General features: G+C 56.1%; 55 protein-coding genes and 1 riboswitch (2 of these 56 cut by a window edge). Of the genes, 26 read left to right on the top strand and 29 right to left on the bottom strand.

Annotation, left to right across the window (positions count from 1 at the left end):
- The 4 genes from dps to glnQ form a co-directional block, all read left to right on the top strand.
- Positions 1-429, top strand: partial view of a DNA starvation/stationary phase protection protein Dps gene (gene dps / locus HOY33_RS05285; RefSeq protein ID WP_172289165.1) — the 3' portion only. 75 nt of this gene lie to the left of the window's left edge; only the last 429 of its 504 coding nucleotides appear in the window; the start codon falls outside the window, past its left edge; its stop codon occupies positions 427-429.
- 377 nt (positions 430-806) lie between these two features.
- On the top strand, positions 807-1,550 hold the full coding sequence (glnH, locus tag HOY33_RS05280; protein WP_172289164.1) for a glutamine ABC transporter substrate-binding protein GlnH: 744 nt from the start codon (positions 807-809) through the stop codon (positions 1,548-1,550).
- Positions 1,551-1,576: 26 nt separating this feature from the next.
- Complete coding sequence (gene glnP / locus HOY33_RS05275; RefSeq protein ID WP_172289163.1) at positions 1,577-2,236, top strand: glutamine ABC transporter permease GlnP; 660 nt, start codon at positions 1,577-1,579, stop codon at positions 2,234-2,236.
- The gene (glnQ, locus tag HOY33_RS05270) at positions 2,233-2,955 is read left to right on the top strand and encodes a glutamine ABC transporter ATP-binding protein GlnQ (RefSeq protein WP_172289162.1); all 723 of its coding nucleotides are present in this window, start codon (positions 2,233-2,235) and stop codon (positions 2,953-2,955) included. Before glnP ends, glnQ begins: the two co-directional genes overlap by 4 nt.
- 230 nt (positions 2,956-3,185) lie before the next feature.
- Here the strand turns inward: glnQ and HOY33_RS05265 are convergent, their stop codons facing one another.
- From HOY33_RS05265 to dinG, 3 genes are all read right to left on the bottom strand, one after another.
- Positions 3,186-5,045, bottom strand: a complete 1,860-nt coding sequence (locus tag HOY33_RS05265) for a M3 family metallopeptidase (protein WP_172289161.1) — start codon at positions 5,043-5,045, stop codon at positions 3,186-3,188.
- Positions 5,046-5,062: 17 nt separating this feature from the next.
- Positions 5,063-6,031 (bottom strand): DNA-binding protein YbiB, encoded by a 969-nt coding sequence (gene ybiB, locus HOY33_RS05260; RefSeq protein WP_172289160.1) that lies wholly within the window; start codon positions 6,029-6,031, stop codon positions 5,063-5,065.
- 166 nt (positions 6,032-6,197) lie between these two features.
- The gene (gene dinG, locus HOY33_RS05255) at positions 6,198-8,306 is read right to left on the bottom strand and encodes an ATP-dependent DNA helicase DinG (protein WP_172289159.1); all 2,109 of its coding nucleotides are present in this window, start codon (positions 8,304-8,306) and stop codon (positions 6,198-6,200) included.
- 184 nt (positions 8,307-8,490) lie between these two features.
- On the opposite strand from dinG, the gene HOY33_RS05250 reads away from it, so the two are divergent.
- The 3 genes from HOY33_RS05250 to HOY33_RS20605 are packed head-to-tail and all read left to right on the top strand — an operon-like array spanning position 8,491 to position 10,178.
- On the top strand, positions 8,491-9,345 hold the full coding sequence (locus tag HOY33_RS05250; protein WP_172289158.1) for an AraC family transcriptional regulator: 855 nt from the start codon (positions 8,491-8,493) through the stop codon (positions 9,343-9,345).
- Positions 9,346-9,397: 52 nt separating this feature from the next.
- A complete protein-coding gene (locus HOY33_RS05245) occupies positions 9,398-10,030 on the top strand; it encodes a LysE family translocator (protein WP_172289157.1) in 633 nt (210 codons plus the stop codon).
- 40 nt (positions 10,031-10,070) lie between these two features.
- A complete protein-coding gene (locus tag HOY33_RS20605; protein WP_233356299.1) occupies positions 10,071-10,178 on the top strand; it encodes a hypothetical protein in 108 nt (35 codons plus the stop codon).
- Between the two features lie 19 nt (positions 10,179-10,197).
- Here the strand turns inward: HOY33_RS20605 and idi are convergent, their stop codons facing one another.
- From idi to HOY33_RS05230, 3 genes are all read right to left on the bottom strand, one after another.
- A complete protein-coding gene (gene idi, locus HOY33_RS05240; RefSeq protein WP_172289156.1) occupies positions 10,198-10,740 on the bottom strand; it encodes an isopentenyl-diphosphate Delta-isomerase in 543 nt (180 codons plus the stop codon).
- Between the two features lie 75 nt (positions 10,741-10,815).
- Positions 10,816-13,122, bottom strand: a complete 2,307-nt coding sequence (gene bglX, locus HOY33_RS05235) for a beta-glucosidase BglX (protein WP_172289155.1) — start codon at positions 13,120-13,122, stop codon at positions 10,816-10,818.
- A gap of 380 nt (positions 13,123-13,502) precedes the next feature.
- Positions 13,503-14,843 (bottom strand): aspartate aminotransferase family protein, encoded by a 1,341-nt coding sequence (locus tag HOY33_RS05230; protein WP_172289154.1) that lies wholly within the window; start codon positions 14,841-14,843, stop codon positions 13,503-13,505.
- A 418-nt stretch (positions 14,844-15,261) separates the two neighbouring features.
- Here HOY33_RS05230 and HOY33_RS05225 point away from each other — a divergent pair, with 418 nt between their 5' ends.
- The 5 genes from HOY33_RS05225 to HOY33_RS05205 all read left to right on the top strand — a co-directional run bounded on the left by HOY33_RS05225 (position 15,262) and on the right by HOY33_RS05205 (position 20,674).
- A complete protein-coding gene (locus tag HOY33_RS05225) occupies positions 15,262-16,278 on the top strand; it encodes an ABC transporter substrate-binding protein (RefSeq protein WP_172289153.1) in 1,017 nt (338 codons plus the stop codon).
- Between the two features lie 112 nt (positions 16,279-16,390).
- Complete coding sequence (locus HOY33_RS05220) at positions 16,391-17,401, top strand: ABC transporter ATP-binding protein (protein ID WP_172289152.1); 1,011 nt, start codon at positions 16,391-16,393, stop codon at positions 17,399-17,401.
- A complete protein-coding gene (locus HOY33_RS05215) occupies positions 17,398-19,044 on the top strand; it encodes an ABC transporter permease subunit (RefSeq protein ID WP_172289151.1) in 1,647 nt (548 codons plus the stop codon). The genes HOY33_RS05220 and HOY33_RS05215 overlap by 4 nt, the downstream gene beginning before the upstream one ends.
- A 37-nt stretch (positions 19,045-19,081) precedes the next feature.
- A complete protein-coding gene (locus HOY33_RS05210) occupies positions 19,082-19,852 on the top strand; it encodes a DeoR/GlpR family DNA-binding transcription regulator (protein ID WP_172289150.1) in 771 nt (256 codons plus the stop codon).
- A 135-nt stretch (positions 19,853-19,987) separates the two neighbouring features.
- The gene (locus HOY33_RS05205; protein ID WP_172289149.1) at positions 19,988-20,674 is read left to right on the top strand and encodes a glutathione S-transferase family protein; all 687 of its coding nucleotides are present in this window, start codon (positions 19,988-19,990) and stop codon (positions 20,672-20,674) included.
- Between the two features lie 346 nt (positions 20,675-21,020).
- Here the strand turns inward: HOY33_RS05205 and pbpG are convergent, their stop codons facing one another.
- The 15 genes from pbpG to HOY33_RS05130 all read right to left on the bottom strand — a co-directional run bounded on the left by pbpG (position 21,021) and on the right by HOY33_RS05130 (position 36,550).
- Entirely contained in the window at positions 21,021-21,965 is a 945-nt protein-coding gene (pbpG, locus tag HOY33_RS05200; RefSeq protein WP_172289148.1) for a D-alanyl-D-alanine endopeptidase, read from the bottom strand.
- A gap of 137 nt (positions 21,966-22,102) precedes the next feature.
- Positions 22,103-22,612, bottom strand: coding sequence for a DUF6622 family protein (locus HOY33_RS05195; protein WP_172289147.1), 510 nt, complete (start codon positions 22,610-22,612; stop codon positions 22,103-22,105).
- Positions 22,613-22,754: 142 nt separating this feature from the next.
- Positions 22,755-23,093: an FMN-binding protein gene (locus HOY33_RS05190; RefSeq protein ID WP_172289146.1), complete on the bottom strand. Its 339-nt coding sequence runs from the start codon at positions 23,091-23,093 to the stop codon at positions 22,755-22,757.
- A gap of 134 nt (positions 23,094-23,227) precedes the next feature.
- On the bottom strand, positions 23,228-24,637 hold the full coding sequence (locus HOY33_RS05185) for a flavocytochrome c (RefSeq protein ID WP_172289145.1): 1,410 nt from the start codon (positions 24,635-24,637) through the stop codon (positions 23,228-23,230).
- Positions 24,638-25,033: 396 nt separating this feature from the next.
- A complete protein-coding gene (cyaB, locus tag HOY33_RS05180) occupies positions 25,034-25,573 on the bottom strand; it encodes a class IV adenylate cyclase (protein WP_172289144.1) in 540 nt (179 codons plus the stop codon).
- A 326-nt stretch (positions 25,574-25,899) separates the two neighbouring features.
- A complete protein-coding gene (locus tag HOY33_RS05175; protein WP_253906933.1) occupies positions 25,900-26,451 on the bottom strand; it encodes a hypothetical protein in 552 nt (183 codons plus the stop codon).
- Between the two features lie 31 nt (positions 26,452-26,482).
- Positions 26,483-27,415: a tRNA dihydrouridine(16) synthase DusC gene (dusC, locus tag HOY33_RS05170; protein WP_172289143.1), complete on the bottom strand. Its 933-nt coding sequence runs from the start codon at positions 27,413-27,415 to the stop codon at positions 26,483-26,485.
- A gap of 177 nt (positions 27,416-27,592) precedes the next feature.
- A complete protein-coding gene (locus HOY33_RS05165; RefSeq protein ID WP_172289142.1) occupies positions 27,593-27,928 on the bottom strand; it encodes a YegP family protein in 336 nt (111 codons plus the stop codon).
- Positions 27,929-28,211: 283 nt separating this feature from the next.
- Positions 28,212-29,579, bottom strand: a complete 1,368-nt coding sequence (gene rhlE, locus HOY33_RS05160) for an ATP-dependent RNA helicase RhlE (protein ID WP_172289141.1) — start codon at positions 29,577-29,579, stop codon at positions 28,212-28,214.
- Between the two features lie 219 nt (positions 29,580-29,798).
- Complete coding sequence (locus tag HOY33_RS05155; protein WP_172289140.1) at positions 29,799-30,629, bottom strand: IucA/IucC family C-terminal-domain containing protein; 831 nt, start codon at positions 30,627-30,629, stop codon at positions 29,799-29,801.
- Positions 30,622-31,458 carry an ABC transporter ATP-binding protein gene (locus HOY33_RS05150; protein WP_172289139.1) on the bottom strand — a complete coding sequence of 279 codons (837 nt, stop codon included), beginning with the start codon at positions 31,456-31,458 and terminating at the stop codon, positions 30,622-30,624. The genes HOY33_RS05155 and HOY33_RS05150 overlap by 8 nt, the downstream gene beginning before the upstream one ends.
- A gap of 12 nt (positions 31,459-31,470) precedes the next feature.
- Entirely contained in the window at positions 31,471-32,502 is a 1,032-nt protein-coding gene (locus HOY33_RS05145) for an iron chelate uptake ABC transporter family permease subunit (RefSeq protein WP_172289138.1), read from the bottom strand.
- Entirely contained in the window at positions 32,495-33,484 is a 990-nt protein-coding gene (locus HOY33_RS05140; RefSeq protein ID WP_172289137.1) for an iron ABC transporter permease, read from the bottom strand. Before HOY33_RS05140 ends, HOY33_RS05145 begins: the two co-directional genes overlap by 8 nt.
- Entirely contained in the window at positions 33,481-34,455 is a 975-nt protein-coding gene (locus HOY33_RS05135) for an ABC transporter substrate-binding protein (RefSeq protein WP_253906932.1), read from the bottom strand. Before HOY33_RS05135 ends, HOY33_RS05140 begins: the two co-directional genes overlap by 4 nt.
- Positions 34,445-36,550, bottom strand: coding sequence for a TonB-dependent receptor (locus tag HOY33_RS05130; protein WP_172289136.1), 2,106 nt, complete (start codon positions 36,548-36,550; stop codon positions 34,445-34,447). Before HOY33_RS05130 ends, HOY33_RS05135 begins: the two co-directional genes overlap by 11 nt.
- Before the next feature lie 431 nt (positions 36,551-36,981).
- Between HOY33_RS05130 and cecR the strand changes: the two genes are divergently transcribed.
- The 5 genes from cecR to HOY33_RS05105 are packed head-to-tail and all read left to right on the top strand — an operon-like array spanning position 36,982 to position 42,689.
- Positions 36,982-37,680: a transcriptional regulator CecR gene (cecR, locus tag HOY33_RS05125; RefSeq protein WP_172289135.1), complete on the top strand. Its 699-nt coding sequence runs from the start codon at positions 36,982-36,984 to the stop codon at positions 37,678-37,680.
- A gap of 6 nt (positions 37,681-37,686) precedes the next feature.
- Positions 37,687-38,700 (top strand): secretion protein HlyD, encoded by a 1,014-nt coding sequence (hlyD, locus tag HOY33_RS05120; RefSeq protein ID WP_172289134.1) that lies wholly within the window; start codon positions 37,687-37,689, stop codon positions 38,698-38,700.
- Positions 38,693-40,435 carry an ATP-binding cassette domain-containing protein gene (locus HOY33_RS05115; RefSeq protein WP_172289133.1) on the top strand — a complete coding sequence of 581 codons (1,743 nt, stop codon included), beginning with the start codon at positions 38,693-38,695 and terminating at the stop codon, positions 40,433-40,435. The genes hlyD and HOY33_RS05115 overlap by 8 nt, the downstream gene beginning before the upstream one ends.
- Positions 40,428-41,573 carry an ABC transporter permease gene (locus tag HOY33_RS05110; protein ID WP_172289132.1) on the top strand — a complete coding sequence of 382 codons (1,146 nt, stop codon included), beginning with the start codon at positions 40,428-40,430 and terminating at the stop codon, positions 41,571-41,573. The genes HOY33_RS05115 and HOY33_RS05110 overlap by 8 nt, the downstream gene beginning before the upstream one ends.
- A 9-nt stretch (positions 41,574-41,582) precedes the next feature.
- Positions 41,583-42,689 carry an ABC transporter permease gene (locus HOY33_RS05105; RefSeq protein WP_172289131.1) on the top strand — a complete coding sequence of 369 codons (1,107 nt, stop codon included), beginning with the start codon at positions 41,583-41,585 and terminating at the stop codon, positions 42,687-42,689.
- Positions 42,690-42,756: 67 nt separating this feature from the next.
- On the opposite strand, the gene HOY33_RS05100 is transcribed toward HOY33_RS05105, so the two are convergent.
- The 6 genes from HOY33_RS05100 to moaA form a co-directional block, all read right to left on the bottom strand.
- Positions 42,757-43,467 carry a Bax inhibitor-1/YccA family protein gene (locus HOY33_RS05100; protein WP_172289130.1) on the bottom strand — a complete coding sequence of 237 codons (711 nt, stop codon included), beginning with the start codon at positions 43,465-43,467 and terminating at the stop codon, positions 42,757-42,759.
- Positions 43,468-43,573: 106 nt separating this feature from the next.
- Positions 43,574-44,026, bottom strand: coding sequence for a molybdopterin synthase catalytic subunit MoaE (gene moaE / locus HOY33_RS05095; protein ID WP_172289129.1), 453 nt, complete (start codon positions 44,024-44,026; stop codon positions 43,574-43,576).
- 2 nt (positions 44,027-44,028) lie between these two features.
- Complete coding sequence (gene moaD, locus HOY33_RS05090) at positions 44,029-44,274, bottom strand: molybdopterin synthase sulfur carrier subunit (protein ID WP_172289128.1); 246 nt, start codon at positions 44,272-44,274, stop codon at positions 44,029-44,031.
- The gene (moaC, locus tag HOY33_RS05085) at positions 44,271-44,753 is read right to left on the bottom strand and encodes a cyclic pyranopterin monophosphate synthase MoaC (RefSeq protein ID WP_172289127.1); all 483 of its coding nucleotides are present in this window, start codon (positions 44,751-44,753) and stop codon (positions 44,271-44,273) included. Before moaC ends, moaD begins: the two co-directional genes overlap by 4 nt.
- Before the next feature lie 8 nt (positions 44,754-44,761).
- Positions 44,762-45,274 carry a molybdenum cofactor biosynthesis protein B gene (gene moaB / locus HOY33_RS05080; protein ID WP_172289126.1) on the bottom strand — a complete coding sequence of 171 codons (513 nt, stop codon included), beginning with the start codon at positions 45,272-45,274 and terminating at the stop codon, positions 44,762-44,764.
- A 37-nt stretch (positions 45,275-45,311) separates the two neighbouring features.
- On the bottom strand, positions 45,312-46,301 hold the full coding sequence (gene moaA / locus HOY33_RS05075) for a GTP 3',8-cyclase MoaA (protein WP_172289125.1): 990 nt from the start codon (positions 46,299-46,301) through the stop codon (positions 45,312-45,314).
- Positions 46,289-46,437, bottom strand: a riboswitch (molybdenum cofactor riboswitch). It overlaps the preceding gene by 13 nt.
- Positions 46,438-46,739: 302 nt before the next feature.
- On the opposite strand from moaA, the gene yvcK reads away from it, so the two are divergent.
- From yvcK to HOY33_RS05030, 9 genes are all read left to right on the top strand, one after another.
- Positions 46,740-47,672, top strand: coding sequence for a uridine diphosphate-N-acetylglucosamine-binding protein YvcK (yvcK, locus tag HOY33_RS05070; protein WP_172289124.1), 933 nt, complete (start codon positions 46,740-46,742; stop codon positions 47,670-47,672).
- Positions 47,673-48,001: 329 nt separating this feature from the next.
- Positions 48,002-48,721: a GntR family transcriptional regulator gene (locus HOY33_RS05065; protein ID WP_172289123.1), complete on the top strand. Its 720-nt coding sequence runs from the start codon at positions 48,002-48,004 to the stop codon at positions 48,719-48,721.
- Positions 48,718-49,497 (top strand): ABC transporter ATP-binding protein, encoded by a 780-nt coding sequence (locus HOY33_RS05060; protein ID WP_172289122.1) that lies wholly within the window; start codon positions 48,718-48,720, stop codon positions 49,495-49,497. The genes HOY33_RS05065 and HOY33_RS05060 overlap by 4 nt, the downstream gene beginning before the upstream one ends.
- Position 49,498: 1 nt before the next feature.
- A complete protein-coding gene (locus HOY33_RS05055; RefSeq protein WP_172289121.1) occupies positions 49,499-50,272 on the top strand; it encodes an ABC transporter permease in 774 nt (257 codons plus the stop codon).
- A 4-nt stretch (positions 50,273-50,276) separates the two neighbouring features.
- Entirely contained in the window at positions 50,277-51,269 is a 993-nt protein-coding gene (locus tag HOY33_RS05050; RefSeq protein ID WP_172289120.1) for an ABC transporter substrate-binding protein, read from the top strand.
- A 23-nt stretch (positions 51,270-51,292) separates the two neighbouring features.
- On the top strand, positions 51,293-52,309 hold the full coding sequence (locus HOY33_RS05045; protein ID WP_330527407.1) for a zinc-binding dehydrogenase: 1,017 nt from the start codon (positions 51,293-51,295) through the stop codon (positions 52,307-52,309).
- Positions 52,310-52,346: 37 nt separating this feature from the next.
- Positions 52,347-52,763 (top strand): PaaI family thioesterase, encoded by a 417-nt coding sequence (locus tag HOY33_RS05040; RefSeq protein WP_172289119.1) that lies wholly within the window; start codon positions 52,347-52,349, stop codon positions 52,761-52,763.
- Between the two features lie 10 nt (positions 52,764-52,773).
- Positions 52,774-53,562, top strand: a complete 789-nt coding sequence (locus tag HOY33_RS05035; protein ID WP_172289118.1) for a VOC family protein — start codon at positions 52,774-52,776, stop codon at positions 53,560-53,562.
- Positions 53,559-55,103 carry a class I adenylate-forming enzyme family protein gene (locus tag HOY33_RS05030; protein ID WP_172289117.1) on the top strand — a complete coding sequence of 515 codons (1,545 nt, stop codon included), beginning with the start codon at positions 53,559-53,561 and terminating at the stop codon, positions 55,101-55,103. The genes HOY33_RS05035 and HOY33_RS05030 overlap by 4 nt, the downstream gene beginning before the upstream one ends.
- 42 nt (positions 55,104-55,145) lie before the next feature.
- On the opposite strand, the gene HOY33_RS05025 is transcribed toward HOY33_RS05030, so the two are convergent.
- Positions 55,146-55,586 (bottom strand): glyoxalase, encoded by a 441-nt coding sequence (locus HOY33_RS05025; RefSeq protein WP_172289454.1) that lies wholly within the window; start codon positions 55,584-55,586, stop codon positions 55,146-55,148.
- Positions 55,587-55,620: 34 nt separating this feature from the next.
- Positions 55,621-57,193 carry the 3' portion of an excinuclease ABC subunit UvrB gene (uvrB, locus tag HOY33_RS05020; protein ID WP_172289116.1) on the bottom strand. 437 nt of this gene lie beyond the right edge of the window, so the window shows 1,573 of its 2,010 coding nt (coding positions 438-2,010); the start codon falls outside the window, past its right edge — the gene reads right to left on this strand; the stop codon is at positions 55,621-55,623.

The raw sequence follows: 57,193 nt of genomic DNA, 5'->3' as shown, positions 1-57,193 counted from the left end.
AAGACCTCTACTATCAAGCTGTTAAGTCAACTGGTAGTGGACCTGATCGATCTGTCCCTGATCACTAAGCAGGCGCACTGGAATATGCGCGGCGCTAATTTTATTGCCGTTCATGAAATGCTGGATGGCTTCCGCGCCGCCGTTACCGATCATCAGGACACTCTGGCAGAACGTGTCGTTCAGTTAGGCGGCGTGGCGTTGGGTACGGTTCAGATCGTTAACGAAAAAACCGCGCTGAAAAGCTACCCTACCAATATTCACAACGTACAAGACCACCTTAAAGCGCTGGCGGAACGTTACGCCGTTGTCGCTAACGAGATGCGTAAAGGCATCAGCCAGACTGAAGATGAAGATACCGCCGATATCCTGACCGCTGCATCGCGTGATTTGGATAAATTCCTGTGGTTCATCGAATCCAATATTGAGTAATGACTCTCAGGGCCGCAATCGCGGCCCTTTTTACGTCCTGTGCCCCTGCTCGCCGTTCACGCTATCGCCGCAACGCGCCCGAACCTGTTATTTTGTCACTATCAGTGCTCAAAAAATTAGCGTTTGTCCGCAATAATTCAGCATAACGCCAATCAACAGTTGTTTCCCCCGCACAAATTAGTTAATCATAGCTACGCCTTGATTAATGGCATGGAAGATTAACCATACTGTCAGCACGGCAATGAAATAAAAACAACAGGTTAAGTAAGATACCTGATAGCTAACCTAATGTTTTAACAGGTTTTTACTTTCGTACTATGCTTAATCGTACCTGTAAAGCAAAGGCTTCTCACAACTGGTACAATAGGAAGGATTTAATGAAATCACTACTTAAAGCCTCTTTGGCCGCACTGACGTTGGCCATGAGCATTTCCAGCTACGCCGCCGAAAAAGAGCTCATTGTCGCGACCGACACCGCCTTCGTCCCTTTTGAATTCAAACAAGGTGACAAATACGTCGGTTTTGATATCGATCTTTGGGATGCTATCGCTAAACAACTCAATCTGACCTATACCCTGAAACCAATGGATTTCGGCGGAATTATCCCCGCGCTGCAAACCCGCAATGTGGATCTGGCCTTAGCCGGCATCACCATTACTGAAGAGCGCAAAAAAGCCATCGATTTCTCAGACGGTTACTACAACAGCGGTCTGCTGGTTATGGTGAAAGCCGACAACAATACGATCAACAGCGAACAGGATCTGGCTGGGAAAGTGGTGGCAGTGAAAAGCGGCACCGGCTCCGTTGATTACGCCAAAGCGAATATCAAGACCAAAGATCTGCGTCAGTTCCCGAACATAGACAACGCCTATATGGAACTGGGCACCAATCGTGCCGACGCCGTGCTGCACGATACGCCGAACATTCTTTACTTCATCAAAACCGCCGGCAACGGTCAGTTCAAAGCGGTTGGCGATTCCATCAAGGCACAGCAGTACGGTATCGCTTTTCCGAAAGGCAGCGATCTGCGTGAAAAAGTTAACGGCGCGCTGAAAACTCTGCACGAAAACGGCACTTATGCTGAGATCTACAAGAAATGGTTTGGCGTAGAACCTAAGTAATTGCCGATTTAATCTGGAGATATTCCATGCAGTTTGACTGGAGCGCCATTTGGCCTTCTCTGCCCCTTTTGTTGGAAGGGGCAAAAATGACGTTGCTGATCTCGGTTCTGGGTCTGCTTGGCGGCCTGGTTATCGGTGTGATCGCGGGCTTTTCCCGCGCTTACGGCGGTTGGTTTTCCAGCCGCATCGCACTGGTATTTATTGAAATCATCCGCGGTACGCCGATTGTTGTACAGGTGATGTTCATTTACTTCGCCCTGCCGATGATTTTCACTTCGGTGCGCATTGATCCGTTTGCCGCCGCAGTTGTAACGATAATGATCAACTCGGGCGCTTATATCGCGGAAATCACCCGCGGTTCCGTGCTGTCGATTCATAATGGCTTCCGGGAGGCCGGGCTGGCGCTGGGATTATCCCGGCGCGCAACGCTGCGTCATGTTATCGCGCCGCTTGCGCTGCGCCGTATGCTGCCGCCGCTGGGCAATCAGTGGATTATCAGCATCAAAGACACGTCGTTGTTTATTGTCATCGGTGTTGCGGAACTGACGCGTTCAGGTCAGGAAATCATAGCCGGTAATTTCCGTGCGCTGGAAATCTGGAGTGCGGTAGCCGTGATTTATCTGTTCATCACGCTGGTACTCAGCTTCATCCTGCGTCGTCTGGAAAGAAGACTTAAGATTATATGATTGAATTTAAAAACGTTTCCAAACACTTTGGTCAGACGAAAGTTTTACATGACATCGATCTGAAAATCAATCAGGGCGAAGTTGTGGTGATTATCGGCCCTTCCGGCTCCGGTAAATCCACGCTGCTGCGCTGCATCAACAAGCTGGAGGAAATTACCAGCGGCGAACTGATTGTCGATGGCCTGAAGGTGAACGATCCGCGTGTTGATGAACGCCTGATCCGTCAGGAAGCGGGCATGGTGTTTCAGCAGTTTTATCTGTTTCCCCACCTGACGGCGCTGGAAAACGTGGCGTTCGGCCCAATCCGGGTGCGCGGCGCCAACAAGGCGGAAGCCGAGAAACTGGCCAAAGAGCTGCTGGGTAAGGTCGGGTTGTCCGAACGGGCGCATCATTACCCTTCCGAACTTTCCGGCGGTCAACAACAGCGGGTCGCGATTGCGCGGGCATTAGCGGTCAAGCCTAAACTGATGCTGTTTGATGAACCCACTTCGGCGCTGGATCCCGAGTTGCGTCATGAAGTGTTGACCGTAATGAAAGATTTGGCGGAAGAAGGGATGACCATGGTCATCGTTACCCACGAGGTCGGTTTTGCCCATAAAGTGGCTTCACGTCTGATCTTTATCGATAAAGGCCGCATTGCTGAAGATGGCAATCCGGAAACGCTGATCACCAATCCACCAAGCGATCGCTTACGTGAATTCCTGCAACACGTCTCCTGAGTGATCATCTGAAAGGAGGCGAATGCCTCCTTTGAGTTTGCTGACAAAGTCCGGTGAGCGGTGATAATGGATGGATCGTAAAGACGCTGCAAGTACGTCCCTGTATGCTCGAACCGCGCCATCCCTGGCGCGGACGCTTTACTCTTCCATTCCATTATCACCGTTCGATAAAGGGTGATAGGTTTGTCAACGGTCTGAAAGGAGGCGAATGCCTCCTTTTCAATATGGCTTTACCGTGGGTATTCTCGCTCAATAAACGTCGCAAAATCCTGACACATCACATCATCGCCTTTTTCATTATCCGCCAGCACGCGATTTCCATCGACAATCCGTATCCGCGCGTCTAAATCGAAATCCGCCGCAGGCTGAGAGCGTAATGTTGCTTCAGAGATGGTTGATTCCGCCTGTTGCCAGGCTTCATCGACCGTGAGGTTACAGGCGCGCGCCAGATAAGCTGGATTGAACCCCTCTCCCGTCAAACTTCTCAACGTATCATCATGGCTGACGCTGTTGCCCGGCCGCCAGTAATGTTGCGCCAGATCGGGGCCTATCGCCGGATTGTCCGTCAGATAACCGTCACGTTGCAGGAAGTAATGCCGCGTTTGCTCCACCGCCATCAACGCCAGCAGATATCCCTGATAAGAACAGGCCGACTCCATGGACAGCAGGTGGGGGATCGCCAGCGTCGGACGCGGGCTTCCGCTGATGCCCAGAATACGCTGTTCAATCTCTCGCGCCAGCCGGGTCATAGCCTCAGGCGTGCGCTGCTCGTCAGACCAGGAATAGAGCTCCCACTCAAAGTAAGGCACCAGCAGAATATGACGTTCATTAAACGCCCGCATCGGCTGTCGGGTACTGATGTCCGCCCGGATCAGTTCATCCGGGATGGGCGCACCCTGCGCATTTTTCGCATAGCGTTTCAGCCAGTCGGCATCATGCAACAAGCTGTCGCAGAACATCGATTGGGTTTCCGCATAGGCCATGGATGTTGGCGGAAACTCCTGTGAAAAACAGGGGGCGTTCTGACGGATGTTGGAAAAATGCGCCGCATGTCCGCCCTCATGAAACAAGGTATTGATGCCGCTGGCGCCGCTGCCGACCTGATCCGGTTTCGCCAGGCTGGTGAAATTAATTCGCGCCGGGATCCATTCGCCCTGCTGAACAAAAGGCGGCACCGGGCCATGCATAAAGCCATTCTCGTACTTGCCCTTACGCACCAGTAGATCGAGCTGCATTTCCGCGCCGTTAAAGCCAATATGCAAGCGCTTAAAACTGTTGATCCAACGCGCCAGCGAAGCGGCGAACGGGAAATAAGGATCAAGCTGACGGGTCACGTCACCGGTGCTGGCGTAACGTATATTCCACGGTTGCAATGCCGTCTCCCCTTTTTCGGCGGCCAGACTCCTCAGGCTGCGGGCGTTCGCCTCGCGGGTTTGCGCTTCAAAAGGATCGAGAATGGCGAATAGCTGTTCCGGGGTCATGCGCTCGGTTTTATTCACCTTATAATCAAAATAGTTGCGGTAGCCCATCTGGCGGGCAAAACGGTTACGCAGGCCGATCAGTTCAGGAAAACCGTTGTGCAGCAGCCATTGCTCCAGATCGCGCAGCGCCTGTTGCGAACTCTGCCGATAGGCTTCCGTGTCATTGGTTGCCTGATTGGTCAGCAGCTCGCCCAATGACGCCGCTACCCGCTCGCCTTTGGCGTCCACATGCGTCATTTCATAGGCTTTACGCTTTGCATACAGCGTACTTTCCGCCGCGATGATTTCATCCATCAGCGCCTGCGCTTTCGGATCTTCAATCACATTGCAGTCGAAAAACCGATACCACCCCTGCAAACCATGCAGCAAGGCCTGCTGGTCGTCATTTACCGGGCTATTCTCCAACGCCGCAATATGCCGCCGCAATTCACCCAGTCGCTGCGGCTGGGAAATAAAACGTTTATAAGCACTTTCCGCGGCGGAAAACCGGGCGGACACATCCTCGCTTCCGGTTGCCATATAAAGCTGCCAGAACAGATCTTCTTTGGTTTGGTGAACGGCAAGATAGTCACGGTTCAACGCATTAAAATAATCTACAGCCTGTTGCATGATAGTCTTTCCCTCTGTTAACCCAGCCGTTTTCTAATGGCGGCAACCGCCTGTTCCATCGTCGGCGCGGCGCCGGTCGCCACCAGACAACAGGCCAGTTGCAGACGAATCGCCTGCGGCGGCGCGATCTCCCCCGCCAGACATTGCGCCGTCCAGCGCGCCGTGGTTGCCGCATCTTTGGCGATCGGCAAACCGTCAGGGGCGACCACAATATCCTGACGCAGTTGCAGCACCTGCGTTTTCTGCTGGTGAATCAAGTGAATTTCCGGACAACGCTGAGGGCTGGCATACGCTTCGCCTTCCGTGCCGTGCATCAGCAGCGCCCGCCCGTCAATGTCTTTGAAAAACGTCCCGACGCGGGATACATACTCTGGGTGAGAGACGCAGGCAAGCCTCAATGCCGCTTGCTCGGCAAAAGGCGTGGCGACTTTGGCCAGCGTATGGCTGCTGTTGCGCACCCCCATCCGCCAGCGTAGCTGCAACTGTTGATCAATGGCGGGACAGAGTACCGAAACAGGAATAAAAACCGGCTGCCCCTCATCGAGCTGCCGTTGCGCCTGTTCGGCGCTTTCGACCGCCGATATCCCAAGATTGCGCAATATCTCGGCGCTGGTGACGCGGGTGGGATCTTCACTCACGCCGTGGATCACCACCGGAAACCCCAGCTTTGCCAGCAGAAGCGCCAGCAGCGGCGTCAGGTTGGCCTGTTTTCTTGCGCCGTTGTAACTGGGGATCACCACCGGCATCGGGCGCTGCGCCGGTGGTTGCAAATGCAGAACCTGTTCATTCATCGCCTGATAAAAACCGCGCATTTCCGCATCCGACTCCCCCTTAATACGAAAGGCAATCAGCAATCCGCCCAACTCAAGCGCCGGAACATCGCCATTCAGCATCCGACGATACAACTCGTAGGCTGTCGTTTCATCCAAATCACGGGCATGATTTTTACCGCGACCGACCTCTTTAATGACTTTGGTGTAATCCATGCTGGCCCTCGTTAACCGTGATACAGCCGTTTATCTTGTCATACGCAGGCATGTTGCCGCCCGCGCCTTGAAATATATTGAATAGCGTTGTTAGCTTCTGTGCGAAAATAGCATGTTTTCCCGGCTATGGAATAACCTAACCCGTGTGATATCCCCGCGGCGATAGCTAACCGTCCGGCGGCATATCCCGTTGTTCAATCGGGAAAACGGGCAAAGCGGCAAGCAACTGGGCGCCATAGCCTTTGGTCAGCAGACGTCGGTCGTAAATGATAATTTCACCGAAGCATTCATGGCTGCGAATCAAACGCCCAACCTGTTGAATAAGACTGAATGAGGCGCTGGGTAAACTCTGCACCACAAAAGGATGACGCTTCAGGCTTTTCAACCACTCGCCTTCGGTGAGGATCACCGGACTGTCAATCGGCGGGAAAGCGATCTTGTGAATATGCACTTGAGACAGCAAGTTCCCTTTCAAATCAAGTCCTTCCGAAAAGGATTGCAATCCAATCAAGACGCTGGTTTGCCCTTGCTCTACCCGTTGGCGATGTAACTCCACCAGACGATAGCGGGGCTTATCCCCCTGAACCAGCAGCATCAGCCGCAGATCGGCGACCTGCGTCAGAAACAGCTGCATGGCGCGTTGGCTGGCAAACAGCATTAACATCCCGCGATGTTTATCTTTTTTCAGCTCAGCCCGGAAAAACCGAGCCATTTCGGCAATATGCTGCGGCTCATTTTGCATCAGCGGCTCATAGCGCATGTTGGGGATGACCAGACGCCCCTGTTCGCGGTGATTAAACGGTGAATCCAGCGCTAAAAAGCTGTCGCCGACCTTCTCATTCAGACCGGACAACTCCTGCAAACGCGAAAAACTGTTCAACGACCGCAGCGTCGCCGACGTCACGACCACATGCGGCACATTGTTCCATAATAACTTTTCCAACTGATCGGATACGCGAATGCCCGCACAGTGCAGGAACAGATGCGACTGCCCTTCCCGAACCTCGCGGGTGAGCCATTTGGATACCGGCGCATTGGAAGACTTCTCCATCGCCGCCAGCCGCCACAGTTTGCTCAACGCCTCCAGATAGCCAAGCAGACGGCTCATTTTCAGCAATGCCTGATGTAAACGCACCACGTCGTGTTTACCGGTTTTCTCGCTGAGATCGTTGAGCATAAATTCCATTAGCGCGCGCAGACCATCGGTCAGCTTAAATAACCGGATACAGCTTTCGCGCATTTCGTCGGGCATTTTCCCCATCGTGAAACGGTATTCGGTTTCACCGCCCTCTGCCGGTAAAAATAATCCGCACATTTGCGAAAACGACTGCGCCAGTTCGCGCAGTTCCTCGCAATGGCTGGTCAGCCTTTCACTGTGCGCCAGCCGCGGCGGCGATTTCGGCGCGAACTGCGCCATGCACAATCCGATCTGCTGCACCACCAGTTCAAGTTGCAGGGCGATATAAGCCGGTGTGACATCGCCGGACGTTTCCAGCGTATCGCGGGCGACATCCGGAATGTGGTGCCCTTCGTCCAACACCAGCAATAGGTTTTTGGGATTCGGCAACACCGACTCGCTTTCCATCGCGGCCATGACCAACGCGTGATTAGTCACCACCACATCGGCACTTTCAATCTCCCGACGGGCGACAAAGAACGGGCATTCACGGAAATAATGACAATTATGGCCGAGGCAATTGGCTTTGTCGGTGCTGAGCTTTCGCCACAGGCTGTCATCAATGGATTCCTGATAGTGATCGCGCAGCCCATCCCAGGCATAACTTTGCAGCGCCTTTTGGATACGGGAACATTTTCCCTGCTCTTCCCGGTTGGAAGGCGCCAGTTCATCCCCTAAAAATAGGGTAAGATCGCCCTGAGCATCCACATCCGTTGCCAGCATCGCCAGATTACGCGGGCAAATATAACGCCCACGGCCAAATGCGGCGGTGAATTTGAGTTCGGGGATAAACTTCTGCAACAGCGGTAAATCTTTGCTGAAAATCTGATCCTGCAAGGCCACATTCGCGGTGCTGACGACCAGCGTTTTTTCTTCCGCACGCCCAACCGCAATGCCGGGGATCAGATAAGAAAGCGTTTTGCCCACGCCGGTAGGCGCTTCGATAGCCAAATGGCGCGGATAATCGCCCGCCAGCGTTTTTGCCACTTCGGCAATCATCTGTCGTTGAGGTATGCGGGAAATAAAATCCGGAATTTGCTGTTGCAGGGCCTTATACCATTGGCCTATCTGCTGTTTTATTGCGGGGGACAGCGCCATGCCTTCTCTATTTTCAGTCAATCTGACGGATATTGTCCCACAGACCGGCAATAACGTCAGCCGATATCAGCGCACATTCCCTACTCGACAAAATCCAGACCGCCGGTTAGGGTAATCATCTGTTTGGCCGCTGACGATCGTTTAGGGCCGCCGATACACCCGCAACCTGCGAAATGAAGGGCATATGTCATCCGTTCATACGGTCAAACAATCCTACTGGTTTTCTCCGCAGCTTCCCCATGTTGAGAGCCGCTCTACCTGGCACAGCGCTCAGCGCTATAAAACGCATAGCCATGCGCAATTATCCATCGGCGCTATCGAGCAAGGCGCCACGACCTGCCATTACCGTGGGGAAAAACATCGGTTACAGACAGGCGATCTGATTTTCATCGATCCGCAGCAGCCCCACAGCTGTAACCCCTTTCCCGGACAGACACGTAGCTATCATATGCTGTATTTGGATACCGGCTGGTGTTTGGAAAAACTCGCTGAGCTGTATGGCTATCCCGTTGCCTCGCTGCACTGCCGTTGTGTCACGCTGCACAATCCGGCCCTGTTTGCCGATTACCGGCATCTGATTAGCCAGTTGCAGCAAGGAGAGATCGCCGCCGCCCGGCGAACGCTGAACGAACTGATAACGCCGATACTCCTGCAATACTGCGCTCCGGTTCAGCAAGTCGAACGGCCGGCTGCGTCTTCGGATCCGGCCCAATTAACGACGCATCATGTCCGCCAACGTTTGCTTACTCATTTGCAGGAAGCGCCGTCGCTGGAAACCCTGGCTAAGGAGTTAAATCTGCGGCGGGAAACCATCGTGCGGCATTTTCGTCACCATACCGGCATTACCCCTATGGCGTATCTCAATAATGCACGGGTGGAATACGCCAAAACCTTACTAAAAAAAGGCGTGCCGCTGGCCGATGCGGGCTATCAAAGCGGTTTTTGCGATCAGAGCCACTTCCATAAAATCTTCGTGCAATACACGGCGGCGACGCCCGGACAATATCGGCAGGCTCGATCAATATTTGACAATAAATAGCGATATCAGATGGCTAGACTGACCTCGATTATTCTTCGAGGTCATCGGCATTATGCTCATCAGTACACTCTTTCCCGATAATTTCCCTGCGCTGGCATTGGCTCACTTTGTCGCCTTACTGAGTCCCGGGCCGGATTTTTTCTTACTCACCGCGCATGCGATTCGCTACCGTTTACGGGGCAGCGCCGGAATTTGCCTGGGTATCGCCCTGGGAAACGGTATTTATATTTTTCTGGCGATAATAGGTTGGGCGGGCATCCAGCATTCGCCGCGGCTCTTTATAGTTATTGAACTAAGCGGCGCCTGTTACCTGTTGTGGATTGGCTATCAACTGCTGAAAAGTCACGCGTCGCACTCGCTAACGCCGTTACGGCAGACCGCAGGCTGCCCCGGTTTTCTCCGGCAAATCCTCCTGGGATTGGGTTCCGCCTTACTGAATCCCAAGAACATACTGTTTTACATTAGCCTGATGACCGGCATTCTCGGTCAGCATGTCACGCCAATTCAGCAAATCGTCAGCGGTGTCTGGATGTTTTCTATCGTGCTGGTCTGGGATTTGCTGATTGCCATGCTGATCACACTGCCGCGAATACAGCGGCGGCTTCAGCGCTACCTGAACCCGATCGGACGCGCCGCCGGCGTCATTTTAATATTCTTTGGTTTAATACTCCTGTTTCACCGCTGAAGACTTTATAATCCGGGGCAATGAATAAAAGGATAACCTGATGAATGTAGTCAAAGTAGGTCTTATCGGGCTGTTTGCCCTGTGCGCCATCGGCGGGATCGGCGGCGTGATGCTGGTCGGTTACATCATTATCGTGCACGGCGGTTAATCTCCCGCCGTCGGGCCGGTTATCCCTCATGCCGCGCGGCATAAAATTGCGCCCAGTAAGCCGGAATACGGGAGAATGTCAGTCTAAACCAGGAGGTAAACGCTTCCGGCGACGTCGCCATACGCTGTGCGATCTGTTCCAGCGACTGGTACTGATACCCTGCCGCCTCGTCCGGATTAATCTGCGGAACATCATCGGTTATGCCGAAATAGACGTGCCCCAACTCATGCTCAATAAGGCCATTATGCAACGGCAGCCGATAGGTCAGAGTAAACATGGGCGTAAGCGAACAGCGTAACCCCATTTCCTGATACAGCCGGCGGTGTGCGGCCTGGAGCGTATCCTCGCCGGGTGCCGGATGGCTGCAACAGGTATTGCTCCAAAGCCCTCCGCTGTGATACTTCGCCTCGGCGCGCTGCTGCAACAATAGCTGCTGCTGTGAATTGAAGATATAAACGGTGATTGCCCGATGTAATTCGCCTTTTTCATGCGCTTTCTGTTTTTCCATAACGCCAGTCGGCCTGTCGTTTTGATCAACCAGAATGACTTCCGTCAACGGCATACGTCCTCCTCTGAGATTACCCTAAGCGGCGACAAACCTGCCGCCGACAGCGCATCGGCGGCAGTACGCTACGCGTTATAGCATAATGAAACTCTGATTTTTAACACGCTGTGAATCCAGCCCGATAAATACCTCATATTTACCCGGCTCAACCACCTGCTGCATACGGGCATTGTAGAATTTCAGCGCGTCCTGATCGATAAGGAAACTGACGGTGCGTGATTCTCCCGGTTGCAGCATCAGTTTTTGGAAACCACGCAACTCTTTCACCGGACGGCTGACAGAGGCCACCACGTCATGCAAATACATCTGCACCACGGTTTCGCCGGCCCGTGCGCCGGTGTTTTTGACCGTTACGCTGGCCGTCACCGTTCCGTTGCGCGGCATCGTCCGGCTGGATAAGCGGACGTCCGATACGCTGAAGGTGGTATAGCTCAGGCCGTAGCCAAACGGATAGAGCGGGCCATTGGCTTCGTCATAATAATGCGAGGTGTATTTGCCCGGATTTTCCGGCGTGTATGGCCGGCCGGACGGCAGATGGTTGTAATAGATCGGGATTTGGCCGACCGATCGCGGAAAGGACATCGGCAACTTGCCGGACGGGTTATAGTCGCCGAACAGAACGTCGGCGATGGCATTGCCCCCTTCCGTTCCGCTGAACCAGGTTTCCAGCAGCGCGTCCGCCTGTTGATCCTCACGCACCAACGCCAGCGGACGGCCATTCATCAGCACCAGAACCAGCGGTTTACCCGTGGCTTTCAGCGCCGTAATCAGGTCTCGTTGGCTTTGCGGCAAATCGATATTGGAACGGCTTGAGGCCTCATGCGCCATACCGGCCGCTTCACCCACCACGGCCACCACCACATCAGCCTGCTTCGCCGCCCGCACCGCTTCGTCAATCATCGCCTGCGGCGAACGTTTATCGATCTGAACCGCCTCTTCATACAGATTCAGGAAATCAATAATCCCCTGATGATTGCTGATATTGGCGCCTTTGGCATACAGAATGGCGGCGTTGTCGCCCACCGCATTCTTGATGCCCTGATAAACCGTAATCGTCTGTTTTGTCACTCCGGCCGCAGACCAGCTTCCCATGGTATCGCGTTTGCTGTCGGCCAGCGGCCCGACGACGGCAATCGTCCCCTGTTTTTTCAGCGGCAACGTTTGCAACCGATTTTTCAGCAACACCAGGCTTTTACGCGCCACTTCACGCGCTTCTATACGATGCAAACGGCTTTCCGCATTGGTATCCGCCGGATCGGAGCCCGCCGGCCCCAAATGACGGTAGGGATCCTGAAACAGCCCCATGTCATACTTTACGTTAAGCACCTGGCGGCAGGCGTCATCGATTTCCTGCTCGCTCACCGCGCCGCTTTTTACCAGCTCCGGCAAATACCGGATGAAGTATTCATCGCTCATGCTCATGCCGACGCCGGATTTTAACGCCAGCCGGGAAGCATCGCGCGGGTTGTCGGCCACGCCATGCTTAATCAGTTCCTTAATCGCGCCGTGGTCGGTAATGGTTATCCCTTTAAACCGCCACTGGTCGCGCAAAATCTCTTTCAGCAACCAGCTATTGGCCGTGGCGGGCGTGCCGTTAATCGAATTCAGCGCCACCATCACCCCGCCGCTGCCGGCGTCAATCGCGGCTTTGTAGGGCGGCATATAATCCTGAAACATGCGTTGAGGACTCATATCCACGGTGTTGTAATCACGCCCGCCTTCGACCGCCCCGTAAAGCGCATAGTGCTTTACGCTGGTCATCAGAGAATGACGCGCCGTCACGTCGTCGCCCTGAAAGGCTTTTACCACCACTCCGGCTATCTTGCTGGTTAACCAGGTGTCTTCGCCGAAACCTTCAGAAACACGGCCCCAACGCGGATCGCGGGTAATATCGACCATCGGCGCCCAGGTCATATTCAGGCCGTCTTCCGTGGCCTCATAGGCCGCAATACGTCCGCTCAAGGCGATAGCGTCCATATCCCAACTGGACGCCAGCCCCAGCGCGATAGGAAAAATGGTGCGCTGACCGTGCAGCACATCGTAGGCAAAAAACAAGGGAATTTTCAGACGGCTAAGCTGCATCACCTGATCCTGCATCGCCCGGATATCAGGCCGCGTGACCGTATTAAAAATCGCCCCGACCTGACCGTTCCTGATCATTTCACGAATGGCTTCTTTGGGATTATCCGCCCCGACGCTGATTAATCTAAGCTGCCCGATTTTTTCGTTCAGCGTCATTTTTTTCATTAAATCAGAGACAAAAGCATCACGCTGTTGATGTGACGGTGTAACAGATGATGGCGGAGACAGGATTTCCTCAGCCGATATCGGGCTACAGGCAAGTCCAATTGCAATAGTCAGTGAAGTAAGCCATTTCATTCTTTATACAGATCTCGTCAATCCCGGCATCAGGACAGGTCACTGATGCTCAAGATAGGTTTGTAGATAAATCAGCCGTTGCGCCATAACCTCTGGCAGGATGAAGACCGCCGAATCCGGCACTCACCGACAACGCCAACGCACTTAGATACACCGCGCGTAATCATAGTGTATTTCTTTACATTTCATTGAATAAAAACTGTAAGAATAATGCGAGGCGTTGCGCAGAATAAAAATATTCCTCCCGCTGACCTACGTCGGCCGGCACTGCGGTGAATTCAGACATGGCGGAATTATGCGGAATACATGCCTTTCCGTTGGTCAGAATTGAAACGCCGGATGATCGCCGGCGTCGTCATAAAGGAAAAGACAAAAGGTCTTCAGGAAGCAATGCGGCTTAACGCTTTATCCAATGCCCCAACCAGCCAATCAATATCCTGTTCCTGAAAAGCCAGCGGAGGACGCAGCTTCAGCACGTTGCCATATGGCCCGGCGACCGAGGTGAGCACCCGCTCGGCGCGCAGCCGCTCAATGACGTCCAGCGCCAATGCCTTATCCGGCGTTTTGGCTTCACGATCGCCGACCAGTTCAAACCCGATAAACAGTCCCGCCCCACGCACATCACCGACACACTCGTGTCGCTGCGCCAGATATCCCAGCTCGCGGCGTAACTTTTCTCCGACGATCAGGCTATGTTCCTGTAAATTTTCCTCTCTAATCACGCTTAAAACCGCCTGGGCGGCAGCGATGGAAACCGGGTTGCCGCCAAAGGTATTAAAATAGGGAATTTCATCACTGAAAGCGGCCAATACCTCCGCTTTTGCCAGCAGCGCGGAGATGGGAATGCCGTTGCCCATCGGTTTTCCCAGCGTCACAACGTCCGGCACGATATTATGACGACCGAATCCCCAGAAACTTTCACCGGTGCGGGCAAACCCCGGTTGAACCTCATCGGCAATAAAAATCCCGCCATTCGCATGCACGACATCGATGGCAGGTTGCAGATAGCCTGCCGGCCCCGGCAGTACGCCATCCGATGAGAAAATCGAGTCCGCCAGAAACCCGGCGAACTTAATGCCGTTTGCCGACATATCGTCAATTTGTTTTTGGATCTCATTGGCAAACCAGACGCCCAGATCCGGCGCCTTGACCCGGTAGCGATCGGGAGACGGCACCAAACGCGTGGTCGAAGCCAGCGGTTGTCCGCTGCCCAACGCCGGCGACGCCCCGGAGGTCAGTTCGCTGGTGCCGTGATAGGCCTCCTGACTCACAATAATGCCGGTGCCGCCGCTGTAGGCTCTTGCCACGCGGATTGCCAGATCATTAGCCTCTGAGCCGGTACACATATACATCGCTTTATTGATTTCATCCGGCACAGTCGTCAGCAAATCGACGGAATAATCCAGAATGCGCTCATGCAAATAGCGGGTGTGGGTGTTCAGCAGACTCATTTGTTGGTGTACCGCTTCAATCACCGCCGGATGGCAATGGCCGATGCTGGCCACATTGTTATACACATCAAGATATTTTTCACCCGCCGCATCCCAAAGATATTGCCCCTTGCCGCGGACTAAATGCACTGGGTTGCGATAAAACAAACGATAGGATTCGCCAAGCACTTTACTGCGCTTATCAGTGAGTTTGCGAACATCCTTATCCAACGCGTCGGCGTGTTCCGCACGAAAACTGTTGGTATCCATAATGGTTGAGCGTGTCGCCATGATGACTCCAGTGTAAATAATCAATTAAGACCAAGGCCGGAAAACCGGGGGCGGTCTGAGGCTGAATGTCACCATACACCAAAAGCAATAAAATACACAAACACAAAAAAATGCACTTTTTTAGAGCACAAAAAACACCAAAAAAGAGCAAGGAATGAGTAAAAAGACCGCGAAATTCTTCAATGACGACAGGTAAGTAACCGGCACCCGATCGCGAAAATATTTTAATTAACTGTATTAAAAGGGATAAAAATAAAAAATAGCGATATCACCTGGAAATGGCATGTTTAGTGCTAGAAACCCCACAATAGCAAAAAAATGCACAAATAAGCGTGGTGCGCAAAAAACACCAAACAGATTGCTTCAGATTTGCACCGTAATTGTGTCGATATTTTCTGCAACCGTAAGGGGATCGTTCATGAACACTTTTTCATTTCGCCGCACCAGTCTGATAGCCGCACTCGCCGTATCCACGCTTGTCTCCGCCGCCCAGGCCGGCACGATTACCGTATATACCTCACTGGAGGAAGACGAAATCAAGGACTATATCGCTCAGGCCAAAAAAGATATGCCGGATCTGACGGTGGATGTCCTGCGTTTATCGACCGGCGATCTGGGTCCGCGCATTCTGGCCGAAGCCAAAAATCCACAGCATGACGTTCTCTGGGGATGGGCGCTGACCAATGTGATGGACAAGCGGATCTCCGCGCTTTTAGAACCTTATGCCGCCAAAGGCGCCGATAAGCTGGCGGATACCTACCGCGCGCCTGACGATAAGTGGTTTGCCGCCACCGGATATATGGCGGCCTTCTGTGTCAATACGGAAGCGCTGAAAGCCAAGAACCTGCCGGTTCCCGCCTCCTGGCAGGATTTAACCAACCCGATATATAAAGGCGAGATTGTCATGCCGAACCCGGTGTCCTCCGGTACCGGCTATCTGCAAATTGCGGCGCTGTTGCAGTCAAAAGGCGACGATCGGGGATGGGCGTTCTTAAAAACGCTGGATGGCAATATCGCCCAATATACCAAATCCGGCTCCCGCCCTTGTAAAGCTGCCCGCACCGGCGAATTTGCGATTGGCGTGTCGCTGGCCTTCGCCGCCATGCAATCGATTGAAGAGGGATACCCGGTAAAAATGGTGATCCCCAACGATGGCGCCGGCTATGAGCTGGAAGCCTCCGGTCTGATGGCCGCCGCAAAAAATAAGCCGGACGCCCAGCGTTTTCTGGATTGGACCCTCTCCGACAATGCGGCCGCGCTGTATACCAAATATAAAGAGATCGTCACCATTCCCGGCGTTGAGCAGGCGAATGCGGCCAAAATGGCCGGATTGCCGGGCGATCTGTCGACCGTATTGTATCCCGTCGACTTTAGTAAAAGCGCCGAGGAACGCGATACGATCCTGAGCCAATGGCAAAAAACCATCGGTCGCTAACAGGTCGATCGTAAAAAATTATTTTCGATGCAACGATACGCATAAACGCTATTGGCCCAAAAAAACCATCAGACGCCGACGTCTGACCCCGTGGTAATAAGAGGTAAATATCATGGCTCTGGTTATTCAGAATCTTCATAAAAGCTTTGATGGCTACGTCGCGCTTGATCGTATCAACCTGGCGATCGATAACGCCGAATTTGTCTGTCTGCTCGGCCCGAGCGGCTGCGGCAAAACGACGCTGTTACGCATTATCGCCGGTTTGCTCAGCAGCGACGGGGGGAAAATCACCCTCGACGGACGGGATCTGGTGAATGTGCCGGCGCGTGACAGAGGCTTCGGGATTGTTTTCCAATCCTATTCGCTGTTTCCGCATATGACTATCGCGCAAAACATCGGTTATGGTCTGAAGATCCGCAACACGCCCGACGCCGACATGCAGGAGCGGGTAAACGGCCTGCTGGATACCGTTCACCTGAGCGGATTCGGCGATCGCTATCCAAACCAGCTTTCCGGCGGCCAGCAGCAGAGGGTGGCTATCGCCCGCGCCCTGGCGGTCAATCCCTCGCTGTTGCTGCTGGATGAACCGCTCTCGGCGCTGGATGCCCGGGTTCGCGCCGGGTTGCGGCAGGAGTTACGTGAAGTGCAGCAACGGCTGGGGATCCCGACGCTGATGGTGACTCACGATCAGGAAGAAGCGATGAGCATGGCAGACAAAATCGTCTGTATGCACGGCGGCCGCATTATGCAGGAAGGCACGCCAAGAGAGCTTTACACCAGCCCCCGCTCCCGTTTTGTCGCCGAATTTATGGGACACAGCAACTTATTGCCGAAACCGGTGGTGCGTGAATGGATGCCGGAACTTCTGCACGCCGAGCAGGCCGCATCACTGCCCGACAATGCGGAACTATTTATCCGCCCGGAACGCATTACCTTGCATAAACAGGCGGGAGCGGAAGGCCGGATTATCAATGCCAGTTTTCTGGGAAGCATTCAACGGGTGCAGGTGCTGTGGAAACAGCAGCCGTTGCTGGTCGAAACCGGCAGCGCGATAAACTGGATACCGGGCGAGAACGTTCATATTTCTATTGCCGCACAAGATTGTGCCTGGGTACAAGCATGAGTCTATCCCTTCTCCCCCCGCAAACTACCGCCGATCGCTGGCTATCGCGTCTCTGCCTCTGGCTGCCGTTGGCGGCGCTGGTCGCCTTTTTCGGCGTGCCGATGCTGAGCATCGTATGGCACAGCCTGCTTGACGATCGGACCGGCGCGTTCGGTCTGTCGAATTATCTGGCGCTCCTTGACTCCCCCGGTATTTGGCGCGCCACGCTGAACAGCCTGATATTAGGCGTGGTCACCACCCTATTGACGCTCCTGCTGGGTTTTATCGTCGCCTATGGCCTGGAGTTTACCGCCATGCCGGCCAAGCGCTTTATCTCCTTTGCGACATCATTGCCGGTGCTGGCGCCCTCTCTGGTCTTGGGCCTGGGATTGATTTTTCTGCTGGGCCGCAACGGCATCGTCGGTAATATGCTGGGGGTGCGCCTGGATATTTACGGCTTTTGGGGATTATTAATCGCCAACGTGCTCTATGCCCTGCCGCAAGCGATTTTAATTATCCGCGTAACGTTGCGGCACAGTGATGCCCGTCAATACGAAGCCGCTAACGTGCTGGGCGCCACCGACTGGCGGCAATTTCTTGATATTACCTTGCCCGGCGTACGTTACGGGCTATTGAGCGCCGCGTTTGTGGTGTTCACCATTACCATTACCGATTTCGGCAACGCCATTGTGATTGGCGGCAATTTTTCCGTGTTGGCGACCGAAATTTATAGCCAGGTCAGCGGACAGATGAAGTTTGGTATGGGCGCGGTGGTAGGCATTTTACTGTTGCTGCCCGCCGCGGCGTCGATTTGGATCGAACGGGCCGCATCCCGCCGCCAGAGTATGATCGGCACGCATTCGGCCATGCGCCATGTGCCGCAGGCGCTGCCCGCGCGGGATATTCCCTTTTATCTGGCGACGATGACCATCGCGCTCAGTATTGTCACCGTGATCGTCACCGTGATTATCGCCAGCATGATCAGGCTTTGGCCTTACCGGCTGGACTTAACGCTCAGACACTATGACATCGATCTTGCCGGCGGTTATGCCCCTTTATGGACGTCGATCTGGATCTCGGCGCTGGCGGCCATTATCGGCACCACGCTGCTGTTCCTGCTAACCTTCGGCATTCGCCGCAGTCCGGGCAAAGGAGCAACCATCGCGGCCTTGCTTAGCGCATTACCGGTGGGCGTTCCCGGTTTGGTGCTCGGTCTGTCCTATGTGTTTACCTTCAATAGCGCCACCCTCCCGTGGGGGATGCTATATGGTTCGGCCATTCTGCTGGCGTTATGCAATTACTACCATTATCACACGCAGGGCTACACCACGATGATGATGGGAATGCGCAACGTACCCAGCGCCATGGAGGATGCCACCACGGTGCTGGGGGGCGGCATCGCCAGGATCTTACGCGACGTTTATCTTCCCGCCATGCGTATCACGCTGATTTCCGTCGCGATGTTCTTATTCATGCGTTCGATGGTGACGCTGTCGGCGGTTATCTTTCTGGTCACGCCCTCTCTGCCGCTGGGCGCGGTTACCGTTATGCGGCTGGATGAGGCGGGTTTCACTTCGCAGGCCGCGGCCTTTTCTACATGCATCATGGGGATTGTGGCTATAATGGCGCTGTTGCTCCATACCCTGACGGGAAAGCGAGAGTAGCCGCCGTCCGATCCGTTAATCCTGAGAACGTATATTCATGCTAGAAGAAACGCGCTTACATCGTATCCGTGCCCTTTTGTCCACGTTAAACCGGGTCAGCACGGAGAAAATCATTCAGCACCTCGGCGTATCGAGAGAGACCGTGCGGCGGGATATTCTGAAGCTGGAAGCGATAGGCGCATTACGCCGCGTTCACGGCGGAATTGTGGCGACGACGCTGGAGCCGGAAGCGCCGTTATCCGTTCGCAATACGGTACGTGAAAAAGAGAAACAGGCCATCGCCCGCGCGGCGGTACAGCAGCTAAAAGCCGGGCAGACGCTGTTTATCGATGCGGGCAGCACCACTTCGCTGCTGGCTGACGAGCTGTTGTCGATGCCGGGAATGACGGTGATCACCAACAGCCTGAATGTGGCGCTTAAGCTTACGGCGACGGAAACCACGCTGCATCATGAGGTGATTTTGCTGGGGGGGCATATGGGGCCGTCGGTGCAGGCAACCAGCGGAGACTTAACCATTAGCGAACTTCAGCGTTATCGTGCCGATGTCGCGCTATTGTCACCGGTGGGGATCGCCAGCCAGTCAGGCGCCAGCAGCTTCGCGCATCACGAGGCGGCCGTGGCCGGCGCGATGGTGCAACATGCCAAAACCCGGATTATCCTGGCCGATCACAGCAAGATCGGGATCACCAGCCGGGTTATCTACGCCACCCTGGCCGAGATCGACGTCATTATCACCGATGCGGCGGCGGCCGATAAAGCGGATTTATCGTCGCTTCAGTCGCAATGCCGACAGACCATTATCGCCTGATGCCGTTACGCATCGGCGCCGGGCACATCATTGTACCCGGCGTGTCTGATATCGTTCACTGAATTAAACGCCTAGGTGATTTCCGACATTTTTCGTGCTAATGCTAATGCTCTGTTTGCACAAGGAGCATAAGACATGTATCAGCTGTATATCGCCAATAAAAATTATTCGTCCTGGTCGTTGCGTCCGTGGGTGCTGCTAAAAGCGCTGTCCATTCCGTTTGAAGAAAAACAGGTGGCTTTCGTTTCCGCCGGCGCGAATCCGGCATTTAAAGCCTTTTCTCCTTCAGCAAAAGTTCCCTGTCTGATCGATGGCGATACCACCGTCTGGGATTCGCTGGCGATTGCCGAATACCTTGCCGAGCGGCATAACGCCGTCTGGCCCGCCGATGCCAAAGCTCGCGCCTGGGCGCGGTGCGCCGCGGCGGAAATGCATTCCGGCTTCACGGCGCTGCGCAATCATTGCGCCATGAGCTGCGGCGTCAAGGTCAGAATAAACGCCATTCCCCCGGCGTTAAGCCATGATCTGCAACGCATCAACGAACTGTGGCAGGAAGGGTTAACGCGATTTGGCGGCCCTTTTCTGGCGGGGAAAAACTTTTCAGCGGCCGATGCTTTCTTTGCGCCAGTGGTGTTCCGCATCAACACTTATCAGTTGCCGGTTGCGCCGCAGGTGAGCGCTTATTGCGAGCATCTGTTATCGCAACCCGCCATGCAAGCATGGCTGAAAGACGCGCTGGCTGAGACCTGGCGCGAACAGGAACATGAAGATGATGTCGCCGGCGCCGGGGAAATTATCGAGGATTTACGAGCCGGCGGCTGACTCTGCTTAATACTGGCTCTTGTTCACAAATTTACCGATAACGGTATATGTCAGCTCAGTGCTATTTCGTGCGCGAAAAGAAAGGTATTTTCATGCTGCGTCGTAGCACGCGCCCGACGCAGGGCGCTCAAGCGCCGCCGCCCTGCGAACCCAGGCTTCCGGCTAAATTATGCCGCTGCGCGGTGCCTTCGGAACCGGAGGTCTCCTGTCGAACCGCCAGTGACGCGCTCCCAGCGCGGCACTGGCTTTCGCCGCGTCCTGCGGCTCATTCGGGAGACCTCCCATTCCTCAGCATAATTTTTTACGCCGACAGACGGCAAAAAATTTAAACGCCCGCCCAGGCCGGTTACTCTATCCCCGCGCTCGCCATGCTCTGAGGCTGCTGCGAAGCCAGCGCCTTTTGTTTTTTGTAGCTTAATGCGACGGCGGGCACCGCGCTGATTTTACCGGTTTCCATCCATTTACGCAGGCGATTGGCATCGGCAAAATGAGTGTATTTGCCAAACGCATCCAGCACCACCAACGCCACCGGGCGCTGATTAATAACAGTACGCATCACCAGACAATGCCCGGCCTGATTAGTGAAGCCGGTTTTGGTTAGTTGAATATTCCAGTCAGGCTTATAAACCAGATGGTTGGTGTTACGGAACGGCAGGCTGTACGCCGGACGGGAAAACGTCACCATTTTTTCATGCGTGGTGCTGAGCTGGCTGAGCAACGGATACTGTTTACTGGCGATAAGCAGCTTGGTGAGATCGCGCGCGGTCGAAACGTTGTTGATAGACAGCCCGGTCGGCTCGACATAACGCGTATGCCTCATGCCCAATGCGCGGGCTTTGGCGTTCATGGCGGCAATAAATGCCTGATAGCCGCCGGGATAATGGTGGGCAAGGCTGGCGGCGGCACGGTTCTCCGATGACATCAGCGCCAGCAACAACATATCCTGACGGCTGATTTCACTATTCAGCCGCACCCGTGAATAAACTCCGACCATTTCCTTCGTCTGACTGATGTCAATAGAAAGCATTTCATCCAATGGCAGATTGGCATCCAGCACCACCAACGCCGTCATCAGTTTGGTAACGGACGCGATAGGCACAACCACATCCGGGTTACTGGAATAGAGGACATGGTCGTCGCGTAAATCCACCACCATCGCACTGCCGGAAGCAATTTCCTGATGTGCGGCAACCGCTGATTTGACAGCGGTTTTCGCCATTGCCTGCGGGACAGCCAACGCAGACGTGCACAGCAACAGTCCAAGCAAAGAAAGTTTAAATTTTTCACTCATTATTCGACGACTTAAACAGCACGCTGTTAAATGAAAAGAGATAGGCAGACGCATTATAATTTACCGCCAATCCCTGTGCACTCGCGCATCAGAAAAACCTTTGTGACAAAGTTTGACAAGCCCGCTGGCTCCGCCAGTTAACGATGACGCCCCGCTACGCCGCGCATCTGGTTTAACAAATGGAGGCTGATGCCGCTAAATATCCCGGTGGTTATCCCCCCGGCGGCGCCGGCCAGCGTACAAAATATAGCGCTGTTCGCCAGCGCGGGAAACCAGGCCAGTTGCACAGCAAAATAGAACCGCAGGCCAAAGGTCAACAACATTAATACCAGCGGCACGGACGATCCGGTACGCTCAAAACACTGTATGTCGGCCCGGTACGTTCCCGCGTTTTTTCCCAGTTGCCACCCCAGACACAGTCCGACCGTCAAGGCCAGCAAAAAGCCGACGACCGCCGCGTTACGCAGCACCAAAGTAGATAAAATAGCAGCGATACCCCAGCACAGAATAATAAGCGGAAGCAACAGCAGATGTCGTGGGGATTGCCGCAGCGGCCGGCAGGCTTTTATTCCAACATAGATCAGATACGCCAGCACAATCCATACCCACGGGGGCGTATGGCGAAGGGTAATAAGCAAATTTTCCATGATGATCGGTATGTGTTCCGCCGCGGGATACCCAGCAGCATAATCCCGTGAAGAACCGCCCGCAATCAGGACGCGGATCGCGATTCGTTCCCGCCCGTCTGTGATAAAACATTATCGCAGACGGGCGGGGCTTATATCACTATCAGTTCTTTGCTTGCTCCAATGCCTGTTTTACCGCGTTAATTACCCCCTGACTCGACAGCGTCGCCCCGGTTACGGCGTCCACCTTGTCAGGATCCTGCGTTTCAATCAGTTCAGGCACCACATTATCAATGACCCCCATCATCAGCGCTTCGGTATCTTCGTGTTGGGTCACTTCAGCATTGGTGATTTTTCCACCTTCAATGCTTACGGAAACTTCAACGTCCCCTTCTTTTCCCGGTGCTTTGCCCGTATATGTGCCGTCTTTATACTGGGCGGAGGCGGCAAAAGAAAACGAAAGAGCCAATGTGGCCAGCACGGCCGGAATGAATTTTTTCATAGTTTTCCCATAAGTTAATTACACAATAAGATGATGACTAACGCTAACGGCGGGCAACGCCCTGAATATGCATATTAACCACTCATCCATTCCGGACAATCAGGATGGATGGATTTTGGGATCGGGTTCCCTGATTATTTGCCTTCTTTTATCTCTTTCACGGCCTGATCGGCGCCGATACGACCATAGGTGACGATATCCGCCAGCGAGTTGCCGCCCAGACGATTGGCGCCATGCACGCCGCCGGCCGCCTCTCCCGCCGCAAACAGGTTAGGAATGACCTTACCATTCACATCCAGTACCTGTGCCCTGTTGTTAATCGCAATCCCGCCCATCGTGTGGTGAATGCCGGGCGTGACTTCAATGGCGTAATACTTGCCGCTATCAAAGGCCAGCTTCATGCTTTCACGGCCGAACTCATCGTCTTTATTGCTTTTGACATAGCGGCTGTAAGCGCTGAGCGTCTGCGCCAGTTGCTTGCCGTCAATGTGAATGGCGTTGGCTAGCTCTTCAACCGTATTCCCTTCAGCAACCAGTTTTTGCTTGAAGTAAGATTGTGTAGCCTGATTTTGCTTGACCAGTTCATCATTGAAAATCAAATAGGCATGCGCGCCCGGTTGTTTCAGGATGCTTTGGGAAACCACATCACGGGTAAGCAGTTCATTAACAAAGCGCTTGCCGCTCTCGTTGACCATAATCGCGCCATCGCCGCGTACCGCTTCGGTAATCAAAATACCTTTACCCGGCACGGTGGAAGGGTGAATCTGGATATACTCCATATCCACAAGCTTGGCATTCAGCTTGCTGGCCATTTTGACGCCGTCGCCCTGGGTGCCCGGCGCATTGGTGGTTTTAAACCCCACCAGCTTAGGATCGTATTGTTTGATCATGTCAAAGTTGGCCCCAAAGCCCCCTGAGGTGATCATCACTTTCTTGGCATCAATGGTGAATTCTTTGCCATCTTTCCCTTGCGCTTTAACCCCGGTCACTTCTCCCTTGTCATTTTGGACGATATCCGTTGCCGAAGTGCTGGTGCGAAGATCGATGTCCAACGCTTTGACTTTTTTAATCAGGGCTACGGCAATAAAGCTTCCCGCCGGTTCACCCCCGGCCGGACGGTGGGTACGGTCGACGCGGGAACCGCCGGTGCGGGTCAGATCCGCCAGATCGGCGCCATTCTCTTTCAAAAAGAGAACAGAGTCTTTCGCATGCGCCGTGAGCGTTTTAACCACCTCCGGGTTATTGATATTCCGCCCGCCTTTCATGGTGTCCTCATAAAACATCTCAGGACTGTCCGTGATGCCTCTGGCTTTTTGCAGATCCGTACCGGCAGCGTTTAATCCTGCTTCCGCCCGCGCGGTATTTCCGCCGGCAAAGGGCATTTTCTCCAGCAATATGACTTTTGCCCCCTGATTATGCGCTTCAATGGCCGCCGACATCCCGGCCCCGCCCGCGCCGATAATCACCAAATCGGTGCTTTCACTGTGAACGGCCGAGGAAAAGGCCAATGCCAACGCACTCAATAATAGGACTGGTTTTTTCATGATGTATGAACCTGTATGCGGTTATTGCCAGTAAGGGATTCCAAAACGGATATTTTCATATCCGACTCGATATTTATCCGACACTGCTTTGATACATACAGAAAACTCATCATCGTGTATAAAACAGCGCTGATTTAAATCCTACTCCGATTAATATTCAAAAATTTTAACCCGATCATATATTTATAAATTGTTTGAATTAAATAGTCACAGTGGATTTATCAATTCGCTCAAAGGAAAGGGGATATTTCGGGTATCTCTTTTTTCAGCAGGTCAGGAGGATAAGTCAGTGATTGACCGCCATAAAAATAGCGGCCAATCCGTTAGCTAATTTAACAACCAAATAACATAAAGAAGACATTAAGGACATATTTAATCTGTTCGCTCTATGTCCGGTTAAAATCCCAGTAATTGTCGATAAGAATGGGTTTCAATATTTTCCATTGACAGCCCGAGGCGAAATGCACATTCAATACATTGTTCTCTTAACGAATTCAGTTGCGCTTCATCATCGGTCATAACGGATATTTCGACAAAGTGACCAAGTGATTCAATATAATCCAGCGTAATATGAAAAATATCCAGAAAATAGACGCTACGCGTCTTATAGACCTCATGAATCGCACGGTATCCCAGCGTCTGCAACATACTGTCCGTCTTTTCGAACGATTCGACGCTCACCGCTTCGCAGCGCTCGGCCCCCGGGCCTTTGACGATCCAAAGTTTAATCCCTGATGGAGCCATCCGTCGTAATAACATGCTTATGTTTTGTTGTTGCAGACCGCCTTGCGCATCGTCGTAATAAATATCATGCTCTTTATTCTCGAAGACAAAGGCCTCAGGGTGATGGCTAAAGAGCGTATCGCGAAAAACGGCGATATCCTGAATACGAAATTTCAGCTCAACTTCATATTTCCCTGCAAAATGCTCAATCATGTTCTTTCTCCTTACAGGACTGTCCATAAGCACTATGGAACGCCAGTCCCGACATATCAATGCGCTTTTTCGACGCATTAAGCCGGATGCGCATAAAATGCACATTCGCTCCTTCTCCCGCTCCTGCCGGCAATACCACCACAATCTGACCAACACTGCCGTCATACCTTCAAGACGAAGGTGATAAAGACAGCCGCACAGAGTGTGAATGTTGATACGGGCGAGTTCCCGTCTCGGAACGCCATACCCGAAAGAAAAAACGGCCGGCGTCTTTTTACAAACGCAGGCCGTTAATAGTAGCTGAGGTTAAAAAAACCGCCAGTGCTTCACCTCGCGGAAGACGATGGCGTAAGGATACGTACGAAATCGAAGCCGTGATGATGCATAAATTCACGCAGAATAAGCAATCTGGCGGAAAATGCCTTTTCCAGCGGAATATCTTCCCATGAGGCCGGCGTGCCGAGCATCACCCGTTCGAGACGTTTAAAGGTGCGTTCCATGTCCTCCAATGGCAATAACCAACCTTCAGCCTGTTCTTTTACCCCAGAGGTGCGCGCGATCTCGGCCAATGCCGGATCAAAAGAAAACAGCGATGAACTCTCAGGCAGTTCGTGACGGATGCCGATCACCTCATCCTCAACGGTCATAATCGCCAATTCCATTTCATCCGGCGTAGGAGGAATATGCTTAAAAAAGGCCTCCGCCGTTTTTTCAAAACCCACCGCCAAGTCAAGAACCGCTCCCGGCTGCGGCCCGGTTCCACAGACAGCCGTCGTTTGCCGTTCACCGATATACAGCAAAACAACAGGCGCGGCCGGCGCGACGAGCGCCCTTGCCTGTTCATAGTGCCGGCCGGTTTGGGCATCAATATCCATCATAATATCCCCTTGGTTGAGAACGTGTCCGGGGCTACCTCGCACAAATCGCCCGGGCGATATCGGCGGAGGTGTTCAACGCCCGGATTTCACCAAACAACTCAACGGCCTCGGTGTACTCTTTACGCAGATAGCCCAGCCACTGTTTGATACGGGCGACATGGTACAACCCGGTATCGCCCTGCTTTTCCAACCGGACGTATTTTTGCAGTAGCGTGACGACGTCCGCCCACGGCATTCGCGGTTGGTTATATTTTATCACCCGGCTCAGGTTCGGCACGTTAAGCGCTCCCCGGCCGATCATGATGGCATCGCAACCGGTGGTGGCCAGACACGCCTGCGCGCTTCGCCAGTCCCAGATTTCACCATTGGCGATCACCGGAATCGTCAGCCGCCGGCGAATTTCGCCAATGGCCTGCCAGTTAATGCGCTCAGCCTTATAGCCATCTTCTTTGGTGCGGCCATGCACCGCCAACTCCGTCGCGCCGGCCTGCTGCACCGCATCAGCGATTTCAAACTGGCGAGCGCCGGAATCCCAGCCCAGACGCACTTTCGCCGTCACCGGAAGATGGGCAGGCACCGCCGCGCGCATCGCTTTGACGCCTTGATAAATCAGTTCGGGATCTTTTAGCAGGGTCGCCCCGCCGCCGCTGCCGTTGACCAATTTAGACGGACAGCCGCAATTCAGATCGACGCCATACGAACCCAGTTCAACCGCGCGATAGGCATTTTCCGCCAGCCATTGCGGGTATTGCCCCAAAAGCTGGACACGCACCCGCGTGCCGGACGGCGTGCGGCTGGCATGATGTAACTCCGGGCATAAGCGATAGAAGGATTTGACCGGCAGGCGCTGATCCACCACCCGCAAAAACTCGGTGATGCACAGGTCATAATCGTTAATTTCAGTCAACAGTTCCCGAACCAATGAATCGAGAACCCCTTCCATCGGAGCAAGCACAACACGCATAACGTTACTCGGTGATAACAAAAAGCACGCAATGGTACTGTCCATCGTCAGGAATGCGCAACGGAAAAAACCAGCGGGTAAGGCAACATCCCTATCCGCGACAAGGATGCAACCGAAAATAGCGGACGGCGACAGTCAGGCCGGGGCGATCAAGCTCCCCCGGTTTCCACTGGCAAGTCAGTCGGTGAGATCGTCAATACGCGCATCCGGAGCGTTGTTCTTGACGGAGGCAATCCCCTTGTCGCGGGCATCGGCGGAGCTGTAGGTTTCGCTGCGGCCGATAACCTGATGATTGGGCGAGGTGAGCGTAAAATACGGCGAGCCATCCTTTGCCGTTAAGCGGTTATAGCGACCGTCATCGGGAGCATTCTTTTTTACCGACTCAATGCCGTTTTTACAGTTGGCTTTGGCGGTGTAGCCTTCGCTGGCAAGGATCGGTTCACCATTGCCGGCCTTAAGACGAAAATAAAACTGGCTGTCCTTACCTTGATAAATCTCGAACTTCCCACTCATCGCTATCACTCCTGACGCTGGTTAATATGATTGCTGGCGGCGTTTTTTGCCGGCCAAACGGTCACATTAAGTGTTGACCCATGATAAACAAGCGTCAAATGCGGGCGGGAGATTTTCGGGCATGAAAGGTTTGATGTCGGACGGGCGGCATACGCCGTTCAGAGTCTGAAGGAGCATATCGGCTCCCTGAGTTTGCTGACAAAGTCCGGTGGGCGGCGATAATGGATGATAGATTTCTCAACGATCTGAGGGAGCCGGCTGGCTCCCTCGTTTTAATTAGAGTTTATTTGCTGCGATTTTGCGGGCGCGGCGCGCGGCGTTGCCCTTCGCCGCCACCCCACGGGCTGGAAGCATTGCCGCCGCCCGATCTGCGTGGCTGACGGGCGCCATCGGCGCGCTTGTGCTCCCCACCCTGACCGCGAGGCGCGCCGGATTGGCCGCGTGGCGTGGCGCTGCGACCGCCGCCGCGATTTCCCTGCCGCCCGTTGACGATCGGCTCGGCCTTGATCGACGGGTCGGGTTCATAGCCCGGCACGGCGATGCGTGGGATCTCACGATTCAATAAACGCTCGATATCGCGCAACAGCTTATGTTCGTCAACGCAGACCAGCGACAAGGCCTCTCCCGTCGACTCCGCCCGGCCGGTACGGCCGATACGGTGTACGTAATCTTCCGGCACGTTGGGTAATTCATAGTTCACCACGTGCGGAAGCTGATCGATATCCAGCCCGCGGGCGGCGATATCGGTCGCCACCAGCACGCGAATGCCGCCGTCTTTAAAATTCGCCAACGCCCGGGTACGCGCCCCCTGGCTTTTGTTGCCGTGGATGGCGGCGGCGGTGATGCCGTCTTTCTCCAGCAGCTCTGCCAGATGGTTGGCCCCGTGTTTGGTGCGGGTAAACACCAGCACCTGCTGCCAGTTATTTTCACCGATCAACTGGGATAGCAATTCCCGCTTGCGGCGCTTGTCGACAAAATGCACGTGCTGGGTAACCAGCTCTGACGGCGCATTGCGGCGCACCACTTCAACCGATGCGGGGTTGGTTAACAGCTTATTCGCCAGCGTCCTGATTTCATCGGAGAAAGTGGCGGAGAACAGCAGATTCTGCCGCTTCGCCGGCAGTTTCGCCAGGACGCGGCGGATATCGTGAATAAAGCCCATATCGAGCATACGGTCCGCTTCATCCAATACCAGGATTTCAATCTGTGACAGATCGACCGCATTCTGATGCTCCAGATCGAGCAAACGCCCGGGAGTGGCGACCAGAATATCCACGCCGCCGCGCAGCTTCATCATCTGCGGGTTGATGCTGACGCCGCCAAATACCACCAGCGAACGCAAACGCAGATACTTGCTGTACGCCTGCACGTTTTCATCAATCTGCGCCGCCAGCTCGCGGGTTGGCGTCAAGATCAACGCCCGTACCGGACGACGGCCTTTTACCTGCGGCGCGTTGCTGCTCAGCAGTTGCAACAGCGGTAAGGTAAAACCAGCGGTCTTACCGGTGCCGGTTTGCGCGCTGGCCATCAGGTCGCGGCCGGCCAGCACCACGGGAATAGCCTGACGTTGTACAGGCGTCGGTTCACGATAGCCCTGTTCTTCAACAGCACGCAGGATATCGGCGCTCAGGCCGAGAGAATCAAATGACATAATAGAGAACAACTCCAGATCCGCTCTGACCGGGTAATAACCGGTGTAGTTTTCAGAGGGACAATAAGACGGGTTTGCCGGGCCACCATCAACTCAACAATAACGACGTAAGCAACAACCACGATGAACGGGCACAACTACGGTGCGTAACTGTGGCGATTGTAACAGAGTTCCGGGCGTTAAGGGATTTTTATCTGCAATGAATCATGTTATGCGAATTTACTTGCCCGTTTCGCGAGGGCCTTTTCGGGGCCGCAACAGCGGACAGGTGGAGCAATACTCCTGCGGCCGCGAGGCCTTATAGTAGAAACAGCAGGTGCGGCGAAATCGCACCTCTTTAAAACGGATACCCTCCGCGCCGGGGACAGGATGATTCAGCACCGGCACCCGCGTTTTCGGGCGGTAAAAAGGCTTCAGCGGATTGTCGTCGCAGTTAAAAAGATCGCCGGGCGCCTCAAGCAGCGCATCAAAATCCTGCCGTACCTGCTGCGCCAAGGTGATGCCGGGCGAGCATTCCGCCGCCGGATCGTCCAACTTAATCCGCTGTTCGTAGAGCGAAAAGACCCGTACCGCAGTGTTTTCCCACAGTATCCGCAGCGGCGCGTCCGACGCCGCCGCCAGCGCCTGCAACAGCGGCGAAAGATGGCTGCCGAACAGCGTGGCGAACTGACGCCGGCGCCACGCCTCACGCTGCCCCGCCGCCGGTTGCGAAACGGAGAGATCGTATAGCGGCATGGTGGAGATCCACTGCTGGCGATGGCCGTATTCCAGCACGCAGTTGTCCAGCGCCATATTCAGCCCTTTGTTGTACACCGACATGGCGTACAGGCTGGATGCGGTTGTCAGGAACGCAATCCGTTTGCTCAGCAGCGACGCGGTAATCTTGCGCGACGGCGACAACAGCGCCGGCGTAAGCTGATCCAGCAGCCGACGGCAATAGTCGGTATCCAATAGCGCCGTGCTGTCGCAGGCGTCGCGTTTATCCCGTTCCGCGGCCGCGGTCAGCCGCAGCGTAGTGGATAACATCGCCCACTGCTGCGCGTTAAGCATCCGTACCCGCGCTTATGGCGTCTCGCCCAAAGGGAATACACAGCGGCGTACCGAAAAACGGATCGGTAATCATCCGGCAGTTGAGGTTAAACACCGTTTTCACCGTGGCTTCGGTAAGAATATCGCCGGGTTTCCCCTGCGCATACACCGTCCGGTCATGCACCGCGACCATATGGTGCGCGTAGCGACAGGCCAGATTCAGATCGTGCAGCACCATTACAATGGTTTTCCGCTGCCGCACATTGAGTTCACGCAGCAAATCCAGCACCTCCATCTGATGCGCCAGATCGAGATAGGTTGTCGGTTCGTCCAGCAACAGAATGTCGGTATCCTGCGCCAGCGTCATGGCGATCCACACCCGCTGGCGCTGACCGCCGGAAAGCGAATCCACCGCCCGATCTTTCAACGTCGCCACCCCGGTGCTACGCAGCGCCTGCTCTACCTGGCGTTCATCTTCCGGCGACCACTGTTTTAGCCAGGACTGATGCGGATAGCGCCCCATCTTCACCAGTTGGTACACCGTCAGCCCTTCCGGTGCGGTCGGCGTTTGCGGCAGGATCGCCAGTTCTTTCGCCACCGCGACGGTGGATTTTTTATGAATATCCTCGCCATTGACGATAATCATGCCGCTCTGCGGTTTCAGCAGGCGGGCGAAGGATTTCAGCAGCGTGCTTTTGCCGCAGCCGTTGCTGCCCACCAGCACGGTAATCTGATTGGCCGGCAGCGCGATATCCAGCGCATCGATGATCACCTGCCGGTCATAGCTCAGCGTCAACGCCCGGCTTTCAATGGACTGACGCGGTACAGCACAAGGTTCTGTCGGACACATAACTCAGTCTTCTTATTGACGTTGCCGAATCAGCAAATAGATAAAAAAAGGCGTTCCCAACACCGCAATAAAGATCCCGGCGGGTAAATCCAGCGGCAAAAACAACGTCCGGCCGATCAGATCGGCCAGCATCACCAGATTGGCGCCCAGCAATGCCGCCACCATCGCCAGCCCGGGAAACCCGCGTCCCGCCAGGCTTTTGGCGATATGCGGCGCAATCAGCCCGACAAACGCCACCGCCCCGGCATAAGCGACCGCCGCCCCGGCCAACGCGACGCTCACCGCCAGCAGCGCCAGACGAATACGGCCCACCGGCATGCCGATGCCGACGGCCAGCGCATCATCCAGCTCATGGACATTAACGTGCCGGGCCCGCAGCGCCAGCACCGGCAGGATAGCCGCCAGCCAGCCGGCCAGCGCATACACATCCCGCCACTGCGCGCCATACACGCTGCCGGTCAGCCAGACATAGGCGGACAGCGTGGTGCCGATCGGGCTGAATACCAGCATCATGGTGGTCGCGGCGTTCATAATGGCGGACAATCCCACGCCCACCAGCACCAGCCTGATCGGCGCGCTTCCCTGCTTCCACGCCAACAGATAGATGGCGCCGGCCGTCAGCCAGGCGCCGCCGATCGCCGCCAGCGGCAGCCAGCGCAGGCTGACGCCGGCGGCCAGAAACGACAAAAAAAACACCGCCGCCGCCGCGGCGCCGCTGGTGATGCCCAGAATATCCGGCGACGCCAGCGGGTTGCGCACAATGCTTTGTAAAAGCAGCCCCGCTATCGCCAGCGCCCCGCCGACCAAACAGGCCAGCAAAATACGCGGCAAACGCAGTTCGGTGACAATAAATTCGATGCCGCGATCCGCATCACCGGCCAGCGCCTGCATCACCTCAAGCGGAGGAATAAAGACTTTCCCCGACGACAGCGAGGCCAGCATCACCAGCAGCGATAGCGGCAGGAGCATGGCGACCACGCCGGCCAGCCGCCAATCCAGCAAACGCGAAAAAGCGACGATGCGCAGCGGGTAACGGTTATCCATGCCGCATTCCTTTTCTGGCGAGATAAATAAACCACGGCGCGCCCAGTAGGGCGGTCATCGCCCCCACCGGGATCTCCTGCGGTTGGATCAGCAGGCGGGCGACCACATCCGACGACACCAGCAGCGTGGCCCCCAAAACCGCGCACCCCGGCAGCAGCCAGCGGTGGTCGGTAGAGAGCAAGCGACGCGCCATATGCGGGACGATCAATCCGATAAAACCAATACTGCCGGCAACGGCGACCGCGCCGCCCGCCAGCGCAATGACGCACAGTCCCATCAGGCTGCGGATCAATACGGTTCGCTGCCCCAATCCCTTTGCCACCTCGTCACCGGCCGCCAGAATATTAATGTGCCGCGCCAGCAGCAGGCTCAGCGTCATGGCGAGCGTAAACCACGGCATCATCGGCAGCAACTGCGCCAGACTCCGCCCGGATACCGACCCGGCCAGCCAGAACAGAATGCTGTCCAGTCCATCCTGATTGATGACCAGGATCGCCTGAGTAAACGCGGTGAACAGCGCGGTAATCGCCGCGCCGGCCAGCACGATCCGCAATTGGCTGCTACGGCTGTTCCCCAGCGTGCCGAGCGCATAAACCAGTCCGCCGGCGACCGCCGCGCCGGCATACGCCGTCCAGGTCAGCGACAGTGAAGAGGAAAGCGGCAGCCACGAGGAGAGGAAAACAATAAAAAACATCGCCCCGGCGTTCACCCCGAAGATACCGGGCGAGGCCAGCGGGTTGCGGGTCAACGCCTGCATCAGCGCTCCCGCCACCGCGAGACTGGCGCCGACCAGAATGGCAATCAGCGTGCGGGACAGCCGGGTGGTGGTCACCAGAATATGATCGATTTGCTGCGCATTGGGATGCAACAACGCCCTGATCACCACCGGGAAGGCAATGGTGGTCTGTCCGTACATCAAGCTGGCGATACAGACGATAAACAGCAACAGCACACCCAACAACAGCACCAGCGCTTTGCTCATGGCGCGGCTCCGGCAAACTGTTGTTCTATATCATCGAGAATGTTATTGGCGCCCAGAATGCCGCCGGACAAACTCCAGGCCACGCCGTCCACCTGATAGATACGCTGTTGCCGCGGGGCCTGCATCCGCAACCAGAGAGGATGCGCGCGCCAGTCCTGATAATTTTTCGCCACTGCCGGTTGATCCGATCGCATGAAAATGAAAAACAACCCGGCGTCCACCACCGGCATGCTTTCTTTAGTGGTCAGCTTTTGCATCACTCCCTGCTGATAGGCGTCGGGTCGCGGCCAGACAAACCCGACCTCCGACAGCACCGATCCGGCGAAACTGGCGGGCAGATAGCTACGCAGATGATCCGCGCGAAACTCCAGCACCGCCACGCTCAGCGGCCAGTTCGCGCCGAACCGGGTCGCCAGCCGCTGGCGTAATGTCGTTACCCGCTGCCGCCACTGCGTCAACAGCCGTTCGGCCTGCGCTTGCCGATTGAGCGCCGTCCCCATGACCTGTAGCGTTTTTTTAAACTCGAAAACTTCCTCCAGCGCCACCGTCGGGGCAATCTGCGACAGCAGGCCGTAGATCTTCTCATGGCGAAATCTTGAGGCCACGATTAAATCCGGCTTGAGCAGCGCGATATCCTCCAGGCTGGGCTGCGTTTCCAGCCCGACGTGCGCCACACCCCGCAAGGCCGGACGCAGATATTTATAGGTTGGCTTCTCCGTCCAGGAATCGACCACGCCGACGGGCGTCACGCCGAGCGCCGCCGCCGTGTCCGTCGCCCCCTGAAATAAGGTGACTACCCGCTGCGGCGTACCGGAAATCTCAGTGACGCCCAACGCATGATGGATCGCTCGCGGCGCTTCCGACGCCTGCGCGACGGCCGCCAGCAGAAACGACAGCATCACGGCAACGCTTAACCATTGCCGTGATGCCGATCTTAACGCGTAGTAAAGCGGATTAGACTCAGAAATCAATCGAATAACCCAGCGTTAGCGTGCGTCCGCGGCCGGAGAAATAGCGGGTGTCGTTGACCAGCGCGCTTTGGGAATAGTAGGTGATGTAGTTTTCATTCAATAGGTTAGCCACCGACACATTCAGTTTGCCGTAAGGCAGCTTATAGCCCACTGCGGCATCCACCAGCGTATAGCCGTCAAAGTCCTTATCGGTGCCGTCGAAGTTTTTGTTGAAGGCGTGATTCACCTGCACAAACGAACTCCATGTCTCATTCCAGTTGGCCGACCAACTGGCGATCAGGCGATCCGGCGCCACGTTTAATCCATCCAGTTTGGTATCCAGGCTGCCGTTGTTATCGCTGTCATATTTTCCCTGACTGTGGGCATACGACGCGTTGACCTTATGCCGATCGTTAATCTGATAACCGGCGCTCACTTCCACCCCATGGATGCGGGTACGCTGGCGGTCGGACACAAAGACATCCCCTTGCTGCCTGACACGTTCGCCTAGTTTGGACTTGGATTCATAGTAGCTGGCTTCGAAGTCAAACCGATCCCGTTTGAAACGGAATCCTGTCTCTACGTTATCCGTCACAATCGGTTTAAAGCCGTCAAAATTTTTCAGGCTAATACCCGGCTCATTAATTGAGCGCAGCGCACGACCGACATCCGGCATACCGAAACCTTCTGAGTAGTTGGCGAACAGGCTCAGTGAATTTGTCGCCGTATAAACAATACCGGCGTTATACAGCGTTTTATTAAATTTCGGGCTGCCGCCTTCTACCGTCACATTGTTGTTGGACGCCAGCGTTTGATAGGAACCGACTTCGAGCTTGGCAATTTCATGGCGCGCACCCGCGTGCAGCGTAATGTTATCCAGCAGTTGATACTCACCCTGAATAAACGGTGAGTAGTTGGTGTACTCCATTTCCGGCACATAAGTGCGCTTCGTCAGGTAGAGATCCTGTTTCCCTTTATCGTACAAGGTATCGAAACCGACCGTGACTTTCAGCGTGTCGTCCAGCAGATCGTCTTTGGTCAGCGCCAGCTTGGTGCCATACTTGTTGGCAACGGATCGGGACTGCTCGTAAAGCGTTCCCACCGGCGCAATGTCCGGATCCTGGAAAGTACCGGACAGCGTTGCGCCAAACAGCGCCTCATAGCGCTGATTAAATACCAACGCCGACAGTTTCATCCCCGCCAGATCGTGGTGTTCATAGGTCAGGCCGGTAGTCCAGATACTGTTATTCGGCGCTTTACCCGGTGGCGTGCCGCGTACCGACGTGGTGGGAATACCTTGATCCCGATCGCCGTCCACGCTGAGATAGTTATTTTCGCCTTTGATGTGATAACGATTGACGCTCAGTTGAACCCGCTGGTAGTCATCCAGCCAGTAACCCACTTTCGCCAGCAGATCGTAAGCGCGGGAATCCATAGTATCGCCCTGCGTGTTGTCCACGCCGACGGGGCGGTTTTTACCATCCAGATACAGTCCCTGATCCTCGTAACCGACAGAAAACAGGTAATCAAAATAATCTTCCCGCCCGTCGACCCGATAGGTGGTTTTATAGCTGGCGGTTTCGCCGCGGATCTTTTCCGTCGGAATGGTGGTCTGCACGTTGACATGCTGATTAAACGAACCATTTTCCGGGCGGCGGGTAATAATGTTGATTACGCCGCCGGTGGCGCCCAGCCCGTTGGTGGCGTTGGCCCCGTGGATCACTTCAATACGTTCCACCATGGAAAAATCGATGGTGTGCATTTCACGGCCGGTGGGGCGCAGCGGGTTCGACTGGGGAATACCGTCGATCATCACCAGTGCAGCACGGCCGCGGAATGTCTCGCCGCTGCCGCTCATTTTCTGGCGGCTGGGTGAAAACGACGGCAATAAATTGCTTAGTACTTGAGATGAGTCAGAAGAAATCAGCATCTGCTGCTCAATTTCTTCTTTGGTAATTACCGTGACGACCTGCGGTGATTTTTCCTGCTGGATATTGGAACGGGAGGCGGAAACCACCATCTCATCACCGTTATTGTCAGCATTGTTAGCCGTTTCATCTTGCGCATAAGCCTGCGAAATGAGTACGCATGGCATCAACGCAACTAAAGCGCGCACCTGATTCAATCTCTTCCCCTTAGATTCATCCAATTCGTCAACCCATCCGTTGCCGGCCATTGACGGAAAACGCAATCGTTATCCATAAAAAAACCGTCAGAATCCTTCGTTGCCAACGAAGGATTCTGGCGGATAGCTATGCCATTCTGATGTAGGTAATCTGTCCGGTAGCGTCGCCATGAGATTACTAATGCTAATTATTATCATTCAAACATAATAATTACAATACTTACGAAATATTTTCATTTCCATAACAAATGTAGTGATTTGTCATCTGCCCTTATCAGGTCTCCCGCGTTTTTCTTTGCTTGACATCAGCGCATCGGCGTCTGTTTAACCGTGCCGCCATTTAGTGATGTAGATCACATAAAAAGATGAAAAATGGCCTAAAGTTAATCATATGATTGATTGACTTTTGGACAGGCGGATCCATGGCTGACAAACCCGGCCTTCCCAGCCGTGGCGATCAAACGCGGCAACAGCTTATCAACGCGGCCCTTGAGGTCTTTGGCGAATATGGTTTGAAGGCCGCCACCACCCGTGACATCGCCAACCGGGCGGGACAAAACATGGCATCCATCGCCTATCATTTTCAGTCGAAAGAAGGACTCTATCTGGCGGTCGCCAGTTGGATAGCGGAGTATATCCGGCAGATTTACCGCCCGCTGGAAGCGGAAATCGAAGCCTATCTGCAATTACCGCCGACGCGGCAATCCGCAGAACAGACCATGGATTACCTGCAACGCTGCCTGTTCAACTTCAGCCGCCTGATGACCCGGCAAGAAACGTTGAATATCAGCCGGATTATGTCCCGCGAACAGCTCTCGCCAACGGATGCTTATCCGTTAATCCATCAGCAGGTCATTGAGCCGCTGCATCGGTTAATGACCCAATTGGTTGCCCGCTATACCGGAATGGACGAAGAGGATCGCCTGGCCACCATTCATACTCATGCTCTGATTGGGGAAGTGCTCGCTTTTCGCGTCGCGCGGGAAACCATTCTGTTGCGGGCAGGCTGGCAGGAAATCGGCACCGAACAAACAACGCTGATTCAGCAAATACTGGTAGAACACCTTGAAATTCTTCTTAACGGCCTGCGGGACAACCCTGCCCGACAGACGAAGGGATAATGCGTAATGAACAAGAAAAAGCTGGTTGTTACTCTGGTTATCGTCGCATTGATTGCGGCGGCGTATGGCGTCATTCACTATCGGCAACAGCAAGAGCGGCCGCTGACGCTGTACGGCAATGTCGATATCCGCAGCGTCAATCTCGCCTTTCGCGTCGGCGGACGGCTGACCGAACTGGATGTGGATGAGGGCGACAGCATTAAACCCGGCCAACGGCTGGCGACGCTGGACAGCGCTCCCTACCAGAACGCCTTGCATCAGGCGCAGGCCAACGTCGCCAGCGCGCAGGCGCAGTTAGGCTTATTGCAGGAAGGCTATCGTCATGAGGAGATCGCCCAGGTACGCTCCCAACGGGTACAAAGCCAGGCGGCGTATGATTACGCCAATAGCTTCTACCAGCGTCAGCAAGGTCTGTGGGCGAAACGCTCCATTTCCGCCGATGCGTTGGAAGACGCCAAAACCGCGCGCAATCAGGCGCTGGCCACCTTACAGGCGGCAAAAGACAAACTGAGCCAGTACGAAAGCGGCAACCGGCCGCAGGAGATCGCCGCGGCGCAAGCGGCGTTGGCGCAGGCCGAAGCGGCGCAGGCTCAGGCGGAACTGGATGTGGCGGATACCGGACTGTACTCCCCGTCGGCCGGCGTCATTCTTACCCGGGCGGCGGAAGCGGGCAGTATGCTCAGCGCCGGAAGTACGGTCTTTACCCTGTCATTGACGCATCCGGTATGGATCCGCGCCTATGTCAGCGGTAAAGATTTAGGCCGCGCCGTGCCGGGCAGCGAAATACTTATCTATACCGACAGCCGCCCGGACTCCCCTTACCGCGGCAAAATCGGTTTTGTCTCGCCCAGCGCCGAATTCACGCCGAAAAACGTCGAAACGGAAGACTTACGCACCGATCTGGTTTATCGCCTGCGCATCATCGTTAACGATGCGGACGACCAGTTGCGCCAGGGAATGCCGGTAACGCTGCGTTTCGCCTCGACGCATTCAAACCAGGACAAGCCGAGCCATGAATGATAAATCCGCGCTGATTGAGCTGAAGGCGCTGGAGAAAAGCTTTCCCGGGCAGGATAAACCGGCACTTGCCAGCCTCACCACTCAGATCCGCGGCGGCGCGGTCACCGGTCTGGTCGGCCCGGACGGCGCGGGGAAAACCACCCTGCTGCGTATGCTGGCGGGGTTGTTGACCCCAAGCCGCGGCGCCATGCGGGTGATCGGGTTTGATCCGATTAAGGAAGATCGCCAGCTTCACGCCATTCTAGGCTATATGCCGCAAAAGTTCGGGCTGTATGAAGATCTTACCGTGATGGAAAACCTGACGCTGTACGCGGATTTGCGCGGCATTACCGGCGAAGTGCGTCAGTCAACCTTTGACCGGCTGCTCTCTTTTACCGATCTGACTCACTTTACCACGCGGCTGGCCGGCAAGCTGTCGGGCGGCATGAAGCAAAAACTGGGGCTGGCCTGCACCCTGCTGGGCCAGCCCAAAGTGCTGCTGCTGGATGAGCCGGGGGTGGGCGTCGACCCGATTTCCCGCCGTGAGCTTTGGCAAATGGTGCATGAGCTGGCCGATGAAGGCATGCTGATCGTATGGAGCACCTCCTATCTGGACGAAGCCGAACAATGCCGGGACGTTCTGCTGCTCAATGAGGGAGAGCAACTCTATCGCGGCGAGCCGCGCCAACTGACCGAAAAGATGGCAGGTCGCAGCGTGCTGATCGCCGCGCCGTCCGGCAGTCATCGTAAATTGCTGCAACGCGCCCTGCGCCAACCGCAGGTCAGCGACGGCGTGATCCAGGGGCAATATGTGCGGCTGATTCTGAAACCGGAAGCGGATCGGTCGGCGCTGCTGGCGGCGCTGGAACTACCGGAAGCGAGCCTGAAAGACACCGCGCCGCGTTTTGAAGATGCCTTTATCGATTTGCTGGGCGGCGGGCCGGCCAGTGAGTCCTCGCTGGCGAAAATCATGCCGCAGATTGAGGTTGACGGTGAAGAAACGGTGATCGAAGCGCGGCAATTGACCAAAAAATTCGGCGACTTCGCCGCGACCGACCATGTGAGTTTCAAGGTGCGGCGCGGTGAGATTTTCGGCCTGCTGGGGCCTAACGGCGCGGGAAAATCGACCACCTTCAAAATGATGTGCGGTCTGCTGGTGCCGACGGAAGGCAAAGCGCTGGTGCTGGATATGGATCTGAAAACCAGTTCGGGCAAAGCGCGCCAACATTTAGGCTACATGGCGCAGAAGTTCTCGCTGTATGGCAACCTGACGGTGGAACAGAATCTGCGTTTCTTTTCCGGCGTATACGGCCTGAAAGGGAAAGCCCAGGACGAAAAAATCGCTGAAATGACGCAGGCCTTTAATTTCCAGCCCATTTATCGCCAGACGCCAGACGCCCTGCCGCTGGGATTCAAGCAGCGTCTGGCGCTGGCCTGCGCCCTGATGCATGAACCGGACATCCTGTTTCTGGATGAGCCGACATCCGGCGTCGATCCCCTCACCCGCCGGGAATTCTGGATACATATCAACGGTATGGTTAACCGGGGCGTGACCGTAATGGTCACCACCCACTTTATGGATGAGGCCGAATATTGCGACCGTATCGGGCTGGTTTACCACGGCAAGCTGATCGCCAGCGGTACGCCGGATGAGTTGAAACAGCGGGCCGTGGATGAAAAAACGCCCGATCCCACCATGGAACAAGCGTTTATCGCCCTGATACAGGATTACGACCGGGAGACGGATAATGGCTAATCAGATCGGCAGCATCCATTTTTCCTGGCGGCGTCTGCGAGCGCTTTGTCTGAAAGAAACCCGTCAGATTGTCCGCGACCCCAGCAGCGGGCTGATCGCTTTTGTCATTCCGCTACTGCTGCTGTTTATCTTCGGCTACGGCATCAATCTCGACTCCAGCCGCCTGCATGTCGGCATCCTGATGGAGCAGCAAAGCGAGGATGCCCGCGATCTGGCACACACCTTCGCCGCGTCGCCATTTATCGACCCGGTTATCAGTAATAACCGGCCGCAGCTGATCGAGATGATGCAGTCCGGCGCTATCCGCGGGCTGATCGTCATTCCGAATGATTTCGCCGAACAGATGGCGCATCCGGTAGCGCTGGCGCCTATTCAGGTGATTACCGACGGCAGCGAACCCAATACCGCCAATTTCGTTCAGGGCTATGCCGAAGGGATCTGGCTTATCTGGCAGCAACAGCGCGCCAGCGATCAAGGCCAGGAATTCGAGCAGCTTATCGAGGTGCAACAGCGCTATTGGTTCAATCAGGCGGCCATCAGTCAACACTTTATTATTCCCGGCGCCATCACCATTATTATGACGGTTATCGGCGCCATTCTGACCTCGCTGGTCATCGCCCGCGAATGGGAGCGCGGCACCATGGAAGCCCTGTTGTCGACCCAGGTTACCCGCAGTGAATTACTGCTGTCCAAGCTGCTCCCCTACTATGGTCTTGGCATGATGGTGATGGCGCTGTGCATTGTGGTTTCCACTTTTATCATGGGGGTGCCGTACCGGGGATCGCTGTTGCTGCTGTTTGGCATCGGCAGTCTGTTTCTGGTGAGTACGCTGGGCATGGGGCTGCTGATCTCCACGCTGACCAAAAATCAGTTTAATGCGGCGATGGTGGCGTTGAACGCCGCGTTTCTCCCGGCGGTGATGCTGTCCGGCTTTGTTTTCGAGATCGACAGTATGCCGGCGCTGGTGCGCGCCGTGTCTTACATTATCCCGGCCCGCTATTTTGTCAGCACGCTGCAAACGCTGTTTCTGGCAGGCAATATCGGCAGCGTATTACTGGTTAACCTGCTGTTTCTTATCGCGTCAGCCATTTTATTCATTGGTCTGACGGCCTGGCAAACCCGGCGCAGACTGGATTAGGGAGCTATCATGTTTCATCGCCTGTGGACATTGATTATCAAAGAACTACAGTCACTGCTGCGTGAACCGCAAACGCGCTCTATTTTGATTTTTCCGGTGATCCTACAGGTTTGCCTGTTTCCCTTTGCCGCCACGCTGGACGTGACCAACGCGACCATCGCCATTTACAGTGAGGATAACGGTCAGTCCTCTGTTGAGCTGACCCAGCGTTTCGCCACGGCAAAAGCCTTCTCCCACGTCGTATTGCTGCACAGTTCTCAGGCGATCGCTCCGACGTTGGACGAGCAGCGGGCGCTGTTGGTTATTCGTTTTCCGCCGCAGTTCTCCCGCGACATTGCCCGCGGCGACAGCGCGTCGCTACAGGTGATATTGGACGGCCGCCGTTCCAACAGCGCCCAGATCGCGGCCAACGATGTGCAGAAAATCGTCCGTGATTACCAGTTGGAATTGCTGGGCGATCGGCCCAGAATCAACAACAGCGAGCTGGTGATCCGCCACTGGTACAACCCGAATCTGGATTACAAATGGTTTATCGTGCCGTCGTTGATTGCCTTGATCGCCACCATTGGCGTGCTGATTGTCACCTCGCTGTCGGTCGCCCGCGAACGGGAACAGGGCACGCTGGAGCAACTATTGGTATCGCCGTTATCAACCTGGCAGATTTTTGTCGGCAAGGCGGTGCCGGCCTTGATCGTCGCCACCTTTCAGGCCACTATCGTGCTGCTGGCGGGGATCTTCGCCTATCAGATCCCTTTCGCCGGCTCTTTGCTGCTGTTTTACGCCACCCTGCTGATTTACGGTCTGTCGCTGGTCGGGTTCGGGCTATTGATTTCATCGATCTGCTCCACCCAACAGCAGGCATTTATCGGCGTATTTGTGTTCCTGATGCCGGCTATCCTGCTGTCCGGCTATATTTCTCCGGTGGAAAACATGCCGGAATGGTTGCAAACCCTGACCTGGATTAACCCCATCCGCCACTTCACCGACATCACCAAACAGATCTACCTTAAGGATGCCGACTTCTCCATTATCTGGGGCAGCGTGTGGCCGCTGTTGGTTATCACCGCCACCACCGGTACGGTGGCCTACGCCATTTTCCGGCGCAATATTGCATGAGAAACAGCAACAAAAAAGCCCGAGACGCGGTGACTGCGCCTCGGGCTTTTTTAGCAGAGCGTGGTATTTAGCGACGGTTGCCGAAAATGCGCAGCAGCATCAGGAACAGGTTGATAAAGTCCAGATACAGCGTCAACGCGCCGACAATCGAGTATTTGCGGAAGTTGTCTTTGTCGTCAACCGACAGTTGTTCACCCATACGTTTCAGTTTCTGCGTGTCATACGCCGTCAGACCGACAAACACCACCACCCCGATATAGGTCACCGCCCACATCAGCGCTTCGCTTTTCAGCCACAGGTTAACCAGCGAGGCTAACACGATGCCGATCAGCGCCATAAACAACAAGCTGCCGAAACCGCTTAAGTCGCGTTTGGTGGTATAGCCATACAGACTCATGGCGCCGAACATCCCGGCGGTAATCACAAAGGTGCTGGCGATGGATTCGCCGGAATAGAGGATGAAAATGCTGGAAATCGTCAGCCCGGTCAGCGCCGAGTAGAGCATGAACAAGCCGGTCGCCACCCCGCCGCTCAACCGCTGCACCATGCCGGAAATCACAAATACCAGCCCCAGTTGCACAATAATCAGGCCGAAAAAGGTTATCTTGCTGGAGAACACAAAATTAAGCACCGCAGGCGTGTTGGCGGCATACCACGACACAAACGCCGTGAGTAATAGCCCGCAGGTCATCCAGCCATAGACCTGCGCCATATAAGCCTGAATGCCTGACTGTGCACGTTCTACAATTGAATCACCCGAGCGTGGATACCTATCCATGATTTTTCCTTTGCGTTAAATCAGTTGTTTCTAAGAGGCATAGCGCCTCACCTGCCTTTATCTTAACACAAAACCGCCTGTTCAGCCGATCCGGGCGTCGCGGCCGCTACCAGCGGCGGGCGGCCTGCCGGTCGCTGTCGCGGGATTCGACCCAGCGTTCGCCGTCCGGCGTGGCTTCACGTTTCCAGAACGGCGCGCGGGTTTTCAGATAGTCCATAATGAACTGCGCGGCGTCAAACGCGGCGCTACGGTGGGCGGCGCTGACGCCGACAAAGACAATTTCATCCCCGGGGTAGAGGGCGCCGACCCGGTGAATCACGCTGATGCGCGGCAGATCCCAGCGCTCACGCGCCTGTTCGACGATCTCCGCCAGCGCCTTTTCCGTCATGCCGGGATAGTGTTCCAGCGTCAATACGCTGACGTTCTCGGCCAGATTATGGTTACGCACCTTGCCGGTAAAGGTCACCACCGCGCCATCTTCATCGCACTGCGCCAGCCACTGATATTCATCGCCGACGCTGAAATGTGCTTCACCGACGCGAATACGGGTCTCCGCCATCGTCAACCTCCGGTTACCGGTGGAAAAAAGGCCACCTCATCACCATCCTGCAACGGATGGCGCATTTCCACCAGCGACTGGTTAACCGCCGCCAGCAGCTTGCCGGACTCCAGCGCCAGCGCCCAGCGGGCGCCGCGTCGACACAGCGACTGACGCAGTTCCTCCACCGTGGCGTATTCCGCCGGCAGCGTCAGGCTATCCGTGTCGGTCAGTTCACGCACCTGGGCAAAAAACAGGACGTTAATCATGATGCCTCCGCCGTGAAATCCCCCGATTTGCCGCCGCTTTTCGCCAGCAGACGCACGGGGCCGATCGCCATATCTTTCTGCACCGCCTTGCACATATCGTAAATCGTCAGCGCCGCCACCGATGCCGCCGTCAGCGCTTCCATCTCCACCCCGGTCTTACCGGTAAGACGGCACAGCGACTCAATACGCACCCGGTTATGCTCAGGCTGCGCCTCCAGTTCCACCGCCACTTTACTCAGTAGCAGAGGATGGCAGAGCGGGATCAGTTCCCAGGTACGTTTTGCCGCCTGAATACCGGCGATGCGCGCGGTGGCGAACACATCTCCTTTGTGGTGGCGGCCCTCGATAATCATCGCCAGCGTCTGCGGGGCCATAGTGACAAAGGCTTCCGCCCGAGCTTCGCGCACGGTATCGGCCTTGGCGGAAACATCCACCATCGTCGCTTCGCCGGCGGCATTAATATGGGTCAGTTGTGACATAGACAAGGTTACTTTTTCAAATGAGGATGAAAATTACAGGGCTTTTGCCGCGCATCCAGCTGTTCCTGAATAATACGTTCCCAGGCGGTATGACAGGCGCGGGTCGACCCCGGCATGGCAAAAATCACTGTCTGATTCGCCAGACCGGCGATCGCCCGTGACTGTAGGGTGGCCGTGCCGATATCCTCATAGGACACCATGCGGAACAGCTCGCCAAAGCCTTCAATTTCACGGTCAAACAACACGCTCACCGCCTCCGGCACCACATCGCCGGCGGTAAACCCCGTCCCGCCATTGATCAGGATCGCCTGCACATCGTCGCTGGCAATCCACGCTGATACCTGCGCCCGGATCTGATAACGGTTTTCTTTCACAATGCCGCTGGCGACGATATGGTGCCCGGCGGACTGCGCCGCTTCCCGCAGGTAGTCACCGGAGGTATCATCGGCTTCGGTACGCCGCTCGGATACGGTGAGTACCGCGATATTAAGAGGAATAAATTCGCTACTGACCTTACTCATAAGCAGGCTCCTTAAGGAATAGGTTGCATTGCGGACATTACCCGCCGATAAACGACAGATTCTGCGTTATGCCGCTGTTGCCCTGATGCAGAAAATGGGTTTGTTTCTTGGTCGACAAACCGCCGGAAATGCGCATTTTCAGCGCCTCAAGCTGACTATCGTCGGCCATCACATCGCGCAACGGGATCCCCTGCTCGCCAAACAGGCAGAGATGCAGGTTGCCGATGGCGGAAACGCGCAGGCGATTGCAGCTCAGGCAAAAATCTTTCTCATAGGGCATAATCAGCCCGATTTCCCCCTGATAATCAGGATGACGAAATACCTGCGCCGGGCCGTCGCTACGCGCCCGCGCCTGCTGTTGCCAGCCCTGCGGCAGCAAGCGCCGGCGGATAGCCTCGCCGGAAATATGGTGCCGGCGAAACAGCGCGCTCCCCTCGCCGGTTTCCATCAGTTCAATAAACCGCAGTTGAATCGGACGATCTTTAATCCATGCCAGGAAAGTTTGCAGGCTGGCGTCGTTGACATCCCGCATCAGTACGGTATTCACCTTCACTTTGCTGAAACCGCAGGCGAAAGCCGCATCAATGCCGTCCATCACCTGACGGAATTTATCCTGCCCGGTAATGGCGTGGAACTGGCGGGGATCGAGACTGTCCACGCTGACATTCAGCGCGGTCAGCCCGGCGTCGCGCCATTGCGCCACGTCACGCGCCAGACGATAGCCATTGGTGGTCACCGCCAGCGTGCGGATCGCCGGGTTTTCCCGGATCGCGGCGATGATGTCGACAAAATCGCGGCGTAGCGAGGGTTCGCCGCCCGTCAGGCGCACTTTTTCAGTGCCCAATTCGGCAAACGCGCGGCTGACGCGACGAATTTCATCGAGAGACAGAAAACGGTGGGGATTGACGCCGTTCGACTTATAGCCATCCGGCAGGCAATAGGTGCAACGAAAGTTGCAGACGTCGGTTATCGACAGGCGCAAATAGTAAAACTTGCGCGCAAACGCATCGGTCAGTTGACTCACCATAAACACCTTTCCAAATACGGGAGATGCCGGCATTTCTACCTTGCACCCTGGTGACCATTCAGGCCACGGCCAGGGCGCCTTATCATGCGTCAAAAACGCATCACTTAGGCGCCAAGGCTAGGAGTTTGATTCCCGTCTATTATTTAACCCAAAGGGCCGGATAATGCCGACGCGGAACCGTGATTTTCATAAACCAGTCTACCGCCAAATACCGCAGGCAGTCACTTAAAAAAGCGGTATATAGTTTAATATATAACGTATTTTCAATACCTTATGCCGTACAGCATACGTGAAAGCCGTCGGCAAACGTTGTCTCAGGTCATACCGTCATCATGATTTTTCGCCTTTTGCATCGGAATCCGCTATTTTAGCGGCGAAAAACCAGCACCGCGGTGACGTGAAAGGTGACGGACAAACATTTCAATAATAAGGGTTACTATGCGCAATCGCACGTTAGCCGACCTTGATCGGGTTGTGGCTCTGGGAGGCGGACATGGATTAGGCCGCGTGATGTCTTCGCTTTCGTCCTTAGGCCCACGGCTGACCGGTATTGTGACCACCACCGACAACGGCGGCTCCACCGGAAGAATTCGCCGCTCCGAAGGGGGGATCGCCTGGGGCGATACCCGTAACTGCCTGAACCAGCTGATCACCACGCCCAGCGTCGCCTCCGCCATGTTTGAATACCGTTTCAACGGCAGTGGCGAACTGGCCGGGCACAATCTGGGCAACCTGATGCTGAAAGCCCTCGATCACCTGAGCGTGCGGCCGCTGGAAGCCATTAATCTGTTACGCAACCTGCTTAAAGTCGATGCCTTTCTGATCCCGATGTCCGAACAGCCGGTCGATCTGATGGCGATTGATGAACAAGGCAATCCCGTCTACGGCGAGGTCGATATCGATCAACTGCCCGCTTTGCCGCGGGATTTGACGTTGTTTCCCGCCGTTGAGGCCACGCACGAAGCATTGGACGCCATTGCGGAAGCGGACTTGATACTGATTGGCCCGGGCAGTTTTCTTACCAGCCTGATGCCGTTGTTGTTGCTTAACGATCTCACCCGCGCGCTGCGCAGAACGCCGGCGCCGATGGTGTATATCGGCAATCTGGGACATGAGCAGAGCAACGCGGCGGCCAGGCTGATGCTGGCGGAAAAGTTAACGCTGATAGAGCAGAAAGTGGGAAAAAAGATGATTGACGCGGTTATCGTTGGCCCGAAAGTGGATGTCGGCCAGGTCAGCGATCGGCTGATTATTCAGCAACCGCTGGAAGCGGCGGATGTGCCGCATCACCACGATCGCCAACTGCTGCGCCAGGCCATTGAACATGCGTTGCAGAAGCTGGGATCTCAGGCTCGCCGTCACGGCGTATAAATACATTCATTCCGGGCTAACGTCTCCCCCAAAAATCGGAATATTTAACGGCGGAGAATACTTCGCCCGCCATTTTCATGCTGCGCCCAAGCACCGGACGCCGGGCGCTCAAGCGCCGCAGCACTGCGCCCCTGGCTTGAGGCCAACATCGCCGCTCCCGACTACGACTTGAATTTTCCTGCTGTAAGCAGCTCAGTTAATGGTTTTTCCTCATATATAAAGCCAAATTTCTTATTGGATAATCCTTTTTCTACTTCATAGACTGGCCTCAGTTAAGCATCTTAGCCTCTCTCTGTGAGCTGCTCACAGATGATATTAAGGATCTCCAGATGGTTACGCTTTCACCAGAAAAGAACGCCGCATTATCACAGGGCGACAGCGCCTGGCTGCGCATTCGTCATGATGTGTTGTGCTGCCGGCTGCTGCCTGGCTCGATGATCACCGAACAGTTGCTGATGGAACGTTATGAAATCGGGAAAAGCACCTGTCGCGTCGCGCTGGCGCGTCTATGCCATGAGAACCTGATCCAATCGCGCCCGCGCAAGGGCTACCAAATCGCGCCAATCACAGTGCAGGACGTGGAAGAGATTTTCACCATCCGCGCCCAGCTTGAACCACTGGCCGCCCGGCTGGCGGTGGGCCGCGTGGACATTGATTTACTGCGGCGTCTGGAAGCCGCCTGCCGGGAAGAGATCCATGCCCCGCTATCGAAACAGATCGATGTGTTTATGAACGCCAATAAACGCTTTCATCTGGCCATCGCGCAGGCTTCCGGCAACAACCATTTGATCCGCACGCTATCCAGCCTGATGGATGAAATGCTGCGTCTGGTCGCGCTGGGTTTTAACGTGCAGGGCACCAAACCGGAAATCAAGCACGACCATAACGCCATGATCGACGCCTTCAGTCAGGGCGACTGCAAGCGCGTTGAGCTGATTGCCCGCCGGCATATCGAAACCTTTCAGGCGATGACGCTGGAAAAGGTTTACGCCACCCTGAGCCGGGACGGCGCCATCTTGCCGATTCTGGAACGGAGGCTGCAACCATGAACGCGCTGTTGCAGGCCACGCCGCCGCTCACGCAAACCTCCGGCCCTCCGCTGATACAGGCAACCGGCATCAGCAAAGCGTTTGGCGCATTGCAGGTGTTGCGTGACATTGATTTAACCCTCCATCAGGGCGAGATCCTGACGCTGCTCGGGCCTTCCGGCTGCGGCAAAAGCACGCTGCTGAATATTTTATCCGGCCTGCTAAACGCCGATAGCGGATCGCTGACCATTCAGGGGGACGACGCCGCACACTTTCAACACTGGCGGCGCATTGGCTATCTGTTCCAGGAAGATCGCCTGCTACCCTGGCGCACCGTACAGCAGAACGTGAATTTTGGCCTGGAGAATCTTCGCCTCAGTCATAACGAACGACGCCAGCGGGTTATGGATGCGCTGCATCTGGTCGGGCTGGCTGATTTCACCCGCTACTGGCCGTATCAGCTGTCGGGCGGAATGCGCAGCCGGGTCGCGCTGGCGCGCAGTCTGGTCACCGAACCGGAGATCCTGCTGATGGACGAACCGTTTTCCAAGCTCGATCCGCAGACCCGCAGCGCCATGCATGACGAAGTCCTGCGCATCCAGCGCCTGACGGGCATGTCGATCGTGATGGTCACCCACGATGTGGAAGAGGCGGTGGTGCTGGCCGACCGCGTGGTGATATTCAAACCCCATCCGGGGCATATCCACCATATTCAACCCATTGATCTGCCGCGCCCTCGTCTGCCTACCAGCCAGGTGGTCAGCGAGCAGATACGCCTGCTGCGGCTGGAGGTTTGACATGTCGCGCGCCCGTTCGCTGTCATCGCTGCTTGCGCAGCGCCTGTTTCTGCTGTCGCTGTTCCTGCTTATCTGGTGGCTGGCGGCGCTGCGGATGCCGTCATTTATTCTGCCCGGCCCGGAAAAAACCTGGCAGGCGCTACACCTGCTCTGGCACAACGGCACGCTGCTGAACGACATCGGCGTTACGCTGTCGCGCGTGGTGATGGGCTTTATCTTCGCCACCCTGATTGGCACCCCGCTGGGGCTGGCGCTGGGGGCCAGCCGGCGTCTGGCGCAGTTCTTCGAGCCGCTGTTGGCGGTGTTTAACAGCGTATCGTCGGCCATCTGGGCCATTTTCGCCATCATCTGGTTCGGTATCTCCAATGCGACGACGGTATTTGTGGTGTTTATGACCGCCATGCCGCTGATCCTCACCAATGTCTGGCAAGGGGCGCAAACGGTGGAAGCGCAGTACGTGGAGCTGGCGCGCAGTTTCCGTATGAACCGCTGGCAAACGCTGCTGAAGATCTATCTGCCGACCATTCTGCCCTATTTCTTCTCCGGCGCCCGGCTGGCGTTCGGCTTCGGCTGGCGCGTATCGCTGGTGGCCGAAACCCTGGGCGCGTCGAACGGTATCGGCTATCGCCTGCGTCAGGCGGGCGATCTGGTGCAAACCGATCAGGTGTTCGCCTGGACGCTGCTGCTGGTCACGCTCATGTTGCTGCTGGAAGGCGGCATTCTGAAACCGCTGGAACGCCGTTTGTTCCGCTGGAAAAAACTCACACAGGAATAACACGATGAAAACAATGATTACGGCGGCATTGATGGTCGCCGGGGCGCTGTTTGCCTCACCGCTCTGGGCGGCGGAAAAAGTCCGCATCGGCTACTGGACCAGCGGCGTCAGCCTCGGCTATGGCGCGGTGCTGGAAAGCACCGATTTTCTGGCTCGTCACGGCATTGACGCCGAGTTTATTCACTTTCCTGATGTTAACGCGCCGGTAAAAGCGCTGGCCTCGGGATCGATTGATCTGGCGTTCGGCGCCCCGCTGGCGGGTATCCTCAGCACCGCCGCCGAAGGCGTGCCGGTGAAAATCTTTGCCGCCACCCAACCGGCCGACGTGCAGTTCGTAGTGCCGGTTGACTCGCCCATTACCCAGCTTTCGCAATTGAAAGGTAAAAAGATCGGTATGTCCCCGGCGGGCTCGTCGGTGGCGGTGATCGCCAGCGCCATTCTATCCAGTAATTACGCGATCAACGCTGCGGATTTCTCGCTGATCGGCGGTAACGAATCGCGGCTGGCGCAGTTTCTGTCGCAGAAGCAGGTGGATGCCGCCGCCCTGCGCTCGGTCACCATCGCCCAGTTGGATGAACTGCATGTCAAACCGCTGGGCAGTTTTGCCGATGAGTGGCGCAAAATCACCGACAGCGATGCCGTTCCCTACATCGGCATCGGCGCCGTACGCAGCGATCTGATCGAAAAGCAGCCGGATACCGTGGCCCGCGTGATTGCCGCGCTGCGCGACACCCTGAGCTGGGGACAGGCTCATCCGGCCGAAGTGGTTAAGATCCTCCAGCAAAAAGCCAACCTGCCGCAGAAAGACGCCGAAGTCTATGTCAGCCGCTGGGAAAGCATGAACCGGGTTTCGTTCGAGCAGGCGGATATCGATACGCTGAAGTTACAGCACAAGGTGTTTGTGGACAGCGGCGCGATTAAAGGCCGGTTGAGCGACAACCTGTTCGTGACCGCGCCCTACCAGCAGGCGAAATCCATTCAGCCTCTGGACCATTAACCCTTAGCGACAGGAGAAATCATGTGAGCAACACCATGAAAGCACTGGTACTGACACAGCACGGCGACCTCGACCAGCTACAGGTGATCGACAACCATCCCCGGCCGGCGCCGACGTCAGGGCATGTGGTGATCCGCGTGGGGGCATCGTCATTTAACTATCACGATGTGTTTACCGTTCGCGGCATGCCGGGCATTAGCATACCGCTGCCGGTGGTGCCCGGTCTGGATTTGGCCGGCACCATCAGCGCGATCGGCGACGGCGTCACCGGCTGGCAGGTTGGCGATCGGGTGCTGATCAACCCGCTGAAGCCCGGCGTGGGGCTGATGGGGGAAATGACCGATGGCGGCATGGCGGAATACGCGCGGGTGGATGCCGCCCAGCTCATCGCCCTGCCCGACAACGTCAGCTTTGCTCAGGCGGCGGCCTTGCCGGTCGCTTACGGCACCGCGCACCGCATGCTGATTACGCACAACACCGTCAAGGCGGGCAATCGGGTGCTGATCCTCGGCGCCAGCGGCGGGGTCGGCAGCGCCTGCGTGGTGCTGGCCAAACGGCTGGGCGCCGAGGTTATCGCCTGTGCCGGCAGTCATGAAAAAGCCGAGGCGCTCAAGGCGCTGGGCGCTGACCACGTGGTCAACTACCGGGAGAACGATTTCTCAAAATGGGCCATCGCCGCCTACGGTAAACCGCAGCGTCGCAGCTATGAAGGCGGCGTCGATGTGGTGATCAACTTCACCGGCGGCGATACCTGGCGGCCTTCGCTACGCTGCCTGAAACGCGGCGGCCTCCTGCTGGTGTGCGGCGCCACCGCCGGGTACGACCCGCAGGAAGATCTCCGTTATATCTGGAGCTTCGAACTGACGGTCAAAGGTTCCAACAGCTTCTATGCCGATAATCTGATCGCCCTGCTGGACATGGTGGATCGGAGTGAAATCGAGCCGCTGATTGACCGGGTACTCCCTCTGGAACAGGCCGGCGAAGGGCTAAGGCTAATTCGCGATCGGGAAGTGCTTGGCAAGGTCATCGTCACGCCCTGATTTTGGATACTAACTCTTACAGATAAAGGTAACGCTAATGGCTGAATCCACACCGCTGAGTGCCGCCGATGTGCAGGCGCGTTTGCTGCAAGGCCCCTATCACCAGTGGCTCGGGCTGGAAGTAACGGCGCTGGGCGCAGGGGAAATCGAGTTGACCGCGCGCTGGCGCGAGGAATGGGTGGTGAATTCCGCCGGGGGATACACCCACGGCGGCATCCTCGCCGCGCTTATCGATCTGACCGCCGACTGGGCGCTGGTTTCCTATACCGGCCGGGGCGTGCCGACGCTCAATCTGCACGTCGATTATCACCGGCCGGCGCGCGGCGATCTCACGGCCCGCGGCCGGGTGATCAAAACGGGTAAACAGGTATCCTGCGCCGAAGCACAGCTGTTCGACCAAGAGGGACGCCTGATTGCCAGCGGGCGCGGCCTCTATTCCACCGCTACCGCCTGAGGAGCTGACAATGACGTTATCCCTCGACCATCTGGTGCTCAACGCCCAATTTGAAACGGATAGCGCGGCGGCGCTGCTCAGCCAGTTGGGCTTCACCCTGACGCCGCGGGGATATCACTCGATGGGATCGATCAACCATCTGGTCATGTTCGCCCACCACTATCTGGAAATCCTCGGGCTGCCGCCCGGCGAACCGGTGCGCCGCGAGGAACTGCTGGCCGGCCCCGCCGGACTCGACGGATTGGTGTTTCGCAGTCAGGATATTGCCGCCAGCGCCGCGGCGATCCAACGCGCGGGCTTTACCCCGCAACCGGTTCGCACCTTCTCCCGGCCGGTCGACATCGACGGACAACGGCAGCAGGCACGCTTTAGCACCGTCCATTTGCCGGCGGACAGCTTCAGCGCCGCTCGGATCTATTTCTGCCGACACCACACTCCGGAGCTGGTGTGGCGTGATGAATGGCAACACCATCAAAATGGTGTGACGCGCATCAGCCAATTGACCGCCGTCACCGACAATCCGGCATCGCTGGCCCGGGACTATCAGGCGCTGGGCACGCCTGCGCCGGGCTTTGAGCTGGCTTTCCTGCACCGCGACGCCTTCGTGCAGCGCTATCGGCATTTGCTGACGCCGGATCCCGACCGCGACAGCCAGTTTGCGGCGATGCGCTTTCATGGCGGCGATCGGGCGCTTATCGCCAGGCAGGCCCGGGCGCTCGGGCTGCCGCTCAGCGAACAGCCCGAGCGGCTGCTGGTGGCGCTGCCTGCGTTCAACTGCCTATGTGAGTTTCTACCATGAACGGCCGTAATCTCGGCGTACTATTCACCGACGTCGGCGACAGCCAACCGCCGGCGCTGATCGCGGCGGACGCCGATCGGCCCGCTCGCGTACTCGGTTATGCCCAGCTCAACCGCCAGGCGGACGCCATCGGGCGCGCCCTGCTGGCGCGCGGTTTCCTTCCCGGCGCAAAGGTCGCTATTCTGGCGCTCAACTCGGGAGAATATGTCGCCGCGCTGCTGGGGATCCTGCGCGCCGGGCTGGTGGCGGTGCCGATCAACATCAAACTGCCGGTCGGCGCGATTGAGCACATTTTGCGGGACAGCGGCGCGCGGTTTCTGTTTGGCGACGACGAACAGTTGGCGCGCATCGCCAGCCCGCCGCCGCACGTCAGCTTCAGCGATGACGGCCTGGAGGCGTTTTATGATTGGGGGCCGCTAACGCCCTGGCAGGCGCGGCCCGACGACGTCGCGCTGCTGTTGTATACTTCCGGTTCCAGCGGCGTCCCCAAAGGCGTCGTTCTGAGCCACGACAGCCACCTGTGGGTAGTACAAACCCGGCTGGCCGCGCGCGAGCTGCACAATGAACGGGTGCTGATCGCCGCCCCGTTTTATCATATGAACGCGCTGGCGCTAATCCTCCTCTCGCTGGCAAGCCGCGTCACCGCCGTTATACTGCCGCAGTTTAGCGCGCCGGCCTATATTCGCGCCATCCACCGCTACCGCTGTAGCTGGCTGACGGCAGTACCGCCGATGATCGCCATGATGCTGCGGGAAAAAGCGCTGCTGGCGCAAAGTGATTTGTCCTGCGTGCGGGTGGTGCGCATGGGATCGGCGCCGGTCGGCGATAGCCTGATAAGCCAGATTAACCAGCTACTGCCGCAAGCGCGCATTATCAATGCCTACGGCACTACCGAAGGCGGCCCGGTGGTTTTCGGCCCGCATCCGCAAGGACGCCCGCTGCCGCCGCTGGCTACCGGCTACCCTCATCCCCAGGTTCAGTTGCGGTTGCGCGCGCAAGACGGTCAGTTGTCCCAGTGCGGCGTACTGGAACTGAAAAGCCCGGCGCTGATGCTCGGCTACCATCAACGGCCGGATATCCCCTCGCCCTTCACTCCGGACGGTTATTACATCACCGGCGATGTATTCCGTCAGGACGACGCGGGATTTTTCACCTTCATCGGCCGTCACGATGATATGTTCGTTTGCGGCGGGGAAAATATCTATCCGAGCGAAGTCGAACAGCTGCTTGAGCGCCATCCGGCCGTACAGCAGGCCTGCGTGGTGCCGGTGGCCGATGAGATTAAAGGCGAGAAGCCGGTGGCCTGGGTGGTTTTGCGCGCCGGTCAGCAGACGGATAGCGAGACGCTCAAGGCTTTCACGTTGCAGCAGGGCGCCGCCTACCTGCATCCGCGTCATATCTGGCTGGTCGATCGTTTACCGCTGGCCGGCACCAATAAAATCGATCGCAACGCGCTGAAAGACGAAGCCGCCCGGCGGATAACGTCTGCCGGTTTGACGGGCGGCGGCGAACGCCCCGGCATAGCCCTTGATCTACCGTGAACACGCGGCGGTTTGCCGCGCTGACGGGTTAGGTTGGGGCGTTTACCGGGCGGGTTCGCGCAGCCACGGCGTACAGGTCACGCCGACCAGCATCCCTTCCGCGCTGAGGAAGCGGGTTACCCGCTGTCCCCAGGGTTCCAGCCGGTTTTCCACCAGCAGCGGATACCCCTGTTGTTTAATCGCCTGCGTTGCCGCGTCCATATCGGCAACGTCAAACTCCAGCCAGCTTTGCGGTATCGGCAACTCTGCCGGCCACCGATCCTGCCCGAAACAGGATTGGCTGGCCTGCTCCAGCGGCCACAGCGAAAAATGTTTCGCGCCCTCCAACGCCTCCGTGGTCAGATAATCACTGTTGCCCTCCATCGGCTTCAACGGCAGACGCAGCGTATCCACGTAGAGCGCATAACCGGCCGAAACCGATTTAACAATAGGGCCAAAGCCTGCAATAAACAGCACCTTCACACCGGGTATGGCGATATCCATCATGACCTCTCAGCGTTTTGGTTAACATCATCCATCAGGAAATAGCGATAAACTGCGCGCGCAACGTCTGAACCTGATCGCGCAGGCTGGCCGCCTCTTCAAACTCCAGATTTTGCGCATGGGTCATCATTTTACTTTCCAGCTCGCGGATCTTTTGCTCCAGCGCTTTCGGCGTCAGTAGCTGATAACCGGCCGCCGGCTCGGCGGCTTTCTTACCGCGGCCTTTGCCGCGGTTACTCGGCTGGCCCAGTTGCAGAATGTCGGCGATTTTCTTGTTCAATCCCTGCGGCACAATGCCATGCTCAAGGTTATAAGCCTGCTGCTTCTCACGCCGGCGCTCCGTTTCACTAATCGCCCGCTCCATCGAGGGGGTAATTCTGTCGCCATACAAAATGGCCTTGCCATTCAGGTTACGCGCCGCGCGCCCGATAGTCTGGATCAGCGAGCGCTCGGAACGCAGAAAACCTTCTTTATCCGCATCCAGAATCGCCACCAGCGACACCTCCGGCATATCCAGCCCCTCACGCAGCAGGTTGATGCCCACCAGCACATCGAACTCGCCAAGCCGCAGGTCACGAATAATTTCCACCCGCTCGACGGTATCAATATCCGAGTGCAGGTAGCGTACCCGCTCACCGTGTTCCTCCAGATATTCGGTTAAATCTTCCGCCATCCGTTTGGTCAGCGTGGTGACCAGCACCCGCTCATTCACCGCGGCGCGCAGACGGATTTCCGACAACAGATCGTCCACCTGGGTGGCGACCGGCCTGACTTCCAGCACCGGATCCAGCAACCCTGTCGGGCGAACCACCTGATCGATCACTTCGCCGCCGGATTTTTCCAGCTCATACTTGCCCGGCGTCGCCGACACATAAATGGTCTGCGGCGCCAGCGCTTCAAATTCCTCAAATTTCATCGGCCGGTTGTCCAGCGCCGACGGCAGGCGAAAACCATATTCCACCAGCGTTTCTTTACGCGCCCGGTCGCCGCGGTACATGCCGCCGATCTGCGGGATGGTGACGTGAGATTCATCGACCACCAGCAGCCCGTCGGCGGGCAGGTAATCAAACAGGGTCGGCGGCGGTTCGCCGGGGCCGCGCCCGGACAGAAAGCGGGAGTAGTTTTCGATACCCGAGCAGTATCCAAGCTCGTTCATCATTTCCAGATCAAACTGGGTGCGCTGGCTAAGCCGCTGCTCTTCCAGCAGCTTATTGTTCTCCAGCAGCACCCTGCGCCGCTCGGCCAGTTCGACCTTGATGTCTTCCATCGCCTGCAAAATACGCTCGCGCGGCGTTACGTAGTGCGTTTTAGGGTAGATGGTATACCGCGGCACGGTATGCAAAATTTGCCCGGTCAGCGGGTCGAATAGCGACAACCGTTCAACTTCCTCATCAAACAGTTCGACGCGCAGCGCCATATCGTCCGATTCAGCGGGGAAAATATCAATCACTTCGCCGCGCACGCGGAACGTCCCGCGCTGAAACGCCTGATCGTTACGCGCATACTGCAACTCCGCCAGCCGCCGCAAAATCGCACGCTGATCGATAATCATCCCCTGCGTCAGATGCAGCATCATTTTCAGATACAGATCGGGATCGCCCAGACCG

It is taken from the genome of Brenneria sp. hezel4-2-4 (assembly GCF_013155275.1).
Lineage (GTDB): Bacteria > Pseudomonadota > Gammaproteobacteria > Enterobacterales > Enterobacteriaceae > Brenneria.
This window is presented reverse-complemented; position numbering and strand designations above follow the sequence as displayed.

Coding starts and splice junctions, on each gene's coding strand:
- glnH (WP_172289164.1), top strand. CDS start 807: ATGAAATCACTACTTAAAGCCTCTTTGGCCGCACTGACGTTGGCCATG.
- glnP (WP_172289163.1), top strand. CDS start 1,577: ATGCAGTTTGACTGGAGCGCCATTTGGCCTTCTCTGCCCCTTTTGTTG.
- glnQ (WP_172289162.1), top strand. CDS start 2,233: ATGATTGAATTTAAAAACGTTTCCAAACACTTTGGTCAGACGAAAGTT.
- HOY33_RS05265 (WP_172289161.1), bottom strand. CDS start 5,045: ATGCAACAGGCTGTAGATTATTTTAATGCGTTGAACCGTGACTATCTT.
- ybiB (WP_172289160.1), bottom strand. CDS start 6,031: ATGGATTACACCAAAGTCATTAAAGAGGTCGGTCGCGGTAAAAATCAT.
- dinG (WP_172289159.1), bottom strand. CDS start 8,306: ATGGCGCTGTCCCCCGCAATAAAACAGCAGATAGGCCAATGGTATAAG.
- HOY33_RS05250 (WP_172289158.1), top strand. CDS start 8,491: ATGTCATCCGTTCATACGGTCAAACAATCCTACTGGTTTTCTCCGCAG.
- HOY33_RS05245 (WP_172289157.1), top strand. CDS start 9,398: ATGCTCATCAGTACACTCTTTCCCGATAATTTCCCTGCGCTGGCATTG.
- HOY33_RS20605 (WP_233356299.1), top strand. CDS start 10,071: ATGAATGTAGTCAAAGTAGGTCTTATCGGGCTGTTTGCCCTGTGCGCC.
- idi (WP_172289156.1), bottom strand. CDS start 10,740: ATGCCGTTGACGGAAGTCATTCTGGTTGATCAAAACGACAGGCCGACT.
- bglX (WP_172289155.1), bottom strand. CDS start 13,122: ATGAAATGGCTTACTTCACTGACTATTGCAATTGGACTTGCCTGTAGC.
- HOY33_RS05230 (WP_172289154.1), bottom strand. CDS start 14,843: ATGGCGACACGCTCAACCATTATGGATACCAACAGTTTTCGTGCGGAA.
- HOY33_RS05225 (WP_172289153.1), top strand. CDS start 15,262: ATGAACACTTTTTCATTTCGCCGCACCAGTCTGATAGCCGCACTCGCC.
- HOY33_RS05220 (WP_172289152.1), top strand. CDS start 16,391: ATGGCTCTGGTTATTCAGAATCTTCATAAAAGCTTTGATGGCTACGTC.
- HOY33_RS05215 (WP_172289151.1), top strand. CDS start 17,398: ATGAGTCTATCCCTTCTCCCCCCGCAAACTACCGCCGATCGCTGGCTA.
- HOY33_RS05210 (WP_172289150.1), top strand. CDS start 19,082: ATGCTAGAAGAAACGCGCTTACATCGTATCCGTGCCCTTTTGTCCACG.
- HOY33_RS05205 (WP_172289149.1), top strand. CDS start 19,988: ATGTATCAGCTGTATATCGCCAATAAAAATTATTCGTCCTGGTCGTTG.
- pbpG (WP_172289148.1), bottom strand. CDS start 21,965: ATGAGTGAAAAATTTAAACTTTCTTTGCTTGGACTGTTGCTGTGCACG.
- HOY33_RS05195 (WP_172289147.1), bottom strand. CDS start 22,612: ATGGAAAATTTGCTTATTACCCTTCGCCATACGCCCCCGTGGGTATGG.
- HOY33_RS05190 (WP_172289146.1), bottom strand. CDS start 23,093: ATGAAAAAATTCATTCCGGCCGTGCTGGCCACATTGGCTCTTTCGTTT.
- HOY33_RS05185 (WP_172289145.1), bottom strand. CDS start 24,637: ATGAAAAAACCAGTCCTATTATTGAGTGCGTTGGCATTGGCCTTTTCC.
- cyaB (WP_172289144.1), bottom strand. CDS start 25,573: ATGATTGAGCATTTTGCAGGGAAATATGAAGTTGAGCTGAAATTTCGT.
- HOY33_RS05175 (WP_253906933.1), bottom strand. CDS start 26,451: ATGATGGATATTGATGCCCAAACCGGCCGGCACTATGAACAGGCAAGG.
- dusC (WP_172289143.1), bottom strand. CDS start 27,415: ATGCGTGTTGTGCTTGCTCCGATGGAAGGGGTTCTCGATTCATTGGTT.
- HOY33_RS05165 (WP_172289142.1), bottom strand. CDS start 27,928: ATGAGTGGGAAGTTCGAGATTTATCAAGGTAAGGACAGCCAGTTTTAT.
- rhlE (WP_172289141.1), bottom strand. CDS start 29,579: ATGTCATTTGATTCTCTCGGCCTGAGCGCCGATATCCTGCGTGCTGTT.
- HOY33_RS05155 (WP_172289140.1), bottom strand. CDS start 30,629: ATGCTTAACGCGCAGCAGTGGGCGATGTTATCCACTACGCTGCGGCTG.
- HOY33_RS05150 (WP_172289139.1), bottom strand. CDS start 31,458: ATGTGTCCGACAGAACCTTGTGCTGTACCGCGTCAGTCCATTGAAAGC.
- HOY33_RS05145 (WP_172289138.1), bottom strand. CDS start 32,502: ATGGATAACCGTTACCCGCTGCGCATCGTCGCTTTTTCGCGTTTGCTG.
- HOY33_RS05140 (WP_172289137.1), bottom strand. CDS start 33,484: ATGAGCAAAGCGCTGGTGCTGTTGTTGGGTGTGCTGTTGCTGTTTATC.
- cecR (WP_172289135.1), top strand. CDS start 36,982: ATGGCTGACAAACCCGGCCTTCCCAGCCGTGGCGATCAAACGCGGCAA.
- hlyD (WP_172289134.1), top strand. CDS start 37,687: ATGAACAAGAAAAAGCTGGTTGTTACTCTGGTTATCGTCGCATTGATT.
- HOY33_RS05115 (WP_172289133.1), top strand. CDS start 38,693: ATGAATGATAAATCCGCGCTGATTGAGCTGAAGGCGCTGGAGAAAAGC.
- HOY33_RS05110 (WP_172289132.1), top strand. CDS start 40,428: ATGGCTAATCAGATCGGCAGCATCCATTTTTCCTGGCGGCGTCTGCGA.
- HOY33_RS05105 (WP_172289131.1), top strand. CDS start 41,583: ATGTTTCATCGCCTGTGGACATTGATTATCAAAGAACTACAGTCACTG.
- HOY33_RS05100 (WP_172289130.1), bottom strand. CDS start 43,467: ATGGATAGGTATCCACGCTCGGGTGATTCAATTGTAGAACGTGCACAG.
- moaE (WP_172289129.1), bottom strand. CDS start 44,026: ATGGCGGAGACCCGTATTCGCGTCGGTGAAGCACATTTCAGCGTCGGC.
- moaD (WP_172289128.1), bottom strand. CDS start 44,274: ATGATTAACGTCCTGTTTTTTGCCCAGGTGCGTGAACTGACCGACACG.
- moaC (WP_172289127.1), bottom strand. CDS start 44,753: ATGTCACAACTGACCCATATTAATGCCGCCGGCGAAGCGACGATGGTG.
- moaB (WP_172289126.1), bottom strand. CDS start 45,274: ATGAGTAAGGTCAGTAGCGAATTTATTCCTCTTAATATCGCGGTACTC.
- moaA (WP_172289125.1), bottom strand. CDS start 46,301: ATGGTGAGTCAACTGACCGATGCGTTTGCGCGCAAGTTTTACTATTTG.
- yvcK (WP_172289124.1), top strand. CDS start 46,740: ATGCGCAATCGCACGTTAGCCGACCTTGATCGGGTTGTGGCTCTGGGA.
- HOY33_RS05065 (WP_172289123.1), top strand. CDS start 48,002: ATGGTTACGCTTTCACCAGAAAAGAACGCCGCATTATCACAGGGCGAC.
- HOY33_RS05060 (WP_172289122.1), top strand. CDS start 48,718: ATGAACGCGCTGTTGCAGGCCACGCCGCCGCTCACGCAAACCTCCGGC.
- HOY33_RS05055 (WP_172289121.1), top strand. CDS start 49,499: ATGTCGCGCGCCCGTTCGCTGTCATCGCTGCTTGCGCAGCGCCTGTTT.
- HOY33_RS05050 (WP_172289120.1), top strand. CDS start 50,277: ATGAAAACAATGATTACGGCGGCATTGATGGTCGCCGGGGCGCTGTTT.
- HOY33_RS05040 (WP_172289119.1), top strand. CDS start 52,347: ATGGCTGAATCCACACCGCTGAGTGCCGCCGATGTGCAGGCGCGTTTG.
- HOY33_RS05035 (WP_172289118.1), top strand. CDS start 52,774: ATGACGTTATCCCTCGACCATCTGGTGCTCAACGCCCAATTTGAAACG.
- HOY33_RS05030 (WP_172289117.1), top strand. CDS start 53,559: ATGAACGGCCGTAATCTCGGCGTACTATTCACCGACGTCGGCGACAGC.
- HOY33_RS05025 (WP_172289454.1), bottom strand. CDS start 55,586: ATGGATATCGCCATACCCGGTGTGAAGGTGCTGTTTATTGCAGGCTTT.